At 71.1% G+C, this 41,839-nt stretch carries 37 protein-coding genes and 1 pseudogene; 13 read left to right on the top strand and 25 right to left on the bottom strand.

What is annotated here, in order from left to right; genetic code table 11:
• Window positions 1-80: 80 nt before the first annotated feature.
• The 11 genes from aroA to ABZ624_RS36645 form a co-directional block, all read right to left on the bottom strand.
• Window positions 81-1,367 (bottom strand): 3-phosphoshikimate 1-carboxyvinyltransferase, encoded by a 1,287-nt coding sequence (aroA, locus tag ABZ624_RS36595; RefSeq protein ID WP_360098897.1) that lies wholly within the window; start codon window positions 1,365-1,367, stop codon window positions 81-83.
• Window positions 1,364-2,344 carry a ketoacyl-ACP synthase III gene (locus ABZ624_RS36600; RefSeq protein WP_360098899.1) on the bottom strand — a complete coding sequence of 327 codons (981 nt, stop codon included), beginning with the start codon at window positions 2,342-2,344 and terminating at the stop codon, window positions 1,364-1,366. The genes aroA and ABZ624_RS36600 overlap by 4 nt, the downstream gene beginning before the upstream one ends.
• Entirely contained in the window at window positions 2,341-3,537 is a 1,197-nt protein-coding gene (locus tag ABZ624_RS36605; protein WP_360098901.1) for a hydroxymethylglutaryl-CoA synthase, read from the bottom strand. Before ABZ624_RS36605 ends, ABZ624_RS36600 begins: the two co-directional genes overlap by 4 nt.
• Complete coding sequence (locus ABZ624_RS36610; RefSeq protein ID WP_360098903.1) at window positions 3,534-4,601, bottom strand: hydroxymethylglutaryl-CoA reductase; 1,068 nt, start codon at window positions 4,599-4,601, stop codon at window positions 3,534-3,536. Before ABZ624_RS36610 ends, ABZ624_RS36605 begins: the two co-directional genes overlap by 4 nt.
• Window positions 4,598-5,689: a type 2 isopentenyl-diphosphate Delta-isomerase gene (gene fni, locus ABZ624_RS36615; protein ID WP_360098905.1), complete on the bottom strand. Its 1,092-nt coding sequence runs from the start codon at window positions 5,687-5,689 to the stop codon at window positions 4,598-4,600. The genes ABZ624_RS36610 and fni overlap by 4 nt, the downstream gene beginning before the upstream one ends.
• Window positions 5,686-6,801, bottom strand: coding sequence for a phosphomevalonate kinase (locus tag ABZ624_RS36620; protein WP_360098907.1), 1,116 nt, complete (start codon window positions 6,799-6,801; stop codon window positions 5,686-5,688). The genes fni and ABZ624_RS36620 overlap by 4 nt, the downstream gene beginning before the upstream one ends.
• The gene (mvaD, locus tag ABZ624_RS36625; protein ID WP_360098909.1) at window positions 6,798-7,844 is read right to left on the bottom strand and encodes a diphosphomevalonate decarboxylase; all 1,047 of its coding nucleotides are present in this window, start codon (window positions 7,842-7,844) and stop codon (window positions 6,798-6,800) included. Before mvaD ends, ABZ624_RS36620 begins: the two co-directional genes overlap by 4 nt.
• Window positions 7,834-8,841 carry a mevalonate kinase gene (gene mvk / locus ABZ624_RS36630; RefSeq protein ID WP_360098911.1) on the bottom strand — a complete coding sequence of 336 codons (1,008 nt, stop codon included), beginning with the start codon at window positions 8,839-8,841 and terminating at the stop codon, window positions 7,834-7,836. The genes mvaD and mvk overlap by 11 nt, the downstream gene beginning before the upstream one ends.
• A 180-nt stretch (window positions 8,842-9,021) precedes the next feature.
• Entirely contained in the window at window positions 9,022-9,921 is a 900-nt protein-coding gene (locus ABZ624_RS36635) for an aromatic prenyltransferase (protein WP_360098913.1), read from the bottom strand.
• Window positions 9,922-10,172: 251 nt separating this feature from the next.
• The gene (locus ABZ624_RS36640; RefSeq protein WP_360098915.1) at window positions 10,173-10,961 is read right to left on the bottom strand and encodes an MATE family efflux transporter; all 789 of its coding nucleotides are present in this window, start codon (window positions 10,959-10,961) and stop codon (window positions 10,173-10,175) included.
• Window positions 10,962-11,097: 136 nt separating this feature from the next.
• Window positions 11,098-12,498 (bottom strand): M6 family metalloprotease domain-containing protein, encoded by a 1,401-nt coding sequence (locus ABZ624_RS36645; RefSeq protein WP_360098917.1) that lies wholly within the window; start codon window positions 12,496-12,498, stop codon window positions 11,098-11,100.
• Between the two features lie 328 nt (window positions 12,499-12,826).
• Between ABZ624_RS36645 and ABZ624_RS36650 the strand changes: the two genes are divergently transcribed.
• Together ABZ624_RS36650 and ABZ624_RS36655 are read left to right on the top strand one after the other, a co-directional pair.
• Complete coding sequence (locus tag ABZ624_RS36650) at window positions 12,827-13,474, top strand: helix-turn-helix domain-containing protein (protein ID WP_360098919.1); 648 nt, start codon at window positions 12,827-12,829, stop codon at window positions 13,472-13,474.
• Window positions 13,475-13,726: 252 nt separating this feature from the next.
• Window positions 13,727-15,283 carry an MFS transporter gene (locus ABZ624_RS36655; protein WP_360098921.1) on the top strand — a complete coding sequence of 519 codons (1,557 nt, stop codon included), beginning with the start codon at window positions 13,727-13,729 and terminating at the stop codon, window positions 15,281-15,283.
• A 25-nt stretch (window positions 15,284-15,308) separates the two neighbouring features.
• On the opposite strand, the gene ABZ624_RS36660 is transcribed toward ABZ624_RS36655, so the two are convergent.
• Window positions 15,309-15,818: a MarR family transcriptional regulator gene (locus ABZ624_RS36660; protein ID WP_360098923.1), complete on the bottom strand. Its 510-nt coding sequence runs from the start codon at window positions 15,816-15,818 to the stop codon at window positions 15,309-15,311.
• 150 nt (window positions 15,819-15,968) lie between these two features.
• On the opposite strand from ABZ624_RS36660, the gene ABZ624_RS36665 reads away from it, so the two are divergent.
• Window positions 15,969-16,736 (top strand): class III extradiol ring-cleavage dioxygenase, encoded by a 768-nt coding sequence (locus tag ABZ624_RS36665; RefSeq protein ID WP_360098957.1) that lies wholly within the window; start codon window positions 15,969-15,971, stop codon window positions 16,734-16,736.
• A 6-nt stretch (window positions 16,737-16,742) separates the two neighbouring features.
• Here the strand turns inward: ABZ624_RS36665 and ABZ624_RS36670 are convergent.
• A pseudogene (locus ABZ624_RS36670) lies at window positions 16,743-17,033 on the bottom strand (GNAT family N-acetyltransferase); the annotation flags it as partial.
• Between the two features lie 214 nt (window positions 17,034-17,247).
• On the opposite strand from ABZ624_RS36670, the gene ABZ624_RS36675 reads away from it, so the two are divergent.
• Together ABZ624_RS36675 and ABZ624_RS36680 are read left to right on the top strand one after the other, a co-directional pair.
• Window positions 17,248-18,246, top strand: coding sequence for a sigma-70 family RNA polymerase sigma factor (locus ABZ624_RS36675; RefSeq protein ID WP_360098925.1), 999 nt, complete (start codon window positions 17,248-17,250; stop codon window positions 18,244-18,246).
• Between the two features lie 1,004 nt (window positions 18,247-19,250).
• Window positions 19,251-19,910, top strand: coding sequence for a TetR family transcriptional regulator (locus ABZ624_RS36680; RefSeq protein WP_360098959.1), 660 nt, complete (start codon window positions 19,251-19,253; stop codon window positions 19,908-19,910).
• Here ABZ624_RS36680 and ABZ624_RS36685 read toward each other — a convergent pair.
• The gene (locus ABZ624_RS36685; RefSeq protein ID WP_360098927.1) at window positions 19,907-20,908 is read right to left on the bottom strand and encodes a YafY family protein; all 1,002 of its coding nucleotides are present in this window, start codon (window positions 20,906-20,908) and stop codon (window positions 19,907-19,909) included. The genes ABZ624_RS36680 and ABZ624_RS36685 overlap by 4 nt on opposite strands.
• Window positions 20,909-21,117: 209 nt before the next feature.
• Between ABZ624_RS36685 and ABZ624_RS36690 the strand changes: the two genes are divergently transcribed.
• From ABZ624_RS36690 to ABZ624_RS36710, 5 genes are all read left to right on the top strand, one after another.
• Window positions 21,118-22,557 carry an MFS transporter gene (locus tag ABZ624_RS36690; protein WP_360098961.1) on the top strand — a complete coding sequence of 480 codons (1,440 nt, stop codon included), beginning with the start codon at window positions 21,118-21,120 and terminating at the stop codon, window positions 22,555-22,557.
• Between the two features lie 182 nt (window positions 22,558-22,739).
• Entirely contained in the window at window positions 22,740-23,501 is a 762-nt protein-coding gene (locus ABZ624_RS36695) for a DeoR/GlpR family DNA-binding transcription regulator (RefSeq protein WP_360098929.1), read from the top strand.
• Window positions 23,498-24,445 (top strand): 1-phosphofructokinase, encoded by a 948-nt coding sequence (pfkB, locus tag ABZ624_RS36700; RefSeq protein ID WP_360098931.1) that lies wholly within the window; start codon window positions 23,498-23,500, stop codon window positions 24,443-24,445. The genes ABZ624_RS36695 and pfkB overlap by 4 nt, the downstream gene beginning before the upstream one ends.
• Window positions 24,446-24,605: 160 nt before the next feature.
• Entirely contained in the window at window positions 24,606-26,816 is a 2,211-nt protein-coding gene (locus ABZ624_RS36705; protein ID WP_360098933.1) for a fructose-specific PTS transporter subunit EIIC, read from the top strand.
• A 123-nt stretch (window positions 26,817-26,939) separates the two neighbouring features.
• On the top strand, window positions 26,940-27,191 hold the full coding sequence (locus tag ABZ624_RS36710; RefSeq protein ID WP_360098935.1) for a hypothetical protein: 252 nt from the start codon (window positions 26,940-26,942) through the stop codon (window positions 27,189-27,191).
• Between the two features lie 32 nt (window positions 27,192-27,223).
• On the opposite strand, the gene ABZ624_RS36715 is transcribed toward ABZ624_RS36710, so the two are convergent.
• The 4 genes from ABZ624_RS36715 to ABZ624_RS36730 all read right to left on the bottom strand — a co-directional run bounded on the left by ABZ624_RS36715 (window position 27,224) and on the right by ABZ624_RS36730 (window position 31,812).
• The gene (locus tag ABZ624_RS36715; RefSeq protein ID WP_360098937.1) at window positions 27,224-27,970 is read right to left on the bottom strand and encodes a DUF6227 family protein; all 747 of its coding nucleotides are present in this window, start codon (window positions 27,968-27,970) and stop codon (window positions 27,224-27,226) included.
• Between the two features lie 157 nt (window positions 27,971-28,127).
• Window positions 28,128-29,291 carry an Ig-like domain-containing protein gene (locus ABZ624_RS36720; protein ID WP_360098963.1) on the bottom strand — a complete coding sequence of 388 codons (1,164 nt, stop codon included), beginning with the start codon at window positions 29,289-29,291 and terminating at the stop codon, window positions 28,128-28,130.
• Between the two features lie 207 nt (window positions 29,292-29,498).
• Window positions 29,499-30,533 (bottom strand): P1 family peptidase, encoded by a 1,035-nt coding sequence (locus ABZ624_RS36725; RefSeq protein WP_360098939.1) that lies wholly within the window; start codon window positions 30,531-30,533, stop codon window positions 29,499-29,501.
• A 40-nt stretch (window positions 30,534-30,573) separates the two neighbouring features.
• Entirely contained in the window at window positions 30,574-31,812 is a 1,239-nt protein-coding gene (locus ABZ624_RS36730; RefSeq protein WP_360098941.1) for a low temperature requirement protein A, read from the bottom strand.
• A gap of 135 nt (window positions 31,813-31,947) precedes the next feature.
• Here ABZ624_RS36730 and ABZ624_RS36735 point away from each other — a divergent pair, with 135 nt between their 5' ends.
• A complete protein-coding gene (locus tag ABZ624_RS36735) occupies window positions 31,948-32,124 on the top strand; it encodes a hypothetical protein (protein ID WP_360098943.1) in 177 nt (58 codons plus the stop codon).
• Window positions 32,125-32,143: 19 nt separating this feature from the next.
• On the opposite strand, the gene mscL is transcribed toward ABZ624_RS36735, so the two are convergent.
• The 6 genes from mscL to ABZ624_RS36765 form a co-directional block, all read right to left on the bottom strand.
• A complete protein-coding gene (mscL, locus tag ABZ624_RS36740; protein WP_360098945.1) occupies window positions 32,144-32,602 on the bottom strand; it encodes a large conductance mechanosensitive channel protein MscL in 459 nt (152 codons plus the stop codon).
• Window positions 32,603-32,740: 138 nt separating this feature from the next.
• Window positions 32,741-33,331 (bottom strand): hypothetical protein, encoded by a 591-nt coding sequence (locus tag ABZ624_RS36745; RefSeq protein WP_360098947.1) that lies wholly within the window; start codon window positions 33,329-33,331, stop codon window positions 32,741-32,743.
• 146 nt (window positions 33,332-33,477) lie between these two features.
• Window positions 33,478-34,311, bottom strand: coding sequence for an S-methyl-5'-thioadenosine phosphorylase (locus tag ABZ624_RS36750; RefSeq protein WP_360098949.1), 834 nt, complete (start codon window positions 34,309-34,311; stop codon window positions 33,478-33,480).
• A 100-nt stretch (window positions 34,312-34,411) separates the two neighbouring features.
• Window positions 34,412-34,720, bottom strand: a complete 309-nt coding sequence (locus tag ABZ624_RS36755) for an FmdB family zinc ribbon protein (protein ID WP_360098951.1) — start codon at window positions 34,718-34,720, stop codon at window positions 34,412-34,414.
• Between the two features lie 67 nt (window positions 34,721-34,787).
• On the bottom strand, window positions 34,788-36,086 hold the full coding sequence (locus ABZ624_RS36760; RefSeq protein WP_360098953.1) for an MFS transporter: 1,299 nt from the start codon (window positions 36,084-36,086) through the stop codon (window positions 34,788-34,790).
• A gap of 275 nt (window positions 36,087-36,361) precedes the next feature.
• Window positions 36,362-37,867 (bottom strand): potassium/proton antiporter, encoded by a 1,506-nt coding sequence (locus ABZ624_RS36765; RefSeq protein WP_360098965.1) that lies wholly within the window; start codon window positions 37,865-37,867, stop codon window positions 36,362-36,364.
• Between the two features lie 212 nt (window positions 37,868-38,079).
• On the opposite strand from ABZ624_RS36765, the gene ABZ624_RS36770 reads away from it, so the two are divergent.
• On the top strand, window positions 38,080-40,914 hold the full coding sequence (locus ABZ624_RS36770) for a penicillin acylase family protein (protein ID WP_360098955.1): 2,835 nt from the start codon (window positions 38,080-38,082) through the stop codon (window positions 40,912-40,914).
• Between the two features lie 68 nt (window positions 40,915-40,982).
• Here the strand turns inward: ABZ624_RS36770 and ABZ624_RS36775 are convergent, their stop codons facing one another.
• Window positions 40,983-41,564 carry a 5-formyltetrahydrofolate cyclo-ligase gene (locus ABZ624_RS36775; RefSeq protein ID WP_360098967.1) on the bottom strand — a complete coding sequence of 194 codons (582 nt, stop codon included), beginning with the start codon at window positions 41,562-41,564 and terminating at the stop codon, window positions 40,983-40,985.
• 132 nt (window positions 41,565-41,696) lie between these two features.
• Between ABZ624_RS36775 and ABZ624_RS36780 the strand changes: the two genes are divergently transcribed.
• Window positions 41,697-41,839 (top strand): sugar phosphate nucleotidyltransferase (locus ABZ624_RS36780; protein WP_356862805.1); only part of this gene is annotated, 143 nt, incomplete at its 3' end.

A 41,839-nucleotide genomic window follows, 5' to 3' on the forward strand; every position in this document is an offset into this window, starting at 1 on the left:
CACGCCGGCGGGAAGACCCTCCAGCGTCGCGACAAGTGCCGGACCATGGGACTCCCCCGCGGTCAGCCAACGCAGCCTGCTCAACGGTGCTCCTCTGCCAGCCGCCCGGTGTACGGCGGGTGTTCATGGTCGGGAAACAGACGCCGTATCTCGTCGTGGAACGCCGGGAAGGTCTTCCCGACGCACGCCGGGTCGTCCAACGAGACCGCCCCCGGCACCGCGAGCCCGAGAACCGAGAACGACATCGCGATCCGGTGGTCGCGTCGGCACGCGATGCGGGTACGGCGCGGTACTCCCGGATGGATGGTGATCCAGTCCCGCCCTTCGGCCGTCTCGATGCCACAGGCCCGCAGGTTCGCCGCGACGGCGGCGACACGGTCGGACTCCTTCAGCCGTGCGTGTCCGATGCCCCGGATCGTGATGGGCGCGTCGGCGAGGGGAGCGATCGCGGCGAGGGTCATGAACGTGTCCGAGATGTCACCCATGTCCACGGTGAAACCGCCCCGCGGGCGGCCGGTGCCCGTCACGGTGGTGGCCGCCCGGTCCACGTGCACCTCCGCCCCGAGCAGCGACAGGACCTCCACGAAGCGCAGGTCGCCCTGCAGGCTGCCGGCGCCCAGACCGGGAACGGTGACCGTGCTCCCGGTGACGGCCGCCGCGGCGAAGACGTACGAGGCCGAGGACGCGTCGGGTTCGACCACGGCGTCGGTGGCGTCGTACGCCCCCGGTGCGACACGCAGGACTCCGTCCTCGCTGTCGTCGACGTCGGCCCCGAAGCGCCGCATCAGCGCCACGGTCATGTCGACGTACGGGCGGCTGACCGGGCGCGCGGTCCGGATCACCAGACCGTGCCGCATCAGGGGTGCCGCCATCAGCAGGCCGCTCAGATACTGACTGCTCAGGGAGGAGTCCACCGACAGCTCCCCGCCCGTGAGGCCACGGGCATGGATCAGCAGGGGAAGTCCGTTGCCCGGGCCGGCCTCCAGGTCGGCGCCCAGTGTGCGCAGTGCTTCGAGCAGGGGGCCCTGGGGGCGGGCCCGCAGCTGCGCCGACCCGTCGAAGAGGAAGGTGCCCTGGCCGGTCGCTGCGAACGGCGGCAGGAAACGGGCGGCCGTACCGGCGTCCGCGCACCACGGCCGGCCCGGGCCGTCCGGTCCGCGCCCGGTGCCCGTGACCTCCCAGTAGTCGTCCTCGGGAGTGCCCTGCACCGTGATCCCGCACACCCGCAGCGCCTCGCGGAACGCGATGGTGTCCTCGCTCACCAGGGGAGCGTGCACGCGGCTGGTGCCGTCGGCGGCAGCGGCGAGCAGCAGCAGCCGATTGGTCAGGCTCTTGGAGCCCGGTATCCGGGCGGTCAGGCTCTTCATCGCCACTCCACCAGCGCGAAACCGGCCGACATGCCACCGCCGAAGCCGGCCAGGAGGATCAGGTCGCCCGCGCGGAAGGCACCCGCGCGGGCGGCCGCGTCCAAGGTGATCGGGATGGAGGCGGCGCCCGTGTTGCCGTAGTGCGCCAGCGTGCGATGCATGCGGGCACGGGGCAGCGGGAGATCCGCGGCGACGGCGTCGAGCATGACGCCGTTGGCCTGGTGCGGGACGAAGTGGCTGACATCGTCGGGCACGACACCGGCCTCGTGGAGGAACTGCTTGGTCAGCTGGGGCAGCTGGTCCATGACGAAGCGGCGCACCTCCCGCCCGTCCATCGCGAAGTACTGCAGACCGGCCGCGAGGGCGGACCGGTCGCAGGGCAGTCGGCTGCCGCCGGCGGGCACCTCGATCAGACCGGCCAGTTCCCCGAACGTGTGCAGTGCGACATGCCGCACGAACGGGCCCCGGGCGGCCGGCCCCAGGACCAGCGCGCCGGCACCGTCACCGAACAGCACGACCGTCCTGCGATCGGCCGGGTCCAGGATGCGCGAGTACAGGTCGGCGCCGATGACCAGCGCATGGCCGCCACCCCTCGCGAGCACGCCCTCGGCCGCGCAGAGCGCGAACACGCTGCCGGAACACACGGCGTTGACGTCGAACGCCGCCGCGCCGACCGCACCGAGCCGATGCTGTACATAGGCGGCCGTGGGCGGCTGGGGCCGGTCCGGCGTGGAGGTCGCGACCACGATCGCGGACAGCTGACCGGCGGTGATGCCGGCCGAACGCAGCGCTTCCCGTCCCGCGGCCGCGGCCAGGTCCGAGGTGGCCTGTCCGGGCGCGGCCCAGCGCCGTTCCCGTATCGCGGTCTTGCGGCTGATCCAGGCGTCGTCGACCCCGGCCGCCGCACCGACCTCGTCATTGGAGACGACCCGGTCCGGCACATAGGCACCCGTACCGAGGATCCCGATGGTGGTCATGCGACCGTCCGCCCCTCCGGGCGCCGCTCGTAGATGCGCTTGTGACCGCGGAGCCCGGCCAGCCGGAAGGGACCGGTGGTCTGTGCCGGGGCGGGGTGGTCGCCTCCGTCGGCCGGGAACGTCCGCTCGTGCAGCTCCCGGTAGCCGGCGTAGTCCACCGGCCGGCGCCGGTCGATCGCCTCGCGGTGCGCGTCGGTCCGCAGGTGCTCCCGGTATCCGGGTACGACGGTCCCGGCGAAGAACTCGGCGACACTGCCGGACCCGTAGCTGAGGAAGCCGATGGACCGGCCGTCCAGGTCCTCCGCCTGGTCGAGCAGCGCGGCGAGGGCGAGGTACACCGACGCGGTGTAGCTGTTGCCGACGACCCTGTTGTAAGCCGTGGTCCGTCCGATGGCCCGCGCGATCTGCGCCTCGTCGGTGACGTAGCCGCAGAAGTTCAGCAGATGGCGGTGCGCCTTGTAGGCCATCTTCGTGAACGGCTGGTGGTAGCAGAAGGCGCTGAACCCGTCGAAGGACCGGCCGCCCTGCTCGACGTAGTCCTTCCAGGTGCCCTCCACCGCCTGGAGGTAGGCGGTGATGGACTCCTGCCCGTCGACCAGCGCGGTGTCCCGGTAGTTCGGACGCCAGAAGTCCATGACATCCGCGGTGAACAGGCCCGAGGGGCCCTCGATGCGCACCAGCGCGGGGTCCGCGCCGACCAGCATGGCCACCGCCGCCGCACCCTGGGTCGCCTCGCCCGGGCTGTCCAGGTCGTACTTGGAGACGTCGCTCGCGATCACGAGGACCTGCTGGGCGGGGTCGCGGTGGACGAGACCGATGGCGAACTGCAGGGCGGCCGTCGCCCCGTAGCAGGCCTGCTTCAGTTCGACGACCCGGGTGGCCGACGGCAGCCCGAGCAGCGAATGGACGTACACACCGGCCGCCTTGGCCTGGTCGATCGAGGACTCCGTCGCGAACACGACCGTCCGGATGCGGTCCGTGCCGTGCCGGGCGATGAGGGGCGCGGCGGCCGTCGCGCCCATGGTCACGATGTCCTCGTCGGCGGCGGGCACGCTCATCGACTGCTGGCCGATGCCCACGTGGTACTTGCCGATGTCGGTGCCGTTGTACTCGGCGAGCGCCGTGTGCGGCAGGACGAACTCGGTCGTCGCGAAGGACAGGTCGTGAATTCCTATGGCCGTTTCGCCGGTCATGCCTGAGCACCCACCTTTTCCGTCGTGCTGCCGCGTTCCAACTGGACGTGGGCGCGCATGAGCTCGCCCGGGTTCGTCTGTGCCGCGAGGAGGGAGAGCTCGCCACACAGCACGGTCGCCGCCGCGATGACGGCGAGCCGGCGCGCGTTCTCTCCGGGGGCGCGGTCGGCCCTGCAGCCGAGCCGGGCCAGATTGGTCTCCACGAACGGAAGGCCCTTGCCGTTGCCCACCGTGCCCACGATCAGGTTGGGCAGCGTGCAGGCGAAGTAGAGGTCGCCGTCGCGGTCCTCGGCCATGACGACGCCCTGCGATCCCTCGACGATGTTGGCCGCGTCCTGCCCCGTCGCCAGATAGAACCCGAGCAGCATGTTCGCGAAGTGGGCGTTGGCGGAGCGGATGCCACCGGCGAGCAGCGTGCCGAGCATGTTCTTGCGCAGGTTCAGCTGGGCGATCCGGGCGGCCGTCGTGTGCAGCACGCCCTCCACCACGTCACGCGGCACGAGGAGCTCCGTGACCACGTTCTTGCCGCGGCCGAGGATGCCGTTGACCGCTGTCGCCTTCTTGTCCGTGCAGTAGTTTCCCGAGATCGATCCGTAGGAGATTCCAGGGATGGTCTGCAGCAGATGCCGCAGGAGCGCGTCGGACGCCAGCGTCGCCATGTTGTGCCCGGAGGCGTCGCCGGTGGTGAACTCGAACCGGACGAACAGCAGGTTGGCGTTGATCTCGTGCCTGACACCGATCAGCTCGGCGAACCTGCTGCAGCCGCGCACCACCTCCTGCAGTTCACCCAGCCGCGCGTCGATGCTCCGTGCGGCCGTGTACGCGGTCTGCGCGTCCGTCGCCTCCACGAGCACCGACCGGGTCATCCGTTCGTCCACGAGCGTGGCGACGATGCCCCGCTCGGCCAGCATGGAGACCTTCGCCCCACGGCCCACCGAGGGCCACAGCGGCGTCTCGTAGGTGGCGAGCGGGACCTGGGTCTCGACGTCGGTGACGTTCCCCGAGATCCGCAGGGGCCCCACCCACTTCATGGGGACCCCGGCGATCGCGTGTGTCTCGGTCATCGTGTGCTTCCCGTCATCTCGGTGAGGGCGTCGATGCCGCCGGAACGCCGGGCGAACCGTCCGGTGTCGATGCCACGGTCGGCGCAGAAGTCCCGGAGAGAGCCGTGGATCAGCACGTCGCAGCGGGTCAGTTCGGCCGGGGTGCGCGCGCCGAGCATGGTCATCAGCGCGGTCAGCTGGTCGAGCCACGTCGAGATCTGCGCGATCAGCGCCGACACGCCGTCGTCCATCAGCGTGCGGAGGAATCCGCCGGACACCCCGACCCCGGACGCGCCGAGCGCCAGCGCGCGGGCCACGTCGAGCGGATTGCGGACGCCCCCGGAGGCGAGCACGGGAAGGCCGACGCCCTGCGTGTCCAGGAGACAGGCGGCAGTGGACTGGCCCCAGCCCTCGAGGAAGGCGTAGTCGGCGAGTTCCCGCCGGCCGTTCTCGATGCGGGCGAAGTCGGTGCCGCCCCGGCCGCCGAGGTCCGCCACCCGCACGCCCAGTTCCCGCAGCATCAGGACGGTCTCACGGCTGAGACCGAACCCGACCTCCTTGACGATCACGGGTACGTCGACCGCCGCCGCGATCCGCTCGATCTGCGGGACCCAGGCCGAGAAGGAGCGGTCGCCCTCCGGCATCACGGTCTCCTGCGCCGTGTTGACGTGAATCTGCAGGGCGTTGGCCTGCAGCAGGTCGACGGCCCGCTGCGCCTTCTCCACCGAGGCCGTCGCGTTGACGTTCGCCAGGACGAACCCGTCCGGGTTCTTCTGGCGCAGCACGCGGAACGTGTCGGCGCACGACGGGTCCTTGAAGTACGCGCTCATGGAACCCGACGCGATGGGCACGCCGGTCTCGTGAGCGGCGATGGCCAGGTCCCGGTTGATCTCACCGGTCTTGGTGCTGCCGCCGGTCATCGCGTTGATGTACAGCGGCACCTGCCAGGCGATCCCGGCGAAGGCCGTGGCCAGCGACACGTCCGGCCGGTCGACGCCGGCCAGGGCGTGGTGGACGAACGACACCTCGTCGAACTGGTTGCGTCCGATGTGGCCGTGCTGCTGCTCCACAGCGAGCCGGACGTGGTCGTCCTTGCGTTGAGCGATCATTCCTCGTTCCCTTCCATGGCGGCACGGATCGGCAGGGGGCGCACCCCCGCCGTGGCCCACCGTTGGTGTAGCTGAGAGACCTGCGGCGCCGCTTCGGCGTCCAGCAGCGCGATGCCGCAGTCGCCGCCCCCCGCGCCCGAGGGCTTGGCCGCGCCGCCGACGGCTTCGGCGGCGTCGCACAGTGCCGTCAGCGCGGGCGTGAAGATGCCCAGCCCGACCTCGTCGTCCAGCTGGGCCAACGCGTGCCGGGCGCGCCGGATCTGGTACAGCAGTTCCCCGCGGTCGCCTCGCTCAAGGGCGGAGACCGAGGCGCGCACACAGTCGGTGGTGGTCTGCGTGAACCTCTGGTGGGATGCGGTGCCCCGCCAGGTCCGCCGGTTCAGGTCGGACACGAGGGATGCGGTGGAGGCGGGTGTTCCGGTCCAGCCGACCTCCAGTGAGAGGCCGTTCGGCGGCGGCAGCCGGCGTACGCCGAAACCCGGCCAGGGGGCGCGCAGCGCCTCCTCGATGCCCCGGCGCCGGGCCAGGTCGAGGACCGCGGCCCGGTCGGGTGCCTGATAGGCGATCCAGCCGCCCCATGTGCTGGCGGCGAGATCACCGCCGGAGGCCTTGGTGTCGATGCCGGCCGTCGCGAGCATGGCCAGCCGGAACCGGGCGTCGGGCGACAGCCGCAGACCGCAGAAGGACGCCACGGCCGCGACGGTCGCCACCGTGACCGCGCCACTGGAACCCAGGCCGAACTTGGTGCCGTTGTCGTGCAGACGGCTGCCGATGGAGACTTCGAAAGCGGGCGCGGACAGGCCGCGTTCGGCCAGCAGCCGGCCCACCGTCTCGACGGCCGACACCACGTGTGCCAGGCCGGCGCGGGCGCGCTGCTCGTCGGTCGCGTCGTGTCCGCCGAGCCCGCCGTCCTGCCAGCGCATGCGCACCGGCCGCGCGGCGAGATCGGAGGAGATCACCACGCCGGTTCCGACGGGGGACACGGTGGCGGTGACATGCCGGTCGACCGCCACCAGGATCGCCGGGTTGCCGGGTTCCACCACCGCGTACTCGCCCGCGACGAACAGCTTGCCCGGCGCCCGCCGGACGACGGTTCCCGGGCGGGACGTCATGGCGCCTCGTCGAGCAGGTGGGCGCCCTGGCCCGGCCCGGCGATGTGCACCGAGCCCCCCGGGGCGGCAGCGCGCACCGCCCCGGCCACCTGGTGGGCGTCCGTGCGACGGCAGAGCACCTTGACGTTCGGCCCGGCGTCCATGGTCGCGTACGCCGGTACGCCGTCCCGCCTGAGCTGCAGCACGCTGTCGAGCACGGTGAGCGTGGCCGGCGACAGGTACCGCACCGCCGGACGGGCCGCCAGCATCGTCGCGTGCATACCGAGCGCGTTGCGTTCCGCGATCTCCCCGACCGCGTCGAGGTCGGCCCTCAGCAGCGCCCGCTGCATATCGGCGAGGTCGTCCTCGCTGGAGGCGGCCCATGACCGGTACAGCGGCGACGTGTCCACGGTCCGCCGCATGGCCTCACGGCTGGAGACGCTCTTGGGCCCCGCGTCGACCACCGCGACGACCAGCGCCGGGTCGAGGTCCCCGGCCGGCACCGGCTGGGCGTAGGAGCCGAGGTCCGGGTCCGGGTCGGAGTCCCGGCCGGCGTGCCAGATCGCGAAGCCGCCGAAGATCGACCGCGAAGCCGACCCGGAGCCCCGCCGGGCCAGGCGGGACAGCGCGGTGGGGTCGAGGCCGAGCCCGTACGCGGCGGACGCGGCGACGGCGAGGGCGGCGAACCCGCTGGCCGAGGACGCCAGGCCCGCCCCGGTGGGAACGGTGTTCTCGGTGTCCACGACGGCCCGGTGGGGGAGCCCGGCCCGCTCCCGCACCAGTTCGAGGAAGGCGATGATCCGGCGCCGCGCCTCGCCCTGCGCGGGCACGCCGCCGAACGTCACTTCGTCGTGCAGCGCCCCGGGAGCGAGCCGGACGCGGGTGGTCGTCGGGAAGACGTCCAGGGTCAGTGACAGGCTGTCGGTCCGCGGCAGCACGAGCCGCTCGTCGCGCTTGCCCCAGTACTTGATCAGCGCGATGTTCGGGTGCGCCACGGCCGTGGCGCAGCCCTCGGTCCCCGGCTCCCGGGTTCGGACGGCAGTGGTCGGATGTTCAGCGTGCATGGTCGGCGTGCCCCCTCAGCGGTACCTCCCAGGTCTGCACGGCGCCTGCTTGCCGCAGACCCCGGGTGACCTCTCTCGCGTGCTCGGGCCGGGTCAGTGCGATCACGCAGCCGCCCATGCCCCCACCAGTGATCTTGGCTCCGAGGCTGCCCGCCGTGAGCGCGGCCTCGACCATCGCGTCGATCCGGCCGGTACTGAGGCCGGCCGTGCGGAGCAGTTCGTGGTACGCCGTGAGCCGCGCGCCGAACTGCGCCGACTCGCCGTCGGCCAGGGCCTGCCTGGCCTCGTCGGTCAGTTCCGATGCCCGGCGCACGAATTGCTCCCGTGCCCCGGAACGCCGCTGGAACGCCGCACGCAACAGCTCGACCGCGTCCTTCGTCCTGCCCATCTCGCCGCTGTCCGCGACGATGCACAAGTCGTCGCAGCCGACGGCCAGTTCGTGGGCTTCGCCCGCCTGGAACAGCAGCGGGGTGCGGGCGCCGACGGTCAGGGCGTCCACGCCGCTGGCCCGGCCGTGCGCCACGTTCTCGGCCGTCTGCACCAGGTCGAACGCCGTCTGCGGCGATACGTCACGGTCGAAGAGATCGGCCAGCGCGAGAACGACCGCGCGCGCACACGCCGCGCTGGAACCGAGCCCCCGGCCGGCCGGGATCGCACAGTCGATGATCAGATCGAGGTGCAGTGGCTCGGTCAGACCCATGGCCGCCCGGAACTCGGCGGTCAGCCGGCGCAGACCGTCGGAGGCCTGCGTTTCCCTCGGCCGCGCCGCGGAACCGGTCGTCGTCAGGGAGACATCGCCCGTGTCGTCGCAGGAGCGGGCAGACCACCCGGCGTTTGCCGTGACGGTCAGTTGCGGAACCGGAAGGGCGAGCGCCGGGGCTCCGTAGACGACCGCGTGCTCGCCCAGCACGATGGCCTTGGCGTGGGCGCGGCCGATTCCGACCGAGCGAGCCAGGCGGCTTTCCGATATCCCCTCCGCCGAGGTCGGTAGAGTCAACGCACTCAGCCCCCATTGTCTTTTCTGCATTGAGATCGCGTCATCCAGAGTTCGTCGGACTTCACCGATTGCGCGGGTGACGGCCGTACGGCAACCGTGTCGGACACAGAAGGGCCTGCGGGGAGACACCGTGGCGTCTCCCCGCAGGCCCTTGACTTCCCAGCGCCGGCGGACGGCCTGTCAGGCGTCGACAGGCTCCAGCATCGACACCACCCGGTCGTGCCACTGGTAGTACGACTGGATCTTGTGGAACTCGCCCTTGGGCGTTGCCGAGACCCCGTAGACGAACTGCCGGCCGGTGGTGTCGTAGGGAGCCTCGTTCACGAGCCGCGCGAGGCTCGGGTCGATGTCCACGGGCAGCCCCAGCGGATCCACGGTCCTGGCGGCGTACGTGACCCGCTCGACCTTCGGGGTGTCCCAGCTCATGGTGGTGTAGACACCGAACGCCTGCTCGGAGAAGCGCAGCAACTGCTCGCTCGCCTCGGGCAGGCCGGCGTCACGGAGCAGCGACTGGATGCCCTCCGGCGCGAAGGCTTCCGCCGACGGCCGGGCGAAGTACAGGTTCACCGTGCGCTTCGCGTAGTCGATCCCCACCGTGTTCACCAGGTCGGCCAGGCCGTGCCTCGTGAAGAAGCCGAGGTTCTCCGACACGCTGCGCGGCATCGACGGAAGGTCGCCGAGCGCCGCCACCGAGTGCGGGGCGGCCGCGTCGAAGAAGGACCAGGTCTTCTTGAAACCGCCGGCGACTCCGAAGTCGAAGCCGTACCCGTTGACGGGGAACTGACGGTGGATCTGCTCCGCCAGGGTGCCGACCGGGTGGTCCGTCTTCGCGGCGAGACCGTCGGCCAGAGCGACGGCGTACGGATCGAGGTCCTTGGGAAGCATCGTCCAGCGGCAGTCGAGATCCCCGGTGCCGCGCGGGCCGGTCTGCGCCCGGAAGGAAATCACGGCCTGGGCCATCACATGCTGGTACGCGGTCAGGACAGGCCAGACCTTGGTACGTGAGCACGCTACGCCCATCACCCGAGCCGTTTCCTCGACGGCCGAGTAAAGGTCCGTCAACTCAGCGGATTCTGACATTCTTCCTCCATTTGTTGATCACGGCGTACAGACGTGGGTGCAAGGCGGAGCACAACGCGACGTCGCAGGCGGCGATGGCTGCCGATGCCGGTGACGCGCATGTCACCGGCGATGCGGGAGAATGGGGCGGCCACCTCTTGAGCCGCCGGCAGCCGGCGGTGAATGCGTACCGCGACGGCGCGTGCGGAGGGGGAAGAGGTGAAGCACCGAAGAGGGCTCGGCCGTACCCGTGCGGATCGGCGGTCGGACGCTCAACCCACAGCGCTCTGGCGGATTTTGGGCAGGCTCGTCGTGCAGAAATAGTGACACGGGGAGCGCCTCTCCACCAAGACCCCTCCAAAGTGACGCCCGTCACTCCGCGCGGTGAACGGGGCCGCCCCGGCGACCGGTTGTGCGGACGCATCAGGCGGTCTGCCGGACCGGACCGCCTGTGTGGAGCCTGTTCTCCTCGCCGGCGACGGCGCGCCGGACGCGCCACAGGCACACCGCCGCCATCGCCGCCTCGAAGGCGGAGAAGACCGTCCACACATGATGCCGACGGTCATCGGGATCCGGGTCCGGCCCATCCCGTTGAAGTACGACGACAGTGCCATGTTGAGGGTCATGACGGAGCCGTAGAGGGGGGACAGGCCCAGGAACTGCGCCTCCAGCGTCTCGATGTGCGCGGGCTGCCCGCTCAGCTGCGGCACCCGGGTCAGCAGCGGGGTGGCGGCCAGCAGCAGCGCGGAGAGCAGCAGGCCGAGGACGAACCCGTTGACGCCCTCGTCCAGCGCGCCGCGCTCGTCACCGCGGCCGTGGGCCTGCGCCACATAGGAGCGGGTGATGCCGACCGCCCCCGTGGTCACCATGATCACCGTGGTCGCGGTGAACACGGCGGGCCCGGACGCCTTGAGGGCGTCCTGCGAGTAGCGGGCCAGGCAGATCCGGTCGACCAGCATCAGGACCAGGTTGCCGACCATGCCGAACATCAGCGGCACGGAGACGCGTACGACCTCGCGCATCGCTCCCAGGTCGAGCAGCCGCGCACGGGCGGTGCTCATCGCCTGTCACCGCCGGCGGACGCGGCCGGCCGAACGGGCTGACGGTGATCTCCGATGGAATTCATTCCCCCGATCACAGCAGGGCGCGGGTGAGCCGGTCCAGGCCGCCCCCCCGCGCAGCAAGGGGTTTGATGTCCTACGCCCGCGTGACCCGCACCCGGTAGGCGCCGTCCTCCTCCTTGCCGATCACCTGGACGGTGATGCCGTGGCCGGGGTCCTTGAATGCGGTGCCGGGGGAGAAGGGGGCGTCGGAGAGTTCTGCCTGGACGTTGGGGCTGCGGGTGCAGCCGCCGCTGTGGGGGTGGCTGTCGTAGACCCGGACGGGACCGCGCCCGGTGTCGATCGTGCCGTCGACCTTGTAGATCAGCAGGCCCGGGCGGCAGACCGCCTCGTCGTTGCCGCCCTGCTCGCGCACCTCCAGCGCGTAGGAGCTGTGGCCGTCGACGGGGACCAGGACCAGCTTCCCGCCACCGGGCTTGTACAGCGGCGTCAGCCGGTACTCGGCGCTGCCCCGCGCCGCCGCGCAGCCCACCTGGGAGCTGTCCAGCCAGCCCAGCTTCCACTTGTGCCAGGCGAGCAGATCGTTGTTCGCTCCCCAGTCCTCGCTCATGATGTCCCAGTGCCCGACCGCGCCCCCGCCCTCCTGCGTGTACAGATCGGGCAGGCCGAAGGTGTGGCCGTTCTCGTGCGGCATCACCCGGTAGCCGGTGCGGCCGTAGGAACCGGAGCCGTCGTCCTGGCGGGAGTAGACGAAGGACGCGTTGGCGATGGGGACGCCGTCGGCGACCGGGGCGTCGGTGTTGCCGGCGAAGGTCACGGACAGGACGGTGTCCAGCGCGGAGGGGCCGGCGTTCGGGGTGATCAGGATGTTGAAGAGGTCGTACGAGCGGAAGTCCACGGCCGGGTCGGCCGCGTCCACGATGTCCTGCACCAGCTGCCGGTAGCCGGGATCGAAGGGCGCGCCGCGCTCGATGCCGTACTCCTTGAAGGACTTGGGCATGCGCAGCCACCCGGGGATCGGCGTTGCCGGCCGGTAGTCCAGGCGGCCGTACGACGCGGTGCGGAACCACTCCTGGGTCTGCGGGAAGAACTCGTGGAAGCGGTCCATGGCGCTGCCCTGCCCGGGCGCGTCGGAGAAGTCGACCATCAGGGTCAGGGCGTGGACCGTGCCCGTGGAGCGGGCGTAGCCGTGCGGGGTGGGCAGACCCTCGGTCATCTGTACGTCGAGACCGCCGTGGACCGTACAGGGGGCGAGGGTGGCGGAGCGGGCCATGCCGATGGCCCCTGCGGTGGTGGGCGCCGTCAGGTGTCCGGTCCCGGCCGAGGTGCTGACCGCGAGGGTCAGTGCGGTCACCGCGGCGAGGGCGGCCGCCCGGCGCGGGCGTATGCGGCTGCGTGTGCGGCCGCGGCCCGCGCGGGGGGCGCGGCCCCGCGATCCCTGCGGGTGACCCCCGCCGGGCGGGCGGCCCTGGGTGCGGCCCTGGTCGGGGAGGCGCCCGTGGGGAAGGGATATGCGGCGGGGCGGCTGCGGCTGCATGCATGGGCCCTTCGCTCCACGGCAGCCGCCGGTCTCCGGCTGCACCCTTGCGCTCACCCTGTGTCGGCGGGGTGGGGGCCGCGCGCTGGAGGAGACCGATCGTGCGAATGCCGGTCCGCAGGGGGGTGAATCCCGGCGGGCGAGGAGTGGGGCCGGCGAGTGTGGCTGTGTGGCTCAGGTCACAGGGTTCTTTTCCCTGACGGGAAATAACCGGGGAGCGTTTCCCCGTTTAGCCCTGTGTCCGAGCGAAACGGGGACTGTCTCCCCGGATCGCCCCCCTTGCCGCCGGGCCAGCACCGGCAGAGCCACCAGCACCGAGGAGTCCACCGTGCCGACCGCGACCACCCCCGCACCGCGCAAGGCGCCCCGGCCCCGCGCCGACGCCCTGCGCAACCGGGAGCGGATCGTCACCGCCGCCCGGGAGATGTTCGTCGAGCACGGCCCGGACGTGCCGCTCGACGAGATCGCCCGCCGGGCCGGCGTCGGCAACGCCACGGTGTACCGCAACTTCCCCGACCGCGAGGCCCTCGTCCGCGAGGTCGTCTGCTCCGTCATGGACCGTACGGCCGAGGCGGCCGAAGCGGCCCTCGCCGAGACCGGGGACGCCTTCGCCGCGCTGGAGCGCTTCGTGCACGCCGCCGCCGACGAGCGGATCAGCGCGCTGTGCCCGATGATCTCCGGCACGTTCGACCAGCACCACCCCGACCTGGACGCCTCCCGCGTGCGCGTCGAAGAGCTCGTCGAGGAGGTCATGGCCCGGGCCAAGGCGGCCGGACAGCTCCGGCCCGACGTCGGCGTCGGCGACCTGTTGATCGTCGCGGCCCAGCTGAGCCGGCCCCCGGCCGGCACGGACTGCCTGCGCGGCGACCGTTTCGTCCACCGCCACCTTCAGCTTTTCCTCGACGGCCTGCGGGCGCCCGCCCGCTCCGCCCTGCCGGGCGAGGCCGTGACCCTCAAGGAGCTGCGCGCGTGCTGACCGATTAGTTCGGCCGCCAGCCCCAGTCCTTCCGTCAGTCCTTCCCCCAGCCGTTCCCTCAGTCCTTCCCCCAGCCGTTCCCTCAGTCCTTCCCCCAGCCGTTCCCTCAGTCCTTCTCCCAGCCGTTCCCCCAGTCCTTCCCTCAGCCCTTCCCTCAGTCCGTCCCTACGGCAGCAGACACGGCCGCACCTTTTCCGCCACGGCCGTTCTCCTGGCATTTTCCCGTCACGAAGTCCCGAAGTGGGTACCTCCATGTCCGAAACAGCCCGCCAGGCTCCCCGCACCACCGCGCCGACCGGCTTCGCCGTACGCGCCGGCGACGCCAACCGCTGGAAGGCGCTCGTCTTCATCGCGCTCGCCCAGCTGATGGTCGTCCTCGACGCCACCATCGTGAACATCGCCCTGCCCTCCGCCCAGACCGACCTCGGCATATCCGACGGCAACCGGCAGTGGGTCGTCACGGCCTACGCCCTCGCCTTCGGCGGTCTGCTGCTGTTCGGCGGCCGTATCGCCGACAAGTGGGGCCGCAAGCGTGCCTTCGTCACCGGCCTGGCCGGCTTCGCCCTCGCCTCCGCGCTCGGCGGTGCCGCGACCACCGGCCCGATGATGTTCGGCGCCCGCGCCCTGCAGGGTGTCTTCGGCGCCCTGCTCGCCCCGGCCGCGCTGTCGCTGCTCGCCGTGATGTTCACGGACGCCAGGGAGCGCGCCAAGGCGTTCGGCATCTACGGCGCCATCGCGGGCGGCGGCGGTGCCGTCGGCCTGATCCTCGGCGGTTTCCTCACCGAGTACCTGAACTGGCGCTGGACCTTCTTCGTGAACGTCCCGTTCGCCGTCGTCGCCGCGCTCGGCGCCTGGTTCGTCATCCGCGAGCCGGAGGGCAGCCGCAACCGCAACCCGCTCGACATCCCGGGCGTCCTGCTGTCCACCCTCGGTCTGGCCGCCCTCGTCTACGGCTTCACCCGTGCCGAGTCCGACGGCTGGGGCGACGCGGTCACCGTGGCCATGTTCGTGGCGTCCGTGGTGCTGCTGCTCGCCTTCGTGATCGTCGAGTCCCGGGTCAAGGCCCCGCTGCTGCCGCTGCGCGTGGTCAGCAACCGCAACCGCGGCGGCATCTATCTCTCCCTCGGCCTCGCGATCATCGGCATGTTCGGCCTGTTCCTCTTCCTGACCTACTACCTGCAGGTCGTGAAGGGCTACTCGCCGGTCAAGACCGGCTTCGCCTTCCTGCCGATGGTGGCCGGCATGATCACCGGCTCCACCCAGATCGGCACCCGGCTGATGACCCGGATCCGGGCCCGGCTGCTGATGGGCCCCGGCTTCCTGGCCGCCGGCCTCGGCATGCTGCTGCTGACCCAGCTGAAGACCGACTCCTCGTACGGCCTGCTCCTGCTGCCCGCGATGGTGCTGCTCGGCCTCGGCATGGGCACGGCGTTCATGCCGGCGATGTCGCTGGCCACCCAGGGGGTCGAGCCCCGGGACGCCGGTGTCGCCTCCGCCATGGTCAACACCTCGCAGCAGGTGGGCGGCGCGATCGGCACCGCCCTGCTGAACACCATCGCCGCGTCCGCGAAGACGTCCTACTTCAAGGACCACATCGCCGGCGCCGCCACCAAGCCGCAGCAGCGGCTGGTCGGGCTCCAGGCCATGGTGCACGGCTACAGCACGGCGATCTGGTTCGCCGTCGGCATCCTGGGCCTGGCCGCCCTGATCGCCTTCACCTTCGTCAACGCCGGCCGCCCGGACACCACCGAGGTGATCTCCGGCGAGGGCGCGGAGGACGAGGCGCCGGTACCGGTGCTGGCCCACTGACCGGTCCTGCGGTGAGTCAGGTGAATCAGCGGAGCCAGGGCAGGTCCGCACCCGCTTCATCGGGCTGGAGGCCCTCGGCGATGATCTCCATGATCTCGCCGAGGGCCTTCTGCTGCTCGGGGCTGAGCCGGTCGAACATCGCCTGCCGTACGGCGGCCACATGGCCGGGCGCGGTGCGCTTCAGCACCTCGGCACCCTCGTCGGTGAGCACCGCGAACTGGCCGCGCTTGTCCGAGGGGCAGTCCTCGCGGCGCACCCAGCCGTTCTTCTCCAGCCGCGCGATCGCGTGCGACAGCCGGGAGCGGGTGATCTTCACCTGCATCGCCAGCTCCGTCATCCGCAGCCGGCGGCGCGGGGCCTCGGCGAGGCCGACGAGAAGGGCGTAGTAGATGTGCGGCATTCCCGCGTCGCGCTGCAGCTGCCGGTCGAGGTGGTCCTCCAGCAGGGTGGTGGCGTGCAGGTAGGCGCGCCAGAGGCGCTGTTCCTCGTCGGTGAGCCAGCGGGGCTGTGCGGCGGAGTCGGATGCCGTGTTCATGGGTCCCACTGTACGAGTCGACTCCTTGAAACTTTAAACAAGCCGGGCGTACGGTGTGGAGTGGAACTTGAGAGTTAAAGCAGTCAGCGCATCGGAGCTTTAGTCATGTCCACCACCGCACGGCAGAAGCCGGCCACCGGGCCGCAGCGCATGCCCGCCCTGTACCTCGGCCACGGCGCCCCGCCACTCGCCGACGACCCCGTCTGGCCCGGTCAGCTCGCCGCCTGGTCCGCGGACCTGCCCCGCCCCAAGGCGATCCTCATGGTCTCCGCCCACTGGGAGGAGGCCCCCCTCGCGCTCGGCGCGGTGCGGACCGTCCCCCTCGTCCACGACTTCTGGGGCTTCCCCGAGCACTACTACCGGGTGCGCTACGCCGCCCCCGGCGCCCCCGAACTGGCCGAATCCGTCCGCAAGCTGCTGCGCGCCCCCGGCACCCCCGTCCAGGACATCCCCGACCGCGGCCTCGACCACGGCGCCTACGTCCCCCTCGTCGAGATGTTCCCGGCCGCCGACATCCCCGTCCTGCAGATCTCCATGCCCACCCTCGACCCGGCCCGCCTGATGGACATCGGCCGCAAGCTCGCCCCCCTGCGCGACGAGGGCGTGCTGATCGTCGGCTCCGGCTTCTTCACCCACAACCTCGCCGCCCTGCGGCACACCGGCGGCGGCGTGCCGAGCTGGTCCTCGGAGTTCGACGACTGGGGCCGCCGCGCCCTGGAGGAACGCGACTGGGACGCCCTGCTGGACTTCCTCGACAAGGCGCCGGCCGGCCGCTACGCCCACCCGCGCACCGAACACTTCGCCCCACTGTTCGTCACCATGGGTGCCGCCGGGGCGGGCGGGGAGCCGGATGCGCAGAGGTCCGTGATCGACGGCTTCTGGATGGGGATGGCGAAGCGGTCGGTGCAGTTCGGCTGAGCTGCAGACCTCGATGGATGTGACATGTGCGGGCTTCGGGCGGTAAGGGTTGGATGTGGCGTGCCCAGGAATTCGCTGTGAGTCGCCCTCCGGTGCCGTTTCCGTGGCAACCATCAGGCGGTGCGGGCCGTCTTCCGGGTGGGGGAGCAGCCAAGGGCGGCGCTCTTCCGGAGTGAAGATCGCGGTATCGACTGTGATGGCCGTCTCACGTAGTGAGTGGTGGCAGATCGCCGTGAGGGCGTTGGGGTTCCCCGCGACTCCCGGTCTGACCTGCACCTCTGTACGTTTCGTGAGCATCTCGCCTCGCAGTGTGGCGGAGCAGGGTACTGCATGATCAGAAAAATTGGGGGGCGGGTTGGGAATTCTGTCCGGATTCCAGTCGTTGTTTCCCACGGATGCAGGGCACCCGGAGAGAGTCGCAGAGGACTCGCTAGGAGTCCCGGAGACGGTCCCCGCCAGTGCCGAGCGTTCGCAGGACCACCCGCCAGCCCACCATCGCAAGGGAGCACGCATGGCAACCCGTGCCGTCGCCCGTCGTCAGTCCGCCACCGGCGAGACGGCCGACTCGGCAAGCAGTGTTCGCGCTCATGGCGGCGAGATCGCGGACCGCGACCTGGTCGGCATGTACCTCGACGAGATCGCGCGTACGCCGCTGCTCGACGCCGCAAAGGAGGTCGAGCTCTCCCAGACCATCGAGGCGGGTGTCTTCGCGCAGCAGATCCTCGACGGTGAGGAGGAGTCTGCTTCGGACGCCTCCCGCGAGGAGCTCCAGGCGCTGGTCGCCGCTGGTGAGCGGGCGAAGGACATCTTCATCCGTTCCAACCTCCGCCTGGTCGTGGCGGTCGCCCGGCGTTACCCGCGCAGTGGCCTGCCCCTGCTCGACCTGATCCAGGAGGGCAACGCCGGCCTGGTGCGCGCGGTCGAGAAGTTCGACTACCGCAAGGGCTTCAAGTTCTCGACGTACGCCACCTGGTGGATCCGCCAGGCGATCACCCGCTCCATCGCCGACCAGTCCCGCACCATCCGGCTCCCCGTCCACCTCGTGGAGGAGCTGGGCCGCATCCGCCGCGTACAGCGCGAGTTCAACCGTGAGAACGGCCGCGACCCGGAGCCCGCGGAGATCGCCGCGGAGCTGGGCGCCACACCGGAGCGCGTCATCGACGTCCTCGACTGGGCCCGCGACCCGGTCTCGCTGAACATGCCGGTGGACGACGAGGGCGAGACCCAGTTCGGCGACCTGCTGGAGGACACGTCGGCGGTCAGCCCCGAGCAGTCCGTCCTCACCCTCCTGCGCAGCGAGGAACTGGACGACCTGATCGGCCGCCTGGACCAGCGCACGGCCTCCATCATCAAGATGCGGTACGGCATCGAGGACGGCCGCGAGCGCACCCTGACCGAGGTCGGCAAGGAGCACGGCCTGACCCGCGAGCGCATCCGCCAGATCGAGAAGCACGCCCTCCTCGAACTGAAGAAGCTGGCCCGCGACACCGGGTTCGACGCGGCGGCGTAAGGGGCTTCCGGGGGATGGATGCGGTTGCGGGGGCTGCGGTTGCCAGGACGTTGCGGCTGTGGGGGCCTGCGACTGTCGGCGCCGGCGTCCCCGTGCGGGGTGGTGCGCGGGGCTGCGGGGTGGCGGGGTGGCGGGGCGGTACGCGTGGGCGTGCGTGCCCCGGGGCGGGAGCATGGAGTGCCCGGCAGCCCATGGGTGTGCCGGTGGGCGGCCGGTACGCGGAGACGTGTGGTGCCTTGGGGGCGTACGGTGCCCCGGAACGCGCACGCCGGTGGCGAAAGACGGCGCAAACATGGCGTGGTCCCATCGCTTCAACTCCCTGGCCCGCGGGAACAACCCTTCCGGGCCCAGCAGCAACCGGCCCCGGAACCGCACTCCCCACACCCCGCACAGACCGGTCGACCCCACGCGCCCGCCGCCACCACAGAGCCAGGTCCCGACGCAATCCCCCCCCGGCGCCGGGACCTTCCCGAGCCGGGCTTCGGCACCCATCCCCCCTGGGCGCCGAAGCCCGGCTTCATCCGTGTCCGCAGGCAGGCCTCCCGGCCCCCAACTCTGATACGCCGTAGTCCCGTTACTGACCCCGGCAGCCCCGCCTGCTTCTCACCTCGCCCGAGGGGAATCCCGGCCAACCGCTCGGTTCGCCCGGACGTTCCCGGGAGGACAAGGGCCGCGACGACGGAATCCGCTTCCGGCGCCGGGCCGAGGTGGCGGAGCGGGAGGCGTCGTCGGGCGAGTGAGAGAGGGGCCGTGCACGAACGAGTGAGGGAGCGGCCGGGCACGAACGAGTGAGAGGGGGCCGTGCGCGAACGGTGTCGCAGCAGTGGCGCATCCTGGAATGACGGCCCACCCCGTACCTGAACCCCGGGGTGGACCGCCGGATGGCAGATTCTGCCACATGGGCATAGCCTGCCGGGGTGAGCACCACCCCCAGCGCCGCCCACCAGCTGTTTTCCGCCTCACCGCCGGTCTCGCTCACCGAACGCCGGAAGGCCGAGACCCGGATGGAGATCGCCCGCGCGGCAGCGGCCCTGTTCGTCCGCCAGGGCCTGCGGGCCACCCGCGCCGAGGACATCGCGCAGGCGGCGGGCATCGCACCGCGCACGTTCTACCGCTACTTCGCCACCAAGGAGGAAGCGGTCGCCCCCCTCTATGCCGCGGGCGCCCAGCGCTGGTCGGAAGCGGTCCGCTCGGCCCCGGCGCACCTGACCGTCCCCGAGGCCCTGGAACACGCCGTCCACCGCACCCTCACCCCCGGTAGGGGCATCTCGGCGGCGTCCTGGGAATGGGTCCGCACCCTGATCCGCCTGGCCGGCGACAGCCCCGCCCTGCGCAAGGTCTGGGCCGAGGTGTGCCAGGCATCGGAACAGGCCCTGGCCGAGATCCTGGCGGCCCGCATCACACCAACGGCCCTCCGCGCCGGCCCCACGGCGCCCGTACCGGACACCCCCGACCTCCGCTTCGCCGCTGCCGTGGCCGGCGCCGCCGTCCGCGTGGCAGTGGAGTCCTGGGCCGCCGCATCCTCCCCACCCGCCGGCCCGGACGGCCCCGCAGCCCTGGCCCTGCGCAACCTCGTTTCCCTGCGGGGCTTCGAGTGGACCACCGGGCAAGGCGAGACCGTCACCGAGGGGCCTGAAACCAGGCACAAGCAGGCTGTTCCCTAGGCCCCCTCCCAAGCCTCCCCAGCCTCCGCAGCACCGCCCGCGCCCGCCCGGCTCAGCCGACCACCCAACTCCCGCACACACGCCACCAGTTCAGCAGGCTCCCGTGCGGTGAACTCGTACCCCGCCATCACCAGCCGCACCGCCAGCCACTCCACGGAATCACCGGAGGTGCCCCGCAGGACACAGCCCCCCTCGCCGTCGTCCTGCAACGCCCCGAGCCACACCGGCAGCCGCGCGGCGACCTGTTCCGCCGGCGCGGCGAACCGCACCGCGAACGGATACGTCTCCTGCCGCCGCCGCATGGACTGCCGCAGGTATTCGGCGGCGTTCCCCGTCGGCAGTTCCCGCGGCGCGAACCGGGCTCCGGTCGCGAACGGCTCGCTCACCCGGTCCACCCGGAAGGTCCGCCAGTCGGCGCGGTCGAGGTCGTAGGCGACGAGGTACCACCGCAGCCCCGTCGACACCAGCCGGTGCGGCTCGGTCAGCCGCCGCGACTCGCCGCCGTCCCTGTCGCGGTAGATGAACCGCAGCCGCTCGTGCCCCGCCACCGTCGAGGCCATCACGGTCAGCGTCTCCGGCGCGATGCTCGGTCCGTCCCCGCTGGTCAGCGATGTGGTCGCCGCCTGCAGCGTGGACACCCTGTGGCGCAGCCGGGCCGGCAGCACCTGCTCCAGCTTGGCCAGCGCCCGCACGGACGCCTCGTCCACGCCCTCCACGGCGTGCCCGGCACCGGCCCGCAGACCCACCGCGATCGCCACCGCCTCCTCGTCGTCCAGCACCAGCGGTGGCATCGCCTTGCCCGCGACCAGCCGGTACCCGCCATCCGCGCCCTTCGTGGCCTGCACCGGATAGCCCAGCTCCCGCAACCGGTCGATGTCCCGCCGCACGGTACGACGCGACACCCCCAGCCGCCCGGCCAGCTCCCCACCGGGCCACTCGCGGGGTGTCTGGAGGAGCGAGAGGAGCTGCAGCAGTCGTGCCGGCGTGTCCGTGGTCATGAGTGCGAGGATGCCGTAGATCTAGGACATGATCTGACCTAATGGGGCCGTACCTTCTTTCCATGCCCGACAACGACCGGAACACCCTGAAGGGGCGCGGGGAACTGCGCGACGAACCACGACGGACGGACAACCGGCCCACCACATCCGCCCGCACGGCGCTCCCCGCCGTAACCGACAGAACCCGCTGGCTCGCCCTCGCGATCGTCATGACCGCCGCCTTCATGGACCTGGTCGACGTCACGATCGTCAACATCGCCATCCCGTCGATCCGGCGGAGCGCACACGCCTCGGTCAGCCAGATCCAGTGGATAACCGCCGGCTATGCCCTGGCCTTCGCAGCCGGTCTCATCACCGGCGGCCGTCTCGGCGACATCCACGGCCGCAAGCGGCTGTTCCTGATCGGTATCGGCGGCTTCACTCTCGCCTCCGCCCTGTGCGGCTTCGCCGCCAACCCGGAGATGCTGGTCGCCTCCCGCATCCTGCAGGGCGGCATGGCGGCCATGATGGTGCCGCAGGTGCTGTCGATCGTGCACACCACCTTCCCGGCCCACGAACGCGGCAAGGTGTTCGGCCTGTTCGGCGCGATCGTCGGCCTGGGCGCGGTCTCCGGTCCGCTGCTCGGCGCCCTGCTGACCGAGTGGAACCTCTTCGGCCTCGAATGGCGGCCCATCTTCCTCATCAACCTCCCCGTCGGTGTCATGGCCTGGCTGCTGGGCCGTCGCTTCATCACCGAGTCGAAGGCCCCCAAGGCGCTGAAGCTGGACCTCGTCGGTGTCGCCCTGGTCTCGCTGAGCCTGCTGATGCTGCTCTACCCGCTCACGCGCGGCCGGGAGCTGGGCTGGCCGCTGTGGGGGTACGCCTGCATGGCCGGCGCGCTCGTCGTCTTCGCGGTGCTGGTGTCGTACGAAAAACGGAAGGCGGCCAGGGACGGTTCCCCGCTCGTCGAACTGTCCCTCTTCCGGGTGAAGAGCTTCGCCGCGGGCATCGCCGTGCAGACCGTCTTCGGTGTCGCGCTCGGCATCTTCTTCCTGGTCTGGACGCTGTACATGCAGATCGGCCTGGGCTGGAGCCCGCTGCGGGCCGGGCTGACCGGCGTGCCGTTCTCCCTCGCGGTGTCCACGGCGGCCGGCCTGTCGGTGCAGCAGCTGGTGCCCAGGTTCGGGCGGAAGGTGCTCCAGGCGGGCGCGCTGGTGATGGGCGCCGGCGTCCTGCTGTATCTGTGGGAGGCGCACCGGTACGGCCTGTCCATCGCCTCCTGGCAGATGGCCCTGCCGCTGGTCGTGATGGGCGCCGGGATGGGCCTGATCGTCGCCCCGCTGACCGACGCGGTGCTCTCGGAGGTTCCGCGTGAGCACGCCGGTTCCGCGTCCGGCCTGATCAACACGGTGCAGCAGATGGGCAACGCGCTCGGCCTCGGGCTCGTGTCCGTCGTGTTCTTCGGCGAGATCGGCGACCGGCTGGCCCCGGCCCAGGTCGGTCCCGCCTTCGTGCACGCCTTCCAGCACGCGCTGTGGTGGGTCGCGGCGATCATGGGCGTGATCTTCCTGCTGATGACCGCCCTGCCGAAGCGGCCCGCACAGCAGGCGGAGGAGGCGCCGGAAGCGGAGGCACCCGTCCTGGACAAGGAACCCGAGCTGGTGCCCTGAGCGGGTACGACGGGGGCCCGGCACCGACCAGGTGCCGGGCCCCCGTCGCACCCGCGTGTCTGTTCATGCCCGATTGAAATCCGAACCTGTTTACTTTCCGGAAAAGCGGGCGTAGCCTCGGCTTGGAACCACACGTTCGGGCATTGTCCGGAAGTGATCGGACATCAGGCGGAGCCAGCGACATGTACGGAGCGGAACGGCAGCAGGAGATCCTCCGGCTCGCACGCGAGGGCGGCCGGGTGGACGTGCTGTCGCTCGCCGAGGAGTTCCAGGTCACCGCAGAAACGATCCGTCGCGATCTGAAGGCCCTCGATCGTGCCGGCCTCGTCCGCCGGGTGCACGGCGGAGCCATCCCGGTCGGCCGCCTCGACTTCGAACCGGACCTCACCGAGCGTGAGTCCACCGCCGCCGGCGAGAAGGACCGCATCGCCAAGGCCGCCCTCGCGGAACTCCCCACCGAGGGCACGCTGATCCTCGACGCCGGTACGACCGTCGCCCGGGTCGCCGCCGCGCTTCCGCTGGAATCCTCCCTGACCGTCGTCACGCACAGCCTGCCCATCGCCGCCCGCCTCGCCGACCACCCGGGCATCCAGCTCCACCTGGTCGGAGGGCGCGTACGACACCGCACACGCGCCGCCGTGGACGCCTGGGCGCTCCGCGCGTACGGCGAGATCCGCGCCGACGTGCTGCTCGTGGCGGCGAACGGCTTCTCCGCCGAGCACGGTCTGACCACCCCGGACCTCGCCGAGGCCGCGGTCAAGCGGGCCGCGGTCGCCGCCGCCCGCCGCGTGGTGCTGCTGGCCGACTCCGCCAAGCACGGCCAGGAGCACTTCGCCCGCTTCGGCGACCTGAGCGACGTGGACCTGCTGATCACCGACAGCGGGCTGAGCCCCGAAGACGCCGCCGCCATCGAGCGCGGCGGCACGGAAGTAGTGCGCGCATGATCCTCACCGTCACCCCCAACCCGTCCCTCGACCGCACCTACGAGGTCCAGGCGCTCAAGCGCGGCGAAGTCATCCGCGCCGAGACCGAGCGCATGGACCCGGGCGGCAAGGGCGTGAACGTCTCGCGCGCCGTCACGGCCGCCGGACGGCGCACGGTCGCCGTCCTGCCCCTGGGTGGTGCGCCGGGGGCGCTCGTCGCCGACCTGCTCGACGCGCAGGGCATCGAGGTCGCGCCCGTCCCGATCACCGGAGCCACCCGCTCCAACATCGCGCTCGCCGAGGCGGACGGCGTGCTGACGAAGATCAACGCCCCCGGCCCCGAACTGTCCCCGGCCGAACAGGAACTCCTTCTGGACACCGTCCGCGAGCAGTCACGGGACGCCGACTGGATCGCGTGCTGCGGCAGCCTGCCCCGGGGGCTCGCGCCCGCGTGGTACGCCGATGTCGTCACGCGGGCGCACGCCGAGGGCGCACGCATCGCGCTGGACACCTCGGGGCATGCGCTGCTGGAGGCGCTGCGCGCGCGGCCTGACGTGGTGAAGCCCAACGCCGAAGAGCTCGCGGAAGCCGTCGGGCGCCCCCTGGCCACCGTGGGCGACGCGCTGAAGGCGGCCGAGGAGGTGCGCGGCATGGGCGCACGCGCCGTCCTCGCGAGCCTCGGCGCCGACGGGCAGCTCCTCGTGGAGGACGCGGGCGCCTGGTTCGCCGCCGCGCGCGTGGACACCGTCCGCAGCAACGTCGGCGCCGGCGACTCCTCCCTCGCCGGCTTCCTGATCGCCGGCGGCACCGGCCCCGAGGCCCTCGCCTCCGCCGTCGCCCACGGCGCCGCCGCGGTCCAGCTCCCCGGCAGCGTCATGCCGACCCCCGACGACCTGGACCCGGCCGCGGTGACCGTCACGGCCGAGATCCCCCTCGACCGCGAACTGACGGAGCCGGTGTCATGAACGCCCTGACCCGCCGTCGTACGACCACTCCGGCCCGGCCCCGGCGAGACTCCCCGTTACTCACCAAAGCCACCCTCCGCACCGCCTCCCCCACAGCATCCCCGTCCCCACCTCCTCCGCCCACCCCTCCCCGGGCGATACGCGTGCATAGGAGCCCGCGATGAGCGACATGATCACGGCGGACCTGGTCGACCTCGACCTGTCCGCCGACACCAAGGAAGCGGCGGCGCGCGCCCTCGCCGACCGCATGGTGGCCCAGGGCCGGGTGACCGACCTGGAGGGCTTCCTCGCCGACGTGGCCGCCCGCGAGGCCCAGATGCCGACCGGCCTCGACGGCGGCATCGGCATCCCGCACTGCCGCAGCGCCCACGTCACCGAGCCGACCCTCGCCTTCGGCCGCAGCGCCGCCGGCATCGACTTCGGCGCTGCGGACGGTCCGGCCGACCTGATCTTCCTGATCGCCGCACCGGCCGGCGCCGACGACGCCCACCTCACGATCCTCTCCTCGCTGGCCCGCCAGCTGATGAACGCCGACTTCACCTCGGCGCTGCGCGCGGCGTCCGACGCGGAGACGGCGGCGGCACTGGTCCGCGGGGACGAGGCACCGCGTACGGCGCAGGCGCCGGGAGTGTCCTCGGGCGAGGGCGCCGAGGACGACGCGAGCGCCGGGGGCGTGGACTCGGGCGCGGGCGCGAATGCCGCGGCAGGCGCTGCTCAGGGCGCCGCGAGCGCCTCCGAAGACACCGCTGCGGCGCCGGTGGCGGCCTCCGCCGGCGCCGCAGCGGGTACCACGGCCCCGGCGCCGGGTGTGACCGACGAGCACGGATCCACCCCGGCGCCGGGCGCCACCGCCTCCGGCGAGCGCCCCTTCCGCATCGTCGCCGTCACCTCCTGCCCGACCGGCATCGCGCACACGTACATGGCGGCCGAGTCCCTGGAGAACGCAGGTCGCGAGGCAGGCGTCGAACTCGTCGTCGAGACGCAGGGTTCGGCCGGTTTCACCCGGCTGGATCCGGCGGTGATCGCGGCGGCGGACGGCGTGATCTTCGCGCACGACGTCCCCGTACGCGACAAGGACCGCTTCGCCGGCAAGCCGACCGTCGACGTCGGAGTGAAGGCAGGCATCAACAGGCCCGCCGAACTCATCACGGGCGTACGCGAGAAGGCGGCGCGCGGCGAGACGAGCGCGCCGGCGCCCGCGTCGGGCAGCACGCCGGTCGAGCGCGCCGGCGACTCCACCGAGGGATACGGCACCAAGCTCCGCAAGTGGCTGATGAGCGGCGTGAGCTACATGGTCCCGTTCGTCGCCGCGGGCGGCCTCCTCATCGCCCTGGGCTTCGCGATCGGCGGGTGGCAGGTCAACAAGGCACCGTCGGTCATGGACCACTTCGTATGGACGCAGACCGGCAGCTGGGGCGCCCTGCTGTTCCAGATCGGCGGCGTGGCCTTCGGCTTCCTCGTCCCGGTCCTGGCCGGCTACATCGCCTACGGCATGGCCGACCGGCCCGGTCTCGTCCCCGGCTTCGTGGGCGGCGCGATCTCACTGACCATCAACGCGGGCTTCCTCGGCGGCCTGGCGGCCGGTCTGATCGCCGGTGGCGTGGTGCTGGGGATCCAGAAGGTGCGAATCCCCCCGGCACTGCGCGGCATCATGCCGGTGGTGGTGATCCCGCTGATCTCCTCGGCGATCGTCGGATTCCTGATGTTCGTCGTGATCGGCAAGCCCATCGCCACCGCCCAGAAGGGCCTCACCGACTGGCTGAACGGCCTCACCGGCGCCAACGCCATCCTGCTGGGCGCCCTGCTGGGCCTGATGATGGCGTTCGACCTGGGCGGCCCGGTCAACAAGGTCGCCTACACCTTCGCCACCGCCGGTATCGCGGTCTCGAACCCCAGCGACTCCGCGATGAAGATCATGGCAGCGGTGATGGCGGCCGGCATGGTCCCGCCGCTGGCGATGGCCCTGGCCACCACCGTACGCGGCAAGCTGTTCACACGGACCGAGCGTGAGAACGGCAAGGCCGCCTGGGTCCTGGGCCTCTCCTTCATCTCCGAGGGCGCGATCCCGTTCGCCGCGGCGGACCCGCTGCGGGTCATCCCGTCCGCCATGGTGGGCGGCGCGCTCACCGGCGCCCTGTCGATGGCCTTCGGCGCCACCCTGCGCGCCCCGCACGGCGGCATCTTCGTGGTCCCGCTGATCGGCAACCCGCTCCTGTACCTCGTCGCCATCGCGGCCGGTGTCTGCGCCACCACCGCCCTGGTCGTCCTCCTCAAGGGCATGCGCAAGCCGGCCCCGGAGGCCACGGCCACCGGCCCCGCCGCCGACGGGGCCGGCACACCGAAGGAGACCAAGCAGCCCGTGGCGGCCTGACCACCGCACCCACCCCCGCCACCACGCCTTGTCCCTTTAGTTCGCTGTGAGTTGTTCACGGCACCTGCGAGATACGTCACGGTCCGGGATCAAAGTCCCGGACCGTGGTGTGTACTGGGACGCATGCCTGAGCACGTCCCGAGTCTCCAGCTGGCCGGCACGGCCGTCCTCACCCTGGCCGGTGTGGTCTGGGCGATCAGCGTCCTGCGCCTGCTGCGTCGCTTCCGAGCGGAGGCCGTCCGAGAGCTCCCGGCTGCCCGCCTTCCGGTCCTCCCGTCCCAGCGAAAGTCCGGACCCCCATGGGAGTCGGTGGAGCTGACCCCGGCGGAACGGGACGCCTTCGCCGGGCTGGTACGGCAACTCGGCGATCACTGACCGACAAGGGACCCGCGCCACCGACCCGCGTGCTACCCCTGCCGCGCCGCGCGCCGCTCCATGGCGTCCCGGGCCGCGTCCTCCGACATGTACACCTCGCACATGTGCCGCCCGTCGGGCGTCGCCGTGTGCTCGACCTCCCACAGGGAGATCTCGCTGTCGTCCGGCAGCAGGAACGCGTGCTCGTACAGCGCGTAGCTCAGCCCCGCGCGTCCGGCGCGCCCCGGGCGCCCGAACGCCTGCGTGATCTCGTGCGCGGTCGCCGTCGCCAGCAGCGCCGCCGTCTCCGCACCGGGACGGTCCGGGTTCTCCGCACGGCGCAGGAGCCGGCGCGCGTGGTCCGCCGAGTCATCGGAGTCGAACACATGCCGTGGCTCGGGAATCGCCCACAGCGGCATCAGCGCGGGCAGCTCGAACTCCGCTGTCTCCGGGGGCATACCGAGCCGCGAGGTGGCCGCCTGCAGCTCCTCCTCGTCGACGTACACCTCATGCTCCGGGGGGCCACCCGGCGTGGGGTTGTGCACGAGCTCCCACAGGGTGACCGCGGAGCCGTCGGCGAGAAGCCAGGTGTGCCGGTACGTCTCCCGGTGCAGCCCCGCGCTGTGGTACGCGGAGTGCAGCGAACTGTCGTGGACCAGCGCGCAGTCGAGCTGCCGTATCACCTCGTCGGGCAGCTCGAAGGAGTTCAGGGCACGGCCGAGGAGTCGCGCGAGGTGCTCCTCCGGAGACTCGGGCGACTCGGCTGGTTCGTACGCTGCTGTCTCGTACGGAACGCTCAAGGTTTCTCCCGGCGTTGCTGCATGTCACCTTGTGGGTGCATACGGTAGCCCCTCGGTCGGACATCATGTCCGGGAACCGAGAAAACGTACGCCGGGAAAACGCGCGGGCCGCGCGAAAAGTTCCCGCGCGGCCTCACGTGGCGTCAAAAAGTACAGCTCAGGCGGAGCTTCCCGCGGTCCAGGCGCTCCACGACATGTTCCAGCCGTTGAGCCCGTTGTCGGGGGCGACGGTTGTGTCGGGGGAGTTCTTCACGATCACGACGTCCCCGACGAGCGAGTTGTCGAAGAACCACTTGGCGGACGTGGCGCCCTGCGCGCCCTGCACGTCCGCGAGCCCGATGCAGCCGTGGCTGGTGCCCTCCCGGCCGAAGGGCGGGTTGCCCTTGCTGTACCAGTAGTTGCCGTGGATGAACGTCCCCGACGACGTCAGCCGCATTGCGTGCGGCACGTCCGGGATGTCGTACTCGCCGCCGAAGCCGACCGTCGAGCCGTTCATACGCGTCTGCACGAACTTCTCGGCGATCACCATCTGCCCGTTGTACGTGGTGTGCTGCGCACTGCCCGCCGAGATCGGCACCGTCTTGATCGTCTTGCCGTCCCGTACCACGGTCATCGTCTGCGTGTTGACGTCGACCGTGGAGACCTGCGACCGCCCGACGGTGAAGGAGACGGTCTTCTTCTGCACCCCGTAGACGCCCTTCGCGCCCTCGACCCCGTCCAGGTCGATGTTCATCGTGACCTTGGATCCGGCCTTCCAGTACTCCTGAGGCCGGAAGTCCAGCCGCCGGTCCCCGAACCAGTGCCCGACCACCTGCTGACCACTGCTGGAGTTGACCGAGATGCGCGACTGCACCGCTTTCTTGTCGGTGATCGACTTGTCGAAGGTGAACGACACCGGCATACCCGCTCCGACCGTGCTGCCGTCGTCCGGCGCGTAGGTGCCGATGAAGCTGTTCGCCGACGTGACCGTGGTGAAGATGGAGTTGGCCGCAGCGGTACGCCCGTCGGCGTCCTTCGCCGTCGCGCCTATCTCGTACTTCGTCCCCCGCTCCAGCCGCTGCTTCGGCTTCCAGGTGCTGCCGTCCGCCGATACCGCCCCGGCCACGGTCTGCCCCGTCCCCGCCACGGTCATCTTCACGTCGGTCAGCTTGCCGCCGCTGACCTTCACCCCGGTCGCGTTGATGGACGCACCGGTCGAACCGTCCTTGGCCGAGATCACGATCTTCGCCGTCGACGTCCTGGGGGAGTCCTTGCCGCCCTTGCCGTCGCTGGTCGCGTTGGCGCTGCCACCGCAAGCGGTCAGGGTGAGGGCGCCGACCATCATGGCGGCACAGGCCCCCAGCGCGCGCCGCGCTGCAATGTCCGGCGTTGTCACGGGCTGCTCCAGGTTCATGTGATGTGCGTGATCCGTTCCAGTGCGTGAAGAAAGAGCGCACCGGCGCCCGGGAAGGTTCCCTCCAACCCCCGTAAACGCCATCACGTGACAGAACCGCGACAATTCAAGCCCGACGCACGGGCCAACACCCCTTCACCACCCCTGTCGCGCCCCGTACAACTCCCCGTACGACGGCCACCTTCCGCCCGGCCCGACGACCGACTCGGCGGCGCGCACACCCCGCACGATCGCGCGCGTCACGACATCCGCGCCGGCGGCGAGGATGCCATTGAGCTCCAACGGGTGCTCGGACAGCGAACGCGCGCCGGTCGCCAGCGCGAACACCGTGTCCCCGTCGTTCATGAGGTGCACCGGCCGTACAGCGCGCGCAATCCCGTCGTGCGCCGTCCCCGCCAGCTTCTGCGCCTGCGCCTTGGAGAGGCCGGCGTCGGTTGCGACCACGGCCAGTGTCGTGTTGAGCGGAGGCGGCGCGTTCTCCGCGGCGGTCTCGGCGAGGCGCCGGCGCACGTCCTCGTGCACGCGCCCTTCCGGATACTCCACCCGCCCCTGAAGCAACTCCCCGTACAGCGCCCCCGTCTCGGGCTCGATCACCGACCCCGCAGCATTCACCACCACCAGCGCGGCCACGGTGATCCCCGAGTCGAGCACCGCGCTCGCGGTACCCACCCCGCCCTTGATCCGCCCCGCCACGGCGCCCGTGCCCGCCCCGACGCACCCCTCCGCCACCCGGGCGCCCGGCGCGCTCCCCGCGGCGGCCTCCACCGCCGCACGCCCCGTGGCCGCGTCCGGCCGCGCGCGGAAGTTCCCGCCGCGCCCCAGGTCGAAGACACACGCGGCCGGCACGACCGGCACGACGTGCGCCGGGTCCGCCCCCACCCGCACCCCGCGCCCCTGCTCCTCCAGCCAGGCCATCACGCCGGACGCCGCGTCGAGCCCGTACGCGCTGCCGCCGGTCAGCACGACCGCATCGACCCGCTGCACCACATTGCGCGGGTCGAGCGCGTCGGTCTCCCTGGTACCGGGACCACCGCCGCGCACGTCCACGGCGACGACCGCGCCGCCCTCCGGAGCGAGGACGACCGTGGTGCCGGTGAGCCAGCCGTCCCCGCTGCGGGTCGCGTGGCCCACCCGCACCCCGGCCACGTCGGTGATTGCGTCAACTGTCATGAAGGCCAGTCTGGCCTGCCGCGGCACCTGGCAGGAGGGCTCAGCCTGCCGGAGCGGTGGCGTTCGCCGCACGCTCCCGATGGACCATGCGCGCCGTCAGCGTCACTCCGGTCGCCACCGCGGCCGAGGTCACGAGCCCCGCCGCGAGCACCGCCCAGCCGCCCAGGAAGGTGCAGCAGATCACCAGCAGCGCCGTGACCGGCAGTACCAGCTGCTGGGCGATGCCGACCTTGAAGTGCCTCGAGTGGAGCGCCCAGACGGTCAGCAGATACAGCGCCGTGGGCAGCGTGACGGCGGCCTGCGCGGACAGGGTGGAGAGGGGAGCCTTGCCGACCGCGTGTTCCACGGCCACCTCCAGGCCCGCGCCGATCGCCGCGGCCGAGGCGAAGATCAGGTAGTGCCCGTAACCCCACAGGAACGCCTGCTTGTTGGAGCGCAGGTGGCCGTGGATGGGCACCACGAAGTAGATCCACCATGCCGAGAAGACGATCAGGAGCCCGCCCGCAGCGATCGGCAGCAACTCGCCCAGCGCGTCGTGCTCGTCCACGGCCGACTTCACGGCGACGGTTGCCGCGGAGATCGTCTCGCCGAGCACGATGATGGTGAACAGACCGTACCGTTCGGCGATGTGGTGCGGGTGCCAGGAGGTCCCGTAGCCCTTCTCGGCGAACAGCGGGACGCACATCTCCGCGACCGCCATCACGAGGAACACCCAGGGCCGCGCGGGTCCGGGCAGCAGCACCAGTCCGAGCCAGCCGACCAGACACAGCAGCACACCGCATGCGTACCGCAACGCCATGGCTCTCTCCGCGTCCTCAGCCGATCTCGCGGCTCTCAGCCATTGCGTGGCCATCGCCAGCCGCATGATCACGTAGCCGAGCCAGACCACCAGGTAGTCGTGATGCTGGAAGGCCCGGGAGATGCCGGCCGCCAGCACCAGGACGCCGGCGATCTGCACCAGGGTGACGACCCGGTAGAGCGCGTCGTCGTTGTCGTACGCCGAGGCGAACCAGGTGAAGTTCATCCAGGCCCACCAGACGGCGAAGAACTGCATGGCGTAGTTGAGGATTCCACCGCCCGCCTGCCCTTCGGCGACGGCGTGCACCAACTGGACACCCGCCTGCGCGATCGCCACGACGAAGCACAGGTCGAAGAAGAGCTCCAGTGGTGAGGAGACCCGGTGCGCCTCGTCGCGCCCGCGCGCGGTGAGCCGTCGCAGCGGCCCGGAGGACTGGGGGGCGCCCGAGGGGGCGGGCGCCGGAGCGGAACTCGACGTCATGCCTCTCAGCACAGCAGAAAAGCAGCCGGAAGGCCTTGTAAAGGCACCGGCAGGCAGTGAACGCATTCACAAGCGGCTCCCGCCGGGGGCGCCGGACGTGCGCGGGCGCGTGGACCGGGACCGTACCCTTGAGGCATGCGCACCGCCCCCGAATCCGAGCCCCGCGACCCGAAGCCCGCGCTGATCTTCGACGACCCGCTGGACCGGCAGTCCTCGGACGACACCGATCGCGGCTGGGGCGAGCGCACGGACGGCGACAGCGCCGCCGACCTGAAGCGCTTCCTCGACGAGAAGCCGCCCCACCACCTCTGAGCCGTCCGCAGCAGCGCGGCTAGCGTTCGACGTGCCCGGATCCACGCTGTGCGACCAGCGCGTCGCGGATCTCCTTGAGCACCTCCAGCTCGCTCACCTCGACGACCTCCTTCGTGCCCTCCCGCGCCGCCTTGCGGGCCGCCTGCCGGGCCAGGTACCTGGACATCGGCAGGACCATCAGGAAGTACACCACCGTCGCGGTGACCAGGAAGGTCAGCGTGGCACCGAGGACAGAGCCCCACATCAGCTGGATGCCGTGGGTCCCTTCGCACTTGGTGCTCAGGCACGAGCTGTAGTTGTCCAGGTTCTGCGTGCCGATCGCGCCGACCAGCGGGTTGATGATCCCCTTCACCACTGAGTTGACGATGTTCGAGAAGGCCGCGCCGATCACCACGGCCACGGCCAGGTCGACGACGTTGCCGCGCATGAGGAAGGCCTTGAAGCCCTGCCAGACGCTCGGTTCCTGCTTCGCACTCACCTAGGGGACTCTCCTCGCATGCACAGGGTGTGGAACGACACGCTCCGCAACCTACGGCACGGTGAGGCCCTCCTGTCCAGTGCGGGCGCTGGATCCAGCGGCTTGACAGCAGGCCGCCCAGGAACTGTCCGAGACGGTTCAGCACAGCGTCACCGCCAGGCGTGCCGTGGCGCTCGCGCCGACGAGCCGCGCCGCCGTGGTGCGCGGCACCGACAGCACGACCAGCGCCCCGCTCTCCGCCCCGCTCTCCAGGGGCTCGGGCACCATGGTCACCCGCACACCGCGCGCGAGCACCCGGGCGCCGCCCCCGGCCGACGGATCCTCGGCGGCGATGACGTCGACACGGTCGCCGGGGCGCAGGAGGCGGACCGTGGCCGCGTCGGCGATCCGCACCGGCGCGGTCACCACGTCCACCACCGCGTGCCGGCGCACGGGTTCCGTGACCCGGTGACCGCGGGCCTGTTCCACGCGGTGCGGTTCGGCCCCGCCGCGCGGCCCCGCGGCGACGAGCGCGGCCGCGGTCACCGCGAGACCGGCAGCGATGGCCCGCCTGCGGTGCCGCACGAGCCGCTGCAGCTGATACCGCCCGCCGCGCACGCGCACCGGAGGGAACTGCGGGATCTCACGGGTCGCCGGGGCGTCCGTGCCCGGCGGACGCGGGAGCCGGAGGGGAGGCGGGAAAGGGGGAGGGGGCGCGGACACATACGGGGACGACGAGGACCGGGGCATGGGAATCACCGCCTGCGACGAGGAATTCGGCTTGCGACGCCACGATGAGGCCTCGCGCCGAATCCCGCCGGAGCCGGTGGATCACACACGGGTTGTGGACAACTCGCCCACCCGAACGGGGAATTCCACTCGGGTGCTCGCGTGCCCTACGGCAGCTCGAAACCAGGATCCATTCCGCCGAGCGCGCTCACACACAGACAGTCCCGTGCCGCGGTCTCCGGCAGGGCCGCCACCGCGTCGAACAGCACGCCGCGCAGCCGGTCCACGTTGGCCGCGAACACCCGAAGCACCTCCTCGTGCGAGACACCCTCGCCGGTCTCGGCGCCGGCGTCCAGGTCGGTGACCAGGGTCAGCGACGAGTAGCACAGCTCCAGTTCCCGGGCGAGCGCCGCTTCCGGGTGACCGGTCATGCCCACGACCGACCAGCCCTGTGCCTGGTGCCACAACGATTCGGCACGCGTGGAGAAGCGCGGCCCCTCGACCACGACCAGCGTGCCGCCGTCCACCGGCTCCCAGTCCCGCCCCCGGGCGGCCTTCAGGGCGACAGCCCGTCCGGTGGGGCAGTAGGGATCGGCCATGGACACGTGCACGACGTTCGGCACGGTGCCGTCGGGCAGCGGCAACCCGTCGAAGTACGTCTGTATCCGGGACTTCGTACGGTCCACGAACTGGTCCGGCACGAGCAGGGTGCCGGGGCCGTACTCCGGCTGCAGTCCGCCCACCGCGCAGGGGCCGAGAACCTGACGTACGCCGACGGAGCGCAGCGCCCAGAGGTTGGCGCGGTAGTTGATGCGATGCGGCGGCAGATGGTGGCCGCGGCCGTGCCGGGGCAGGAAGGCGACCCGCCGACCGGCGATCTCGCCGAGGAAGAGGGAGTCACTGGGCGGCCCGTAGGGGGTGTCCACCTGGACCTCGGTCACGTCGTCGAGGAACGAGTAGAAGCCCGAGCCGCCGATTACGCCGATCTCTGCGTTCGCCATGACCAGCACACTAGCGGGCGGCGGAACCGCGGGGGATCCGGTGCCGGCGAGCGCCGAAGACCCTGCCGTCGTATCGAGGGCAGGGTCCGGGGAAAAGAGGTCAGGCGGCCGAGCTGCTGGCGGAGCCGGCCGAGGACGACGTCGAGGACGATGCCGTGGACGACTTCGAGTCGGACGAAGACGTGCTGGACGAGCTCGACGACGTCGACGCCGGGCTGCTGCTGGACGTGGAGCCGCGGGAGTCGTTGCGGTAGAAGCCGGAGCCCTTGAAGACGATGCCGACCGCGGAGAACACCTTCTTCAGGCGGCCACCGCAGTTGGGGCACTCGGTCAGGGCATCATCGGTGAACTTCTGCACCGCCTCAAGGCCCTCGCCGCACTCGGTGCACTGGTACTGGTAGGTCGGCACTGTCTTCCTCCTGGCACTCTCACTCGATGAGTGCTAACGACGGTCCATAGTGACGTATTCCCGGGGATCAGTCCACCGTGACCGGCACGCGGTGACCGACGCCACGTGCGACGGTCCGGTTCTGCTGCCGCGCGACCAGCCGTGATCGCAGCGCCAGCAGGGTCACCAGCGCGAGCACGGTGCCTGCCATCGGCACGAGGAACCCCGCACCGTCCCACAGCCGGTCCTCCAGCTGCCCGGCGACCGTGACGGCGGCCGCCTGGCCGAGTGCGACCGCGCCGGTCAGCCACGTGAAGGCCTCTGTGCGGGCGCCGGCCGGGACCAGGCCCTCGACCAGCGTGTAGCCGGTGATCAGCGCCGGCGCGATGCACATGCCGACCAGCAGGCCGAGCCCGGCGAGCAGCAGCACCGAGTGCGCCGTCCACAGGGCGGACGCGACGATCGCGAGCGCCGTGTAGCCGACGACCAGGCGCCGCTGGGGGGCGACCTTCCAGGCGACCGCGCCGCACACGATGCCGGACAGCATGTTTCCGGCGGCGAAGACGCCGTACAGGACACCGTTCAGGCCGGGCTCGCCGATCGACTCGGTGAACGCCGCCAGCGACACCTGCATGCCGCCGAAGACGGACCCGATGCCGAGGAAGGTCACGACCAGGACGCGCACACCGGGCACGCGCAGGGCGGAGCCGTGCTCCACGCGCGCGTGTCCGCTCTCACCGCTCACCGGCGGCTGCGTGCCCTTCTGCGCGGCGAACAGCAGCCCGCCGACGAGGGTCAGCGCGCCCTCCGTGAACAGGCCCGCGGCCGGCGCCACGGTGGTGCACAGCGCGGTCGCCAGCAGCGGACCGAAGACGAAGGTCAGCTCGTCCGTGACCGACTCGAACGCCGCCGCGGTGGTCATCAGGGGCGAGCCCTGCAGCTTCACGCCCCAGCGCGCACGCACCATGGGGCCGACCTGCGGTACCGAGGCGCCCGTCGGGACGGCCGCCAGAAACAGCGCCCACAGGGGCGCGTGCGCCAGCGCGAGCGCCGTCAGGGACAGGCCCGCCAGCGTGTGCACGAGGACGCCGGGGACCAGCACGGCGCGCTGGCCGCAGCGGTCGGCGAGGCGACCGCTGTACGGCGCGAACAGCGCCATCGAGACACCGGTGACGGCCGCGGTGGCGCCTGCGGCGCCGTACGAGCCGGTGGTGTGCTGCACCAGCAGCACGATGGAGAGGGTGAGCATCGCGAACGGCTGGCGCGCCGCGAAACCGGGGAGCAGGAAGGTCCAGGCGCCGCGGGTGCGCAGCAACTGACCGTATCCGGGGCGGGACGAGGCCGGCGAGGTCTTCTCCGGTTCGGTGGTGGTGACCGTGGATCCCACGGCCGTGCCTTTCTGCCGCCTGGTAGCGCGGGCCGTGTGGGCCCGGGCGCCGAGAGCTGTCCTCTTGCGCGGACTGCGGTAGATACCGGCGCCCACTGCGGGTGGGGGGACCCGGCCGCCATACGGTCGCGCCAGCTCTGCGTCAGGCAGAGTTGGTTCGATTCAGGGTGCGCCTTCATGCTACAGGGATCAGCGCCGCCCCCGGCTGTGAAAACGAGCACCACGGTCGGGGCCACCTGGGAATTCATGGGGCGTGAACCGTCCGAAACGCGCCCTTAACGCAAGCTGCCCGCTCCGTTCGTGCCCAGCCAGCCCGCCAGCTTGCCTCCGTGGGCGACCGCGCGCAGGCGTCGCTCCGCCGCGTCGCGCACCGGGTCGGTGGCGACGACGAGCAACTCGTCGCCCCGGCGCAGCACGGTCGTGGGCAGCGGAACGAACGATTCTTCTTCGCGCACGACGAGCGTGACGGCGGCCCCCGGCGGCAGGCGCAGCTCGCTGACCTCGACACCGTGCATCCGGGAGCCCTCCGGGATCGAGACGGACAGCAGGTGCCCGCGCAGCCGCTCCAGGGGTGCCGACTCGATGCCCAGGTCGGAGGCCTCGCCCTGCTCCCCCAGGCGCAGTGTGCGCGCCAGCCATGGCAGAGTCGGCCCCTGGACGAGGGTGTACACCACGACCAGCACGAAGACGATGTTGAAGATGCGGCGGCTGCCCGTGACGCCGCTCACCATCGGGATCGTTGCCAGGATGATGGGCACGGCGCCGCGCAGTCCCGCCCACGACATGAGGGTCTGCTCCTGCCACGGCACGCGGAACGGCGCCAGGCTGAGCACCACGCTCAGCGGACGGGCCACCATGGTCAGGGCGAGCCCGATGACGAGGGCGGGCCAGACGTCGTCGCCCAGCTCGTGCGGGGTGACCAGCAGACCGAGTACGACGAACATGCCGATCTGCGCGATCCAGCCGAGCCCCTCGGCGAAGCCGCGCGTCGCGGGCCAGTGGGGCAGCTTGGCGTTGCCGAGCACCATCGAGGCCAGGTAGACGGCCAGGAAGCCGCTGCCGTGCGCCAGGGCGCCGGCGGCGTACGCGGTGACCGCGATGGCCATCACGGCGATCGGATAGAGGCCCGAGGCGGGCAGGGCCACGTGCTTGAGCCCCCAGGAGCCGAACCAGCCCACGGCGAGCCCCAGGGCGGCGCCGATCGCCAGTTCCAGGGCTATCTCCCCCAGCAGGACGTACCAGTGCTCGACCGGACCGGCCGTGCAGAAGGCGACGACCAGGATGACCACCGGGGCGTCGTTGAAGCCGGACTCCGCCTCCAGCGTGCCCGTCACGCGCGCGGGGAGGGGAACTCTGCGCAGCACCGAGAAGACCGCCGCCGCGTCCGTCGACGACACCACCGCGCCGATGATGAGCGCCTGCCGCCACTCCAGCCCGACCAGATAGTGCGCGCCCGCCGCGGTGACCCCCACGCTGACGGCGACACCGGCGGTCGCCAGGACGGAGGCGGACGACAGGACCGGCCTGATCGCCTTCCACTTCGTGCCGAGACCGCCCTCGGCGAGGATCACGACCAGGGCCGCGTACCCCATGACCTGGGTCAGCGCGGCGCTGTTGAAGTGGATCTCGCCGATCCCGTCCTGGCCCATGAGGACGCCGATCGCCAGGTAGACGAGCAGGCTGGGGAGCCCGCTGCGGGAGGAGATCCGCACGGCCGCTACGGCGACGAGCAGGACCAAGGAGCAGACGAGCAGGAGCTGGTTGAGGTGGTGAACAGTCAGCGGCGGTTCCTCCCCTAGATCTCAGGTTACTTCGTTACCTTACCTAACTCTTGACGCTTTCTTGACGCTCGACGGGGCAAGATCGAACGCTCGTGCGCGCTGGTTCCCGACTCCGCGTCCAGGGGGACAGAGCCCTGCGCCTATGGTTGCTCCAGCGCTCATTCAAAGTCACAGCCCGACCTGCCGCTCGCGTTAGGACAGCAAGGACAGCGATGCCCCCCAACACCACCGCCACAACGGGTGACACCGCCACCACCGGTGCCGCGCCCGCCGAGTCCGGCAGGAAGAAGGGGCGCAAAGCCCGACTGATGGTGCTGGTCCTGGTACTGGCCATCATCGGAGGCATCGCCTACGGGGCGTACTGGTCGATCAGTACCGTCCGCGCCTCCTTCCCGCAGACCACGGGAACGATCACCCTCCAGGGCCTGTCCGGGCCGGTCGACGTCAAGCGGGACGGCAACGGCATCCCGCAGATCTACGCGTCCTCCGACGAGGACCTGTTCATGGCGCAGGGGTACGTCCAGGCGCAGGACCGGTTCTACGAGATGGACGTGCGCCGGCACATGACGTCCGGGCGCCTGTCGGAGATGTTCGGCAAGAGCCAGGTCAAGAACGACGAGTTCCTGCGCACGCTCGGCTGGGACCGCATCGCCAGGCAGGAGTACGACACCAAGCTGTCGGCCGCCACGAAGAAGAACCTCCAGGCGTACGCCAAGGGAGTCAACGCCTACCTCCAGGGCAAGAACGGCAAGGACATCTCCCTGGAGTACGCCGCCCTCGGCTTCACGAACGACTACAAGCCGGCGAACTGGACCCCGGTCGACTCCGTCTCCTGGCTGAAGGCGATGGCCTGGGACCTGCGCGGCAACATGCAGGACGAGATCGACCGCGCCCTGATGACCAGCCGGCTCGGCCCGCAGCAGATCCAGGACCTGTACCCGGAGTACCCCTACAGCCGCAACAAGCCGATCGTGCAGGAAGGCCAGTACAACGAGCTGACCAAGTCCTTCCAGCAGAGCGGCGCCACAGGCACCTCCCGGGGCACCGGCACGACGGGCACGCCCGGCACCACCCGCGGCGCTACAGGCGCCGCTGCGGGCACGACGGGCTCGGCGGGCTCTTCCACCCCGGGCACGACCGGATCGACGCTCAGGAGCCAGCTGGGGGGCCTCTACAAGGTCCTGGACGACGTTCCCACCGCCGTCGGTGTGAACGGCCAGGGCATCGGCTCGAACTCCTGGGTGGTGTCCGGGAAATACACGATCAACAAGAAGCCGCTGCTCGCCAACGACCCGCACCTGTCGGCGTCGCTGCCGTCCGTCTGGTACCAGATGGGCCTGCACTGCCGCAGCGTCTCCACCAAGTGCCAGTACGACGTGACCGGCTACACGTTTGCCGGGATGCCCGGTGTGATCATCGGCCACAACGCGGACATCGCCTGGGGCATGACCAACTCCGGGGTCGACGTGACCGACCTCTACCTGGAGAAGGTGAGCTCGAACGGCTACCTGTACGACGGCAAGGTCCGGCCGTTCAAGTCCCGCGAGGAGACCATCAAGGTCGCCGGCGGCGCCTCCAAGACGATCGTCGTGCGCCAGACGCAGGACGGGATGCCGCTGCTGTCCGACCGTGACGACGAACTCGTCGAGGTCGGCAAGAAGGCCACGGTCAACGCCGCCGCCCCCGACCGCGGCGACGGCTACGGCATCGCCCTGAGGTGGACGGCGCTCGACCCGGGCACCTCCATGGACGCCGTCTTCGCCCTCGACAAGGCGGCGGACTGGAGCGACTTCCGCCAGGCGGCCGCCCTGTTCGACGTGCCGTCGCAGAACCTCGTCTACGCCGACACCGACAACCACATCGGCTACACGCTGCCCGGCAAGATCCCCACGCGCTCCTCCGCCGACGACGGCTCCCTCCCGGCGCCGGGCTGGGACTCGAAGTACCGCTGGACCGGCTTCATCAAGAAGGACGAGCTTCCCTACGAGTTCGACCCCAAGCGCGGCTACATCGTCACCGCCAACCAGGCCGTGGTCGACAAGGACAAGTACCCGTACACCCTCACCACCGACTGGGGCTACGGCACCCGCAGCCAGCGCATCGCCGACCTCATCGAATCCAAGATCAAAAACGGGGGCCGGATCTCGACCGACGACATGCGGCAGATGCAGCTGGACAGCAGCAGCGAGATCGCCAAACTCCTGGTGCCGAAGCTGCTGAAGATCAACCTCGACGACAAGGACGTGCGCGACGCGCAGAAGCTGCTGGAGGGCTGGGACTACACCCAGGACGCCGACTCCGCGGCAGCCGCCTACTTCAACGCCGTGTGGCGCAACATCCTCAAGCTCTCCTTCGGCAACAAGCTCCCCAAGGAGCTCCGCGTCAAGGGACAGTGCCTGTGGGTCGACAAGATCGACAGCACCGGCCCGGTCGACGACGACGCCAAGGTACGCGAGTGCGGCGAGCGCGACGCCGACCAGGCGCAGCCGGACGGCGGCGACCGCTGGTTCGAGGTCGTGCGCACCCTGATGGAGAAGCCGGACAGCGACTGGTGGAAGACGCCCAAGTCGGGCACGCGTCCCGCGGCGAACACCATGGACCAGCTCTTCGCCCGCGCCATGATCGACGCCCGCTGGGAGCTGACCGCCAAGCTCGGCAAGGACATCGACACCTGGAGCTGGGGCCGGCTGCACCGCCTGTTCCTGAAGAACCAGACGCTCGGCACCGACGGCCCCGAGGCGCTGCAGTACATCCTCAACCGCGGCCCCTGGAAGCTCAGCGGCGGCGAGGCCACAGTGAACGCGACCGGCTGGAACGCCGCCGGCGGCTACAACGTCGTCTGGGTGCCGTCCATGCGGATGGTCGTCAACCTCGCCGACTTCGACAAGTCCAGGTGGATCAACCTGACCGGCGCCTCCGGGCACGCCTTCAGCGCCCACTACACGGACCAGACGAGTCTGTGGGCCAAGGGCGAGCTGCTGCCCTGGTCGTTCTCGGGCACGGCGGTCGACAAGAGCACGAGCGACACACTCGTCCTCGAGCCATGACACGGTGACGGCACGGAAACGGCCCTCCACACACGCGTGGAGGGCCGTTTCGCGTACCGGAGGTCCGCTCAGACGCCCGGGAAGCGGTGCACACCCGAGGGCGTCACCACGGCGTGCACCGGCTTGTCGTGCGCCTCCGCCGGGACGCGTGCGACCACCTCCGTGTCGTACAGAAGCACCACGAGCCGGGGGCGTGCGCCCGCGCGCTCCAGACGGGACAGCACGCGGTCGTACGACCCTCCGCCGCGCCCCAGGCGCATCCCGCGCGCGTCCACCGCGAGCCCGGGCAGCAGCACCACGTCCGCGGCCGTCACGGCGTCCGGACCGAGACGCGCGCCGGAGGGCTCGAAAAGCGCCATCTTCCCGCTGTGCCGGACCCGCGCGAGGGAGCCCGGGCCGGCGTATTCACCCCAGTCCAGGTCGTTGTCGGGCAGGAGCGCCGGGAGTAAGACCCGTACGCCCCGCGCGCGCAGCGCGTCCAGCAGCGCCGCCGTGCCGGGCTCGCTGCCCACGGAGACGTACGCCGCCACCGTGCGCGCACCCGCCAGCTCGGGCAGTTCCAGCGCGCGCTCGGCCAGCGCGCGGCCCGTCTCGTCGACGTCATCGCCCGTCAACCTGCTCCTCACCGACAGGAACTCCCGCCGCAACATCCGCTTGTCAGGCTCGCTCGCGCGTCCGTCGTGTTCCACAGCTCGTCCTTGCGCCCTTCCCATGCGGCATATAAAGGGTCAACCGGCCGGAGCCACAGATTCCCTGCAAAGGCACCGGATAAGGTTGCGGGCATGACTCAGTCGCACCCCAGGATCAGCAAGGCTGTCATCCCCGCGGCAGGCCTCGGTACCCGGTTCCTGCCGGCGACGAAGGCCACTCCCAAGGAGATGCTGCCGGTCGTGGACAAGCCGGCGATCCAGTACGTGGTCGAGGA

It is taken from the genome of Streptomyces sp. NPDC007205 (assembly GCF_040634095.1).
Classification (GTDB): Bacteria; Actinomycetota; Actinomycetes; order Streptomycetales; family Streptomycetaceae; genus Streptomyces.

What these genes read in the sequence shown, in the direction of transcription:
- ABZ624_RS36720 (WP_360098963.1), bottom strand. Translation starts at nt 29,291, where the DNA reads ATGGTCGGCGCCCTCACCCTGACCGCTTGCGGTGGCAGCGCCAACGCG.
- ABZ624_RS36605 (WP_360098901.1), bottom strand. Translation starts at nt 3,537, where the DNA reads ATGACCGGCGAAACGGCCATAGGAATTCACGACCTGTCCTTCGCGACG.
- ABZ624_RS36680 (WP_360098959.1), top strand. Translation starts at nt 19,251, where the DNA reads ATGGAGATCGCCCGCGCGGCAGCGGCCCTGTTCGTCCGCCAGGGCCTG.
- ABZ624_RS36640 (WP_360098915.1), bottom strand. Translation starts at nt 10,961, where the DNA reads ATGAGCACCGCCCGTGCGCGGCTGCTCGACCTGGGAGCGATGCGCGAG.
- ABZ624_RS36610 (WP_360098903.1), bottom strand. Translation starts at nt 4,601, where the DNA reads ATGACCGAGACACACGCGATCGCCGGGGTCCCCATGAAGTGGGTGGGG.
- pfkB (WP_360098931.1), top strand. Translation starts at nt 23,498, where the DNA reads ATGATCCTCACCGTCACCCCCAACCCGTCCCTCGACCGCACCTACGAG.
- ABZ624_RS36655 (WP_360098921.1), top strand. Translation starts at nt 13,727, where the DNA reads ATGTCCGAAACAGCCCGCCAGGCTCCCCGCACCACCGCGCCGACCGGC.
- ABZ624_RS36775 (WP_360098967.1), bottom strand. Translation starts at nt 41,564, where the DNA reads ATGTTGCGGCGGGAGTTCCTGTCGGTGAGGAGCAGGTTGACGGGCGAT.
- ABZ624_RS36675 (WP_360098925.1), top strand. Translation starts at nt 17,248, where the DNA reads ATGGCAACCCGTGCCGTCGCCCGTCGTCAGTCCGCCACCGGCGAGACG.
- ABZ624_RS36730 (WP_360098941.1), bottom strand. Translation starts at nt 31,812, where the DNA reads ATGACGTCGAGTTCCGCTCCGGCGCCCGCCCCCTCGGGCGCCCCCCAG.
- ABZ624_RS36745 (WP_360098947.1), bottom strand. Translation starts at nt 33,331, where the DNA reads ATGCCCCGGTCCTCGTCGTCCCCGTATGTGTCCGCGCCCCCTCCCCCT.
- ABZ624_RS36600 (WP_360098899.1), bottom strand. Translation starts at nt 2,344, where the DNA reads ATGACCACCATCGGGATCCTCGGTACGGGTGCCTATGTGCCGGACCGG.
- ABZ624_RS36645 (WP_360098917.1), bottom strand. Translation starts at nt 12,498, where the DNA reads ATGCAGCCGCAGCCGCCCCGCCGCATATCCCTTCCCCACGGGCGCCTC.
- ABZ624_RS36710 (WP_360098935.1), top strand. Translation starts at nt 26,940, where the DNA reads ATGCCTGAGCACGTCCCGAGTCTCCAGCTGGCCGGCACGGCCGTCCTC.
- mvaD (WP_360098909.1), bottom strand. Translation starts at nt 7,844, where the DNA reads ATGCACGCTGAACATCCGACCACTGCCGTCCGAACCCGGGAGCCGGGG.
- ABZ624_RS36695 (WP_360098929.1), top strand. Translation starts at nt 22,740, where the DNA reads ATGTACGGAGCGGAACGGCAGCAGGAGATCCTCCGGCTCGCACGCGAG.
- ABZ624_RS36770 (WP_360098955.1), top strand. Translation starts at nt 38,080, where the DNA reads ATGCCCCCCAACACCACCGCCACAACGGGTGACACCGCCACCACCGGT.
- ABZ624_RS36725 (WP_360098939.1), bottom strand. Translation starts at nt 30,533, where the DNA reads ATGACAGTTGACGCAATCACCGACGTGGCCGGGGTGCGGGTGGGCCAC.
- aroA (WP_360098897.1), bottom strand. Translation starts at nt 1,367, where the DNA reads ATGAAGAGCCTGACCGCCCGGATACCGGGCTCCAAGAGCCTGACCAAT.
- fni (WP_360098905.1), bottom strand. Translation starts at nt 5,689, where the DNA reads ATGATCGCTCAACGCAAGGACGACCACGTCCGGCTCGCTGTGGAGCAG.
- ABZ624_RS36635 (WP_360098913.1), bottom strand. Translation starts at nt 9,921, where the DNA reads ATGTCAGAATCCGCTGAGTTGACGGACCTTTACTCGGCCGTCGAGGAA.
- ABZ624_RS36665 (WP_360098957.1), top strand. Translation starts at nt 15,969, where the DNA reads ATGCCCGCCCTGTACCTCGGCCACGGCGCCCCGCCACTCGCCGACGAC.
- ABZ624_RS36660 (WP_360098923.1), bottom strand. Translation starts at nt 15,818, where the DNA reads ATGAACACGGCATCCGACTCCGCCGCACAGCCCCGCTGGCTCACCGAC.
- ABZ624_RS36750 (WP_360098949.1), bottom strand. Translation starts at nt 34,311, where the DNA reads ATGGCGAACGCAGAGATCGGCGTAATCGGCGGCTCGGGCTTCTACTCG.
- ABZ624_RS36735 (WP_360098943.1), top strand. Translation starts at nt 31,948, where the DNA reads ATGCGCACCGCCCCCGAATCCGAGCCCCGCGACCCGAAGCCCGCGCTG.
- ABZ624_RS36620 (WP_360098907.1), bottom strand. Translation starts at nt 6,801, where the DNA reads ATGACGTCCCGCCCGGGAACCGTCGTCCGGCGGGCGCCGGGCAAGCTG.
- ABZ624_RS36705 (WP_360098933.1), top strand. Translation starts at nt 24,606, where the DNA reads ATGAGCGACATGATCACGGCGGACCTGGTCGACCTCGACCTGTCCGCC.
- ABZ624_RS36690 (WP_360098961.1), top strand. Translation starts at nt 21,118, where the DNA reads ATGACCGCCGCCTTCATGGACCTGGTCGACGTCACGATCGTCAACATC.
- ABZ624_RS36685 (WP_360098927.1), bottom strand. Translation starts at nt 20,908, where the DNA reads ATGACCACGGACACGCCGGCACGACTGCTGCAGCTCCTCTCGCTCCTC.